This window comes from Paraburkholderia sp. C35, from assembly GCF_003121405.1.
Classification (GTDB): Bacteria; Pseudomonadota; Gammaproteobacteria; order Burkholderiales; family Burkholderiaceae; genus Paraburkholderia.
On sequence record NZ_QBUY01000035.1, the window covers coordinates 1 to 57,671 of the forward strand.

General features: G+C 60.8%; 48 protein-coding genes, 1 tRNA gene and 1 pseudogene (1 of these 50 running past the window's edge). 27 read left to right on the forward strand and 23 right to left on the reverse strand.

Annotated features, from left to right (window positions below; all coding sequences use genetic code 11):
- Window positions 1-72: 72 nt before the first annotated feature.
- The 8 genes from DK391_RS44395 to DK391_RS21150 all read left to right on the forward strand — a co-directional run bounded on the left by DK391_RS44395 (window position 73) and on the right by DK391_RS21150 (window position 7,963).
- On the forward strand, window positions 73-252 hold the full coding sequence (locus DK391_RS44395; protein WP_162600882.1) for a hypothetical protein: 180 nt from the start codon (window positions 73-75) through the stop codon (window positions 250-252).
- A 73-nt stretch (window positions 253-325) separates the two neighbouring features.
- Window positions 326-1,279, forward strand: coding sequence for an alpha/beta hydrolase (locus DK391_RS21120; protein WP_239482900.1), 954 nt, complete (start codon window positions 326-328; stop codon window positions 1,277-1,279).
- 101 nt (window positions 1,280-1,380) lie between these two features.
- Window positions 1,381-2,328, forward strand: coding sequence for an NAD(+) diphosphatase (gene nudC, locus DK391_RS21125; RefSeq protein ID WP_109479934.1), 948 nt, complete (start codon window positions 1,381-1,383; stop codon window positions 2,326-2,328).
- A gap of 162 nt (window positions 2,329-2,490) precedes the next feature.
- Window positions 2,491-4,071: an MFS transporter gene (locus tag DK391_RS21130; protein WP_109479935.1), complete on the forward strand. Its 1,581-nt coding sequence runs from the start codon at window positions 2,491-2,493 to the stop codon at window positions 4,069-4,071.
- 96 nt (window positions 4,072-4,167) lie between these two features.
- Window positions 4,168-5,121, forward strand: coding sequence for a LysR family transcriptional regulator (locus DK391_RS21135; protein WP_204117406.1), 954 nt, complete (start codon window positions 4,168-4,170; stop codon window positions 5,119-5,121).
- Window positions 5,122-5,336: 215 nt separating this feature from the next.
- Complete coding sequence (locus tag DK391_RS21140; protein WP_109479937.1) at window positions 5,337-5,801, forward strand: FecR domain-containing protein; 465 nt, start codon at window positions 5,337-5,339, stop codon at window positions 5,799-5,801.
- A complete protein-coding gene (locus DK391_RS21145; RefSeq protein ID WP_239482901.1) occupies window positions 5,801-6,415 on the forward strand; it encodes an OmpA family protein in 615 nt (204 codons plus the stop codon). Before DK391_RS21140 ends, DK391_RS21145 begins: the two co-directional genes overlap by 1 nt.
- A 54-nt stretch (window positions 6,416-6,469) precedes the next feature.
- On the forward strand, window positions 6,470-7,963 hold the full coding sequence (locus tag DK391_RS21150) for a CHASE2 domain-containing protein (RefSeq protein WP_109479939.1): 1,494 nt from the start codon (window positions 6,470-6,472) through the stop codon (window positions 7,961-7,963).
- 3 nt (window positions 7,964-7,966) lie between these two features.
- Here DK391_RS21150 and DK391_RS21155 read toward each other — a convergent pair whose 3' ends face one another.
- The 4 genes from DK391_RS21155 to DK391_RS21170 all read right to left on the reverse strand — a co-directional run bounded on the left by DK391_RS21155 (window position 7,967) and on the right by DK391_RS21170 (window position 12,632).
- A complete protein-coding gene (locus DK391_RS21155) occupies window positions 7,967-9,133 on the reverse strand; it encodes a hypothetical protein (RefSeq protein ID WP_204117407.1) in 1,167 nt (388 codons plus the stop codon).
- A gap of 96 nt (window positions 9,134-9,229) precedes the next feature.
- On the reverse strand, window positions 9,230-9,664 hold the full coding sequence (locus tag DK391_RS21160; RefSeq protein WP_343225438.1) for a hypothetical protein: 435 nt from the start codon (window positions 9,662-9,664) through the stop codon (window positions 9,230-9,232).
- A gap of 102 nt (window positions 9,665-9,766) precedes the next feature.
- Window positions 9,767-11,143 carry an undecaprenyl-phosphate glucose phosphotransferase gene (locus DK391_RS21165; protein WP_109479940.1) on the reverse strand — a complete coding sequence of 459 codons (1,377 nt, stop codon included), beginning with the start codon at window positions 11,141-11,143 and terminating at the stop codon, window positions 9,767-9,769.
- Window positions 11,144-11,192: 49 nt separating this feature from the next.
- Window positions 11,193-12,632 carry a mannose-1-phosphate guanylyltransferase/mannose-6-phosphate isomerase gene (locus DK391_RS21170; RefSeq protein WP_239482907.1) on the reverse strand — a complete coding sequence of 480 codons (1,440 nt, stop codon included), beginning with the start codon at window positions 12,630-12,632 and terminating at the stop codon, window positions 11,193-11,195.
- A gap of 751 nt (window positions 12,633-13,383) precedes the next feature.
- On the opposite strand from DK391_RS21170, the gene DK391_RS21175 reads away from it, so the two are divergent.
- On the forward strand, window positions 13,384-14,685 hold the full coding sequence (locus DK391_RS21175) for an O-antigen ligase family protein (RefSeq protein WP_109479942.1): 1,302 nt from the start codon (window positions 13,384-13,386) through the stop codon (window positions 14,683-14,685).
- A 17-nt stretch (window positions 14,686-14,702) separates the two neighbouring features.
- A complete protein-coding gene (locus tag DK391_RS21180) occupies window positions 14,703-15,317 on the forward strand; it encodes a phosphatase PAP2 family protein (protein WP_109479943.1) in 615 nt (204 codons plus the stop codon).
- A 17-nt stretch (window positions 15,318-15,334) separates the two neighbouring features.
- Here the strand turns inward: DK391_RS21180 and DK391_RS21185 are convergent, their stop codons facing one another.
- From DK391_RS21185 to DK391_RS21210, 6 genes are all read right to left on the reverse strand, one after another.
- Window positions 15,335-16,528, reverse strand: coding sequence for a glycosyltransferase family 4 protein (locus DK391_RS21185; RefSeq protein WP_109479944.1), 1,194 nt, complete (start codon window positions 16,526-16,528; stop codon window positions 15,335-15,337).
- 88 nt (window positions 16,529-16,616) lie between these two features.
- Entirely contained in the window at window positions 16,617-17,933 is a 1,317-nt protein-coding gene (locus tag DK391_RS21190; protein WP_109479945.1) for an oligosaccharide flippase family protein, read from the reverse strand.
- A 33-nt stretch (window positions 17,934-17,966) separates the two neighbouring features.
- On the reverse strand, window positions 17,967-18,980 hold the full coding sequence (locus DK391_RS21195) for a glycosyltransferase family A protein (RefSeq protein ID WP_109479946.1): 1,014 nt from the start codon (window positions 18,978-18,980) through the stop codon (window positions 17,967-17,969).
- 53 nt (window positions 18,981-19,033) lie between these two features.
- Complete coding sequence (locus DK391_RS21200) at window positions 19,034-20,329, reverse strand: hypothetical protein (protein ID WP_343225439.1); 1,296 nt, start codon at window positions 20,327-20,329, stop codon at window positions 19,034-19,036.
- A gap of 158 nt (window positions 20,330-20,487) precedes the next feature.
- Window positions 20,488-21,603 carry a glycosyltransferase family 1 protein gene (locus DK391_RS21205; protein WP_109479948.1) on the reverse strand — a complete coding sequence of 372 codons (1,116 nt, stop codon included), beginning with the start codon at window positions 21,601-21,603 and terminating at the stop codon, window positions 20,488-20,490.
- Window positions 21,604-21,670: 67 nt separating this feature from the next.
- The gene (locus DK391_RS21210) at window positions 21,671-24,013 is read right to left on the reverse strand and encodes a polysaccharide biosynthesis tyrosine autokinase (RefSeq protein ID WP_239482902.1); all 2,343 of its coding nucleotides are present in this window, start codon (window positions 24,011-24,013) and stop codon (window positions 21,671-21,673) included.
- Window positions 24,014-24,874: 861 nt separating this feature from the next.
- On the opposite strand from DK391_RS21210, the gene DK391_RS21215 reads away from it, so the two are divergent.
- Both DK391_RS21215 and DK391_RS21220 read left to right on the forward strand, forming a co-directional pair.
- On the forward strand, window positions 24,875-25,918 hold the full coding sequence (locus tag DK391_RS21215) for a helix-turn-helix domain-containing protein (protein WP_239482903.1): 1,044 nt from the start codon (window positions 24,875-24,877) through the stop codon (window positions 25,916-25,918).
- Between the two features lie 22 nt (window positions 25,919-25,940).
- Window positions 25,941-26,957: an ATP-grasp fold amidoligase family protein gene (locus DK391_RS21220; protein WP_109479950.1), complete on the forward strand. Its 1,017-nt coding sequence runs from the start codon at window positions 25,941-25,943 to the stop codon at window positions 26,955-26,957.
- Window positions 26,958-27,015: 58 nt separating this feature from the next.
- On the opposite strand, the gene DK391_RS21225 is transcribed toward DK391_RS21220, so the two are convergent.
- From DK391_RS21225 to DK391_RS21245, 5 genes are all read right to left on the reverse strand, one after another.
- Window positions 27,016-28,572 (reverse strand): hypothetical protein, encoded by a 1,557-nt coding sequence (locus tag DK391_RS21225; protein ID WP_109479981.1) that lies wholly within the window; start codon window positions 28,570-28,572, stop codon window positions 27,016-27,018.
- An 838-nt stretch (window positions 28,573-29,410) separates the two neighbouring features.
- Complete coding sequence (locus DK391_RS21230) at window positions 29,411-30,433, reverse strand: helix-turn-helix domain-containing protein (RefSeq protein WP_109479951.1); 1,023 nt, start codon at window positions 30,431-30,433, stop codon at window positions 29,411-29,413.
- 110 nt (window positions 30,434-30,543) lie between these two features.
- Entirely contained in the window at window positions 30,544-30,777 is a 234-nt protein-coding gene (locus tag DK391_RS21235) for a hypothetical protein (protein WP_162600883.1), read from the reverse strand.
- Window positions 30,778-30,806: 29 nt separating this feature from the next.
- Window positions 30,807-31,934, reverse strand: coding sequence for a response regulator receiver protein (locus DK391_RS21240; RefSeq protein WP_109479953.1), 1,128 nt, complete (start codon window positions 31,932-31,934; stop codon window positions 30,807-30,809).
- Between the two features lie 282 nt (window positions 31,935-32,216).
- Window positions 32,217-33,902, reverse strand: coding sequence for a hypothetical protein (locus DK391_RS21245; protein WP_204117409.1), 1,686 nt, complete (start codon window positions 33,900-33,902; stop codon window positions 32,217-32,219).
- Window positions 33,903-34,543: 641 nt separating this feature from the next.
- On the opposite strand from DK391_RS21245, the gene DK391_RS21250 reads away from it, so the two are divergent.
- The 3 genes from DK391_RS21250 (at window position 34,544) to DK391_RS21260 (ending at window position 37,344) form a co-directional block, all read left to right on the forward strand.
- Complete coding sequence (locus DK391_RS21250; RefSeq protein ID WP_109479954.1) at window positions 34,544-35,599, forward strand: NAD(P)/FAD-dependent oxidoreductase; 1,056 nt, start codon at window positions 34,544-34,546, stop codon at window positions 35,597-35,599.
- 57 nt (window positions 35,600-35,656) lie between these two features.
- Complete coding sequence (locus tag DK391_RS21255; protein ID WP_109479955.1) at window positions 35,657-36,922, forward strand: leucine-rich repeat domain-containing protein; 1,266 nt, start codon at window positions 35,657-35,659, stop codon at window positions 36,920-36,922.
- Between the two features lie 215 nt (window positions 36,923-37,137).
- On the forward strand, window positions 37,138-37,344 hold the full coding sequence (locus DK391_RS21260) for a hypothetical protein (protein WP_239482904.1): 207 nt from the start codon (window positions 37,138-37,140) through the stop codon (window positions 37,342-37,344).
- A 26-nt stretch (window positions 37,345-37,370) separates the two neighbouring features.
- On the opposite strand, the gene DK391_RS21265 is transcribed toward DK391_RS21260, so the two are convergent.
- Entirely contained in the window at window positions 37,371-37,823 is a 453-nt protein-coding gene (locus tag DK391_RS21265) for a cupin domain-containing protein (RefSeq protein ID WP_109479957.1), read from the reverse strand.
- A 211-nt stretch (window positions 37,824-38,034) separates the two neighbouring features.
- Here DK391_RS21265 and DK391_RS21270 point away from each other — a divergent pair, with 211 nt between their 5' ends.
- The 8 genes from DK391_RS21270 to bfr all read left to right on the forward strand — a co-directional run bounded on the left by DK391_RS21270 (window position 38,035) and on the right by bfr (window position 46,645).
- Window positions 38,035-39,450 (forward strand): DHA2 family efflux MFS transporter permease subunit, encoded by a 1,416-nt coding sequence (locus DK391_RS21270; RefSeq protein ID WP_109479983.1) that lies wholly within the window; start codon window positions 38,035-38,037, stop codon window positions 39,448-39,450.
- Between the two features lie 84 nt (window positions 39,451-39,534).
- On the forward strand, window positions 39,535-39,783 hold the full coding sequence (locus DK391_RS21275; protein WP_109479984.1) for a hypothetical protein: 249 nt from the start codon (window positions 39,535-39,537) through the stop codon (window positions 39,781-39,783).
- 102 nt (window positions 39,784-39,885) lie between these two features.
- Window positions 39,886-40,053, forward strand: a complete 168-nt coding sequence (locus DK391_RS44400) for a hypothetical protein (protein ID WP_162600884.1) — start codon at window positions 39,886-39,888, stop codon at window positions 40,051-40,053.
- Between the two features lie 229 nt (window positions 40,054-40,282).
- The gene (locus DK391_RS21280) at window positions 40,283-42,169 is read left to right on the forward strand and encodes a feruloyl-CoA synthase (protein WP_109479958.1); all 1,887 of its coding nucleotides are present in this window, start codon (window positions 40,283-40,285) and stop codon (window positions 42,167-42,169) included.
- Between the two features lie 161 nt (window positions 42,170-42,330).
- Window positions 42,331-45,159, forward strand: coding sequence for a LuxR C-terminal-related transcriptional regulator (locus tag DK391_RS21285; protein ID WP_109479959.1), 2,829 nt, complete (start codon window positions 42,331-42,333; stop codon window positions 45,157-45,159).
- A gap of 98 nt (window positions 45,160-45,257) precedes the next feature.
- A complete protein-coding gene (locus DK391_RS21290; protein WP_109479960.1) occupies window positions 45,258-45,569 on the forward strand; it encodes a hypothetical protein in 312 nt (103 codons plus the stop codon).
- Window positions 45,570-45,773: 204 nt separating this feature from the next.
- The gene (locus DK391_RS21295) at window positions 45,774-46,073 is read left to right on the forward strand and encodes a DUF4148 domain-containing protein (protein ID WP_109479961.1); all 300 of its coding nucleotides are present in this window, start codon (window positions 45,774-45,776) and stop codon (window positions 46,071-46,073) included.
- A 92-nt stretch (window positions 46,074-46,165) separates the two neighbouring features.
- The gene (bfr, locus tag DK391_RS21300) at window positions 46,166-46,645 is read left to right on the forward strand and encodes a bacterioferritin (RefSeq protein WP_109479962.1); all 480 of its coding nucleotides are present in this window, start codon (window positions 46,166-46,168) and stop codon (window positions 46,643-46,645) included.
- A 43-nt stretch (window positions 46,646-46,688) separates the two neighbouring features.
- Here the strand turns inward: bfr and DK391_RS21305 are convergent, their stop codons facing one another.
- The 3 genes and pseudogenes from DK391_RS21305 to DK391_RS45335 all read right to left on the reverse strand — a co-directional run bounded on the left by DK391_RS21305 (window position 46,689) and on the right by DK391_RS45335 (window position 49,720).
- Window positions 46,689-48,224: a methyl-accepting chemotaxis protein gene (locus tag DK391_RS21305; protein ID WP_109479963.1), complete on the reverse strand. Its 1,536-nt coding sequence runs from the start codon at window positions 48,222-48,224 to the stop codon at window positions 46,689-46,691.
- A 173-nt stretch (window positions 48,225-48,397) separates the two neighbouring features.
- Window positions 48,398-49,261 (reverse strand): annotated as a pseudogene (locus tag DK391_RS21310) (serine hydrolase); the annotation flags it as partial.
- Window positions 49,262-49,282: 21 nt separating this feature from the next.
- Window positions 49,283-49,720, reverse strand: a complete 438-nt coding sequence (locus DK391_RS45335; RefSeq protein WP_239482906.1) for a hypothetical protein — start codon at window positions 49,718-49,720, stop codon at window positions 49,283-49,285.
- A 118-nt stretch (window positions 49,721-49,838) separates the two neighbouring features.
- Between DK391_RS45335 and DK391_RS21315 the strand changes: the two genes are divergently transcribed.
- Window positions 49,839-50,738: a LysR family transcriptional regulator gene (locus DK391_RS21315; protein WP_109479964.1), complete on the forward strand. Its 900-nt coding sequence runs from the start codon at window positions 49,839-49,841 to the stop codon at window positions 50,736-50,738.
- Between the two features lie 174 nt (window positions 50,739-50,912).
- Entirely contained in the window at window positions 50,913-51,662 is a 750-nt protein-coding gene (locus tag DK391_RS21320; protein WP_162600885.1) for a response regulator transcription factor, read from the forward strand.
- On the opposite strand, the gene DK391_RS21325 is transcribed toward DK391_RS21320, so the two are convergent.
- Window positions 51,604-53,466: a hybrid sensor histidine kinase/response regulator gene (locus DK391_RS21325; protein ID WP_109479966.1), complete on the reverse strand. Its 1,863-nt coding sequence runs from the start codon at window positions 53,464-53,466 to the stop codon at window positions 51,604-51,606. The two genes, DK391_RS21320 and DK391_RS21325, sit on opposite strands and share 59 nt — an antisense overlap.
- A gap of 290 nt (window positions 53,467-53,756) precedes the next feature.
- Between DK391_RS21325 and DK391_RS21330 the strand changes: the two genes are divergently transcribed.
- A complete protein-coding gene (locus DK391_RS21330) occupies window positions 53,757-54,020 on the forward strand; it encodes a hypothetical protein (RefSeq protein ID WP_109479967.1) in 264 nt (87 codons plus the stop codon).
- 103 nt (window positions 54,021-54,123) lie between these two features.
- Here DK391_RS21330 and DK391_RS21335 read toward each other — a convergent pair whose 3' ends face one another.
- Entirely contained in the window at window positions 54,124-55,002 is an 879-nt protein-coding gene (locus DK391_RS21335; protein ID WP_109479968.1) for an NmrA family NAD(P)-binding protein, read from the reverse strand.
- A gap of 124 nt (window positions 55,003-55,126) precedes the next feature.
- Between DK391_RS21335 and DK391_RS21340 the strand changes: the two genes are divergently transcribed.
- Window positions 55,127-55,996 (forward strand): LysR substrate-binding domain-containing protein, encoded by an 870-nt coding sequence (locus DK391_RS21340; protein ID WP_109479969.1) that lies wholly within the window; start codon window positions 55,127-55,129, stop codon window positions 55,994-55,996.
- A 68-nt stretch (window positions 55,997-56,064) separates the two neighbouring features.
- Here the strand turns inward: DK391_RS21340 and DK391_RS21345 are convergent.
- Window positions 56,065-56,157, reverse strand: a tRNA-Sec gene (locus DK391_RS21345).
- A gap of 97 nt (window positions 56,158-56,254) precedes the next feature.
- On the reverse strand, window positions 56,255-57,671 hold the 3' portion of the coding sequence (selB, locus tag DK391_RS21350) for a selenocysteine-specific translation elongation factor (protein WP_109479970.1). It continues 524 nt past the right edge of the window; only the last 1,417 of its 1,941 coding nucleotides appear in the window; its start codon lies beyond the right edge, outside the window — the gene reads right to left on this strand; the stop codon is at window positions 56,255-56,257.

Sequence of the window (57,671 nt, forward strand, 5' to 3'; positions counted from 1 at the left end):
TTTTGTGTATAAGAGACTGGCCCAACCCCACCCGCCGGGCAGGCAAAACCACCCCCAACACCAGGTCCCACCATGAACTTCCACCCGCCCTTCTTTGTCTTCTGCTCACTCGGCCTGAGCGTCATGATCATCTCGGTACTGCTCGCCGTCGCTGCCGAACAGATGGACCACTGGCTCACCCGCAAAACCGCAGTCCTGACCAGCCGTCGCCCGATCGCGCATCGTCACACGGAAACCTCCCATTTCCTGTGAAATCGCAGCGTCAGGCAGACAAGAAAGGATCTCCGTCATGAACCGCCTGTAAGCCTCCATCCCGCTCGCCACCTTGCTGCTGGGCATCGTCGCGAACAGGCCCGTCGAGGCAAAAACGGTCAGCTATCCGCCGGAAACCGCCTGCCAGGTCGCAGCGACCCGCCCAGACCGCATGCCCGCCGCGCGCGAGCAGATCGCGCATCCCTCGCAAGGCGACATCGCGTATTACCGCTTCGGCCACGGCAGCCCCATCGTGCTGCAAACAGGCTTCCGCGCGACCATGTCCGAATGGGACGCCGCCTTTCTCGCCGACCTCGCGAAACATCATGAAGTGATCGTCTTCGACAACCGCGGCGTGGGCCGCTCGCAACCGTCGGCAACGAGCTTCACCGTACAGGACATGGCAAGCGATCTCTCCGCGCTGATCGACACCCTGCATCTGCACGATGTCACCGTGCTCGGCTGGTCGATGGGCGGTGCGGTCACGACGCAACTCGCCATCGATCATCCCGCAAACGTGCAGCGCATCGTGCTGATGAGCGCGCCCGCGCCCGGACGCTTCGGTGTGCCTGTCGCGCCCGCCGTCGAAGCAACGCTGTCCGGCAAGCCCGGCACGACCTTCGACGACGTCATGAAAGTGCTATTCCCGCCCTCGGCGGCCAACGCTGCCGGTGCGTGCTTCCGCAAGAACATGTTCGTGCCCGCCGACTACGCATCCCCGAAAATCTCCGCCACTGTGACGGCAGGCCAGACGGGTTTGCTGCGCGCCTGGGAACAGGACAACGCGGCCGCCGATGCCTTGCACAAGCTCCATATCGATACGCTGATCCTGTCCGGCGACAACGACAGCATCTTGCCGAAGCAGAACGCCGAAGCTCTGGCCCACGCCATGCCCGATGCGCAACTGCTCGTCGTGCGCGCAGCGGGCCACGCGATGATGTATCAATACCCGCACGCGCTAGCGTCCGCGATCAACCGCTTCATTACGCAAACGCCGGCGCATCAGATGGCGAAAGCGGCACCCTGACACACTCGCGCGCGGCCAGCGGCATTCCCGCTACGGTCACGCTGCGCCGCGCGGGACGCCGTGCCATACTTGCGGATCGCCTCAGCCAAGATCCCAACGCAATGATCGTCCCGTCCGCTGCCATCGGCTTCAATCTCAATCCGCTCGACCGTCACTCCGAAAAGCGCGATGACGAAGCGTTCATCGCCCGTCTGCGCAACGATCCTGCCGCGCGTTTTCTGGTGTTCGATGGCGACGTGCCCGTGCTCAAACGCGGTGAACGCCATGACGCGTGGTTCGCGGCAGGAGAGGCAACCGCCTTTGGCCCACCGCTGCAAAACGTCTTTCTCGGCGAAGACAGCACGGGCAGCGGACGTTTCGCGCTCGGCTTCGCGCCCGGCCTGCTGCCCACTGAAGGCAATTCGCAAGACACGCGTTACGACCGCGTCGATCTGCGCTCGATCGCGCTGCAAGGACTCATCGATCAGGATCAGCTCGGCATGCTCGGCGAGGCCAAATCGATGCTCGACTGGCATCGTCGCCATCGCTTCTGCGCGAACTGCGGCGCGCCGACCCGCACGGCGGCAGCCGGCTGGCAACGTGCCTGCGATGCGTGCGGCACGCGCCACTTTCCTCGCGTCGATCCCGTGGTCATCATGCTGACCATCGACGGCGAGCGCTGTCTGCTCGGGCGCCAGCGTCAGTTTGCGCCGGGCATGTACTCGGCTCTTGCAGGCTTTGTCGAACCCGGCGAAACGGTCGAAGACGCCGTGCGCCGCGAAGTGCATGAAGAAGCCCGCGTGAAGTGCGCGGAAGTGGTCTATTTCGCGGCGCAACCGTGGCCGTTCCCGTCGTCGCTGATGATCGGCTGCTTTGCGCGCGCCAGCACCACGGACGTCGTCATCGACATCACCGAACTCGAAGATGCCCGCTGGTTCACGCGCGCCGAAGTGGCCGCGATGCTCGCCGGCACGCACGCGGACAATCTGTCGGCACCGAAGCCGTTCGCCATCGCGCACCATCTGCTGCGCGCGTATGTCGAGCACGGCGAGGCCGTACTGCGCGGCTGAGTCGCCGCTCTCAGTCACCGCTTTCAAACTGCTTCACCCACCGCTTCCACTCATCTGATGCTCGCACCACGGAAAACCGTGGCGCCAGCAAACCTGTACGCGAACGTTCACGTTGACGTATAATGCACTGCATCCTGATCGCATGATCGATGCACGTCCCGCATGTCCACCCAAGAATCTTCCGTCGCTACGATTCGCGCCACCGCACCTGCAACGCTGGTCGCCGGGCGGCTTCGCGACGATCTGTTCCCGTGGGTCATTGCGCTCGCCACCGGCCTCGAGTACTTCGACAACACGATCTTCTCGTTCTTCACCAGCTACATCGCGGGCGGCATCAATGCGTCGACGGATGAGCTCGTGTGGTCGTCGAGTGCCTACGCCGTCGCGTCGGTGCTCGGCATTCTCCGGCAGCAGTCGTGGGTGGAGCGGCTTGGTTACCGGCGTTATATCGGCGGGAGCCTGTTGCTGTTCGCCGTGGCCTCGGCGGCGGCAGCGCTCAGCGAATCGTCGATTCAACTGGCTGTCGCGCGCGGCGCTCAAGGCTATTTCATCGGCCCGATGATGGGCGCGTGCCGCATCCTCATTCAGACCAGTTTTACGCCTCAGCGCCGCGCGCCCGCGGTGCGCGCGTTTCTTTGCATGATCTTGCTGGCGAGCGCGCTGGCGCCGCTCGCGGGCGGCTATCTGCTGGCATCGTTCGACTGGCGCGCGCTGTTCGCCTGCACGATGCTCGCGGGCATCGCTCTCGCACTCGTCGTGCTGTTGGTGGTGCCATCCACAGGTAAAGTGCAGCGCGAATCGAACAGCGATGGGCACTTCTGGCCGTATATCGTGTTCGCGTTCGCACAGGGCGCGTTGCAAATCGCGATGCAGCAGGTCCGCTTCGAACTGTTCGGCAGTTCGCCCCTGCTGATCGGGCTGACGCTGGCAGGCTTGCTGGCGCTCGGCTGGTTCGCGTGGCATCAATGGCATCACCCCAGCCCGCTGGTGCGGCTTCACGCGCTGCGCGAACGCACCTTCCAGACGGGTCTCGCGCTCTACGTGCTGTTCTATTACATCAGCAATGCGATGAGCTATCTGGTCTCGCGTTTTCTCGAAGGCGGCTTGCGCTATCCCGTCGAAAATGCGGGCCGGCTGGTCGGCTTCACGTCGTTCGCGTCGCTTGCTTTCGCGTTGATCTATTTCCGCGTGTCGCCGCGCATCCGGCACAAGCGCTGGCTGATCGTCCCCGGTTTTCTAATCGCTGCGCTGATCGGCGGATGGATGATCAGCATGCCGCCCGACGTCAGCATGCAGTGGCTGCTGCCGCCACTGCTTCTGCGCGGACTGCTGCTCGTGTTCATCGTCCTGCCTGTCGCCAATCTCGCGTTCCGCATCTTCTCTGCCGAAGAGTTCAATCACGGCTATCGCTTCAAGAACATGGTCAAGCAGTTGACCTACTCGTTCTCGACGGCCACCATGATCATGCTCGACCAGCATCGCGAAGCCGTGCACGAAACGCGTCTGACGGAGTTCGTGAATCCGTTCAACCCGATCTTCCAGAACACCTTCGATACGCTGATGCATGGCTTCGAACTTCTGGGCCATCCGGCGAGCGAGGCCAGAGGTCTTGCGCTCGTCGAAATCAGCCGCACCGTGACGCAGCAGGCCAGTTTTCTGAGCGCACTGGACGGTTTCTACTTTCTGATCGGCATTGCAGTATGCGGTGGTCTCTTTGCGCTCTATCAGCGGCAAATCGATTGATCGCGTATTCTGCGAAGCTTCATCAACATCGATTGCCGGTTTGCAGCACGCAAGCTTGAACCAGGTGCGCGGCGCGCACTGCGGAGCGTTTGACCAGTGGATACTCTCAACAACATGCGTATCTTCGCTCGCGTAGCGGAGGAAGGCAGCTTTACGGGCGCGGCGCAACGCATGAACATCACCGTGCCCGCCGTCTCGCGCGCGGTGTCCGCGCTCGAAGCCTATCTGCGCACGCGCCTGTTGAACCGCAGTACGCGTCGGGTGGTTCTGACGGAAGCAGGACATCGCTATCTGCAGCGTTGCGAACAGATCCTCGCATTCGTCGATCAGGCGGAAGCCGAGGCCGCCGATTCCCAGGTCCGTCCCACCGGCCAGTTACGTGTGCATGCAACGTCGACCTTCGGCCAGACGTATGTCACGCCTGCCATCGTGCGCTACCGTCGCCGCTATCCGGATGTCTCGATCGAACTGACACTGTCGCAGCACGTGCCCGATCTGATCGACGAAGGGTACGACGTCAGCGTGCAGTTGAGCGTCGATGAATTGCCCGATTCGAGTCTCGTCGCGCAACAGCTCGGCACCGTGCATAGCGTGCTGTGCGCGGCGCCCTCGTATCTGCGCGAGCACGGCGTGCCGCGCGACGTCGAGGAACTGTCGCGGCATGCGTGCTTCCAGTTCGTATCGTCCGTCTATCCCACCGACCGCTGGCTGCTCGAAGGGCCGGATGGAACGGAGACTGTGCATCTGCACGGCGGCGGGTTCCGCATCAATTCCGCCGATGGCCTTGCTGTGGCGCTCAAGGAAGGCATTGGAATCGGCGCGGTGCCGATGTCGACGGCCGTGCTCGCGCTGCGCGACGGATCGCTGACACGCGTGTTGCCGCAATATCATCTGCAGCCACTCACGGCTTACGCACTCTATACGTCGCGCCGGTATATCGACGCGAAGATCAAGACCTTCATCGAGTTTCTGCGCGAGGATATTCCCCAGATGCTCAGTGCGTCCGTCGCGAGCCTGCGCGATATGAAAAAGACGCACGCCGACGCGTAAGCGCATTGTCGGGCGAGCGTCATGGGTGGTCACGCGAGCGTCACACAACGGTCACGCAAAATACCTCATGCGCGACATGAAATGCGCGGCACCGCACGGAGCCGTCGCGCGTGGCACACTATGCTCTCGCGGTTCACCACGAAAACCGCGCCCGTTTCTGCGGCGTGACGTTTTCTCAGGCATGTGCCTGTCAACCGCCGTCACCATCGCTAACCATGCGCAAGCAAGTCATCATTCATGCACTGATGTTCGCCTGCGGCTGTCCACCTGCCATCGATGCATGCGCAGCGGACGCGATCGGCGTCGTCAAGACGGTCAAAGGGTCCGTGCATATCGAACGCGGCACGCAGAATGTCGACGCCGCCATCGGCAGCGAAGTCTTCAACAGCGACCGCATCGTGACGGGGCCCGCGTCTTCCGTCGGCATTACGTTGCGTGACAATACGCTGCTGTCCGAAGGCTCCAACTCCGTTCTCGAACTCAAACAGTTCGCTTTCAACACCACCACGCACGATGGCTCGCTCGACGCGACGATCCGGCGCGGGTCGCTCGGCGTCGTCGACGGCAAGCTGGCGAAGGCCCATCCCGAAGCCGTGCGTTTCAACACGCCGACCACGACGCTCGGCGTGCGCGGCACCGAATTCATCATCGAGGTCGGCGACGGGGAGAGTGCGCGTTGATGGCCGCGGCACAACGTCGAAGCGTGATCGGGTGCGCGCTCGGTGCGGCGCTCGCGTTCATGGCCGGCTGCAGTTCAACGCCTGACAAGATCACGCTGCTGCCCGATCCGGACGGATCGGTTGGCGCGGTGATCGTGCATAGCGGCGGAAAAACGCAAGTCATCGACAAGGCTTACACCACAGCCGAAGTCGCAAAAAGCGGCACAATCGAACAGACGGCCAGCAATCAGGCCAACGTCGCCACGCGTTACGGCGACGTGCTCGCCGCACAGCCGCCGCGTCCGGCCACCTACACGATCAACTTCGTATTCGACTCGGCGACGGAACTCGCACCGCAATCCAACGCGACTGTCCAGCAACTGAAAGCTGCACTCGCCACGTGGCCCGCGCCGCATCTCACGGTAGTCGGCCATACGGATCTCGCCGGTTCGCAGGAATATGACGACAAGCTGTCGATGCAGCGCGCGCAGACGGTCGCGCGCTTCCTGATCAAGGCGGGCATTCCAGCGAAGGAGATTGAAACGGCAGCGCGCGGCAAGCGCGAACCGCTCGTGCACACCGCGGACGGCGTCCCTAACCAGATGAACCGGCGCGTCGTTATTACAATCCAGTGATCCGGGTGATCCGTCACGGCAACTGTGACGGGGCATCAATCTGCCGCGACCGACATGAAACGCTTGCGCGATGCTTCATGGCTGACGTTCCTCACATGGCTGAGAAAAGCCGGTCAGGGCCGCCCGATTGCGCTCGCCGTGCTGCTCGCGCTCAGCCTGCTGAACCTGTGCAGCGAATGGCCCGGCAACATTCCGCGCCCGCCATTGCTTGACAGACTCGACGATGTGCTGCCGGATTCTTTCGGCACCGCGCGCCAGTTGCTGTTCGATCACTATCAGCGCCGCTTTCCACGCATGCCGGCTTCGCAGCCCGTGACCATCGTCGCCATCGACGACAGGACGCTCGCCGAACTCGGGCAATGGCCATGGCCGCGCAACCGGCTAGCGGGCCTCGTCGATGCAATCGCTGCGCAGAAGCCGCTCGCCATCGGCCTCGACCTCTATATGCCGGAGGCCGACCAGACCTCGCCCGACAAGGTCGCCGACAACCTGCCCGCTTCCGCTGTCACGCTGGCCGCCGGGCTGCGCGCGCTGCCGCGCCACGAGACCATTCTGGCGAATGCATTGCGCGCGTCGCCGTCGATACTCGGCGCCGCCGCCGTCGATCACGTCGCCTACGACACCAGCACCGACATGCGCAGCGCGCCGATTCTCGTGCACGGCGAAGATCCCCTCAACCGCGTGAAGCGCTATAGCTATGTGCTTGCGAGCCTGCCCGAATTGCAGGCGGCGGCACACGGACAGGCGATGCTGAACGTCGCGCTCGAACAGGGCACAGTGCGGCGCATACCGCTGATCCTCGGTCTTGGCGACAAGCTGGTGCCGGGCATGCCGATCGAGATGCTGCGCGTCGTCACCGGGTCGGCGGCTGTCGATGTCTATGCCGATACCTCGGGCGTGCAATCCGTCGGCGTCGCGGACGTGCAGGTGCCCACGCAGCCAGACGGCGACATCTGGCTGCATTTCGCATCGATGCGGGAGACGCAGCATCGATACGTGTCAGCGCGCGACGTGCTGCAAGGCAAGGTCGATCCCGAACGCTTTCATAACAAGCTGGTGCTGCTCGGCCTCACGGCGACGGGACTCACCGACATGCGTACCACCGCGCTAGGCGAACTGGTGCCGGGTATCGAGATTCAGGCGCAGATCATCGAGACGATTTTCGACGGGCACTTCCTGCGCCGGCCCGTGTGGCTCAAATGGGCCGAGACGATCTTCGTGCTCGCGTTCGGTCTGCTGCTCATCTGGTATCTGCCGAATACCGAATCGCGCCTCGCCGCTTTCGTGCGCACAGTGCCAAAAGCATCGGCGGTGCTTGGCATCGTGCTCAATCTGCTGCTGCTCGCAAGCTGTTTGCTGCTGTTCCGCTACAGCGGCCTGCTGGTCGACGCGACGTCGATCTTCATCATTCTGTCTGCCGTGATGGGCTGCTTTTTCTCGTCCGCGCTGCTCGATCCCGGCGTGCGGAAACAGCGTGCGGCGAAGCGCCGGCGAGCCAGCGCCTCGCAATCCGCCGAGCAGATTCCACACTCGGACACGCAACGTTAGGCTTTACTGCGGCTCGTACCACGAGTACGTGGGCAGCGTCGGCATCTGCTTGCCGACCTCCAGCGTGATGTCCCGATGCGAGATCAGCTCGATGCTGCGCAGATCGCCGTCATAACGCCGCACGTCGCCATTGTCGTTGATGTACGCAACCACGTTCCCTTGCACGCCCGCCACGTTGGTGCTCGACAGCGTTTGTCCCCAGATGTCGAAGAACTGGCCAAGCGTGAAGGTCTTCACGTTCGGTGTTTCGATGTGAATGATCCCCGTCGAATCGTGCGTGTGCATCTCGTAGTTGCACTGCGAGAGAATGCCGACGTTGGCCGGTAACGCAAGCCATTGGCCGTCGCTGACAATGGCCAGATGCGCATGCACGTGATACAGCTCGCTCATGCCCGACGCACAGATCAAACCATCCACGTCAGCGCCCGTGCCGCCCGTCGACGTATTGCCGTTCTGCCAGTGCCCGGTGCCGACCGTGCCGCCATAGGCGAGCACGGTCTGGTTCGGGTCGAACGACGGCGGATCAGTCCAGCTGAACGTGGGAATCTGCCCGAGCGGCGTGCCGATCTGGATCGACACTTCGCCATGTGCAGGCAGCACGAGGCTGGCAGGATCGCCCGTGTACTTCGTCAGCTGGCCACCGTTGTTCACGTAGATCGTGATGGGCATGCCCGTCAGTCCCGCGACGTTGGTGGTGCTGAGCGGCTGTCCCCACACCGCGAAAAACTGGCCTAGCGTATAGGACGCGTTCGACGTTGCGTCCATGCGGATCTTGCCCGATTCGTCATCGGTGTGGACGGGGTAGGCGCAGCCCGTTTGCGCGGCCATCGTCGGCGCGACGGTGCCGATGTCGGACGGCAGTGCGAGCGCCCTGCCATTCAGAAAGATCGACAGATGCGAGTACGTGTAGACGTTGCCGCGCGTCGCGCAATTCAGGCCGCTCACTGCCTGACCGGTGCCGCCCGATTGCGTCGAACCAGCGGGCCAGTTATCGTCGCCGACCTTGGCGCCGTCGTTGAGCGCGGTCGCATTGGCGAGCGTCGGCTGGCTTGAATTCGCACTCGCCGAGCCGGGTGACGCGCCCGATCCACCACCGCCTCCGCCACCGCAACTTGCCAGCATGAGAATGGCGCCCACTGAAACTATTCGTGCAACGATGCCATACGACATATCGATCTCCACCTGTGTAATGTGAGTAATGTGCCGTTACGTGGCATCTTTTTGGTTGCAGCTCTTGCTGTGAAGCGATGCGTGTGGATGGGTGTATTAGCGCTTGCTGCGCGAGCGGCTGACGAACGAACTGAGCCGCTGCAATAGACGCGACATCGCGCCGTCGCGCCGGCCCGCGTCCTCAGGCGCCTGACGATGCGGCATGCGCTGCAGATCGTGCCAGTCGGTCTCGAGCGAGCGGGCGTGTCCCGCTGGCGTGAAGGGCCAGACGATGGCCGTTGCGCGCACGATGCCGCCCGGCGCGCCCTGCCTTTCCTTCACACACGCCAGATACGCGTTGATGGCCGAAGCCTCTCGCTCGGCCGCTTCGCGCGACATGGCGGCGACGAAGTCCTCCAGCCCTTCGATATGAACGCACCAGAGCTGCTCGCTCACGATGCGCTCCTGCTGGACCGTGGTCCGATCCTCGTCTTGCGGCCGCGCGACTTGCTCGCGAGCAGAAGACTTTTCGAACGTGATTGCATGAGTCATGTAAAGCACACCTGCCCAGACGACACGCTGAGCTGTTCCTGCTTGCAGGGAATGGAAATACGGAATCTCGACACCACGATGAAGCCACTTGCCCAGCTACGCTCAATACGCGTTCTGATGGGCAATGCCTTTGAAGACGGTCGCGAGAATGATCCGCAGATCCAAAGCGAATGACCAGTTGCGCAGGTAATACAGGTCGTGTTCGACACGGCCTTCCATCTTTTCGATGCGGTCGGTTTCGCCGCGATAACCGTTGATCTGCGCCCAGCCGGTAATGCCCGGCTTGATCCGGTAACGATGGATATAGCCCGACACGACGTGCTGATACTGGTCGTCGTGTTCCAGTGCATGCGGGCGCGGCCCGACTACCGACATATCGCCGCACAGCACGTTGAAAAACTGCGGCAGCTCATCGAGACTCGTGCGCCGCAGAAAGCCGCCGACACGTGTGATACGCGGATCACCACGCTTCGCCTGTTCGAGCACGCCCGCCTTCTGCTGATGCATGCGCATGGTGCGGAACTTGTAGATCGTGAAGACACGACCGTCTGCGCCCTTGCGCTGCTGTTTGAAGAACACCGGTCCGCGCGAACTCAGCTTCACGGCGATCGCGCACGCCAGAAGAATGGGCGAAATGGCGAGCAATGCACACAACGCGAACAGCCGGTCGAACAGATCTTTCTTGACCATTGCATTCGGCGGCAGCGGCGATGCGGCGAGATTGATGGTCGGCTGATCGAGCAGGTTCGTCACGCTGCCTTCGAACAAGGCGAGCGCGCGCACGTCCGGCATAAAGCGAATGTTGATCAGGTCATTGCGAAACTCGTCGACGAGCCTGAGAATCGCGCGCTCTTCCGTCAATGGCAACGCAAGCCAGACTTCGCCGATGTTCTGCTCCCGCACATAGCGCGCGAAAGCCTTCTGCTCATTGAAGGTCGGCACGCGCGTGGCCGCTTTCGCGTCGCGTTGCAGGTTGTAGATTGCCCAGGGCCGAAACCCGGACGCGGGCGCATCGTCCATCTTGTGGATGATGTCGTTGCAGTGGTCTCCACACGCCGCTATCGCGACGGGCTGCAAATCCATTCCGGCATGGCGCGCACTTCCAATCACGCTATGAATCACGAGACGGCTCACGATCAACGCGCTGCCCGAGATCGCCGTCCAGTACACGAACCAGAGACGCGACACGAAATCGATCCGGTGCAGCGAGAACATCAACGCCATTGCGCAGCCCTGCACGATCAGCCAGCCCAGCGCGACCTGGCCGGTCAGCAGTCTTTTCGAACGCCCACGCCACGATGCATAGACACCGAGCGCGGGAAAGATCGCCAGCGAAAAAGCCGCTGCGAACGCGACAAACGCCAGATAGAAGCCGCGCTGCGAAACGTCGTCGAAGCGGATCTGCGACGCCACGAGCGCGCCCGCCACGATCAGGGCGACGTCGAATAGCCGCGCCAGCAGACCTGTCAATGCACGCATCACAACACCCCCTTAACTGCACAATCTATATACGTGTCGCGGCGGACGCTCAATTGCAGCGACCGTACTTGTCATCGAAACGGACGATGTCGTCTTCTCCCAGATACGCACCTGATTGAACCTCGATGATCTGCAGCGGCACATGACCCGGATTCTCGAGACGATGCTGCACGCCGATCGGAATGTAAGTCGACTGGTTCTCAGTGAGCAGGAATTGATCCTCGCCACGCGTGACGAGTGCAGTTCCGCAAACGACGATCCAGTGCTCCGCGCGATGATGATGCATCTGCAACGACAGCCGTCCACCCGGACTCACGACAATGCGCTTCACCTGAAAGCGTTCGCCATGATCGATGGAATCGTAGAAGCCCCAGGGGCGCCGCACCTTGCGATGGTTGTCCGCTTCCGGCGACTTCGTCTCACGGATACGCGACACGAGACCTTTGACGTCCTGCACATGCGAGCGATCGGCGACAAGCACGGCATCGTCTGTTTCGACCACGACGATATCGCTGGTGCCGACACATGCGACCAGCCTGCCGCCCTGCGAGCGCGCATAGGTACTCGTCGCGCCTTCCATCAGCACACGACCGTTCGCCACATTGCCGAACTCGTCTTTCTCCATCGCCTGCCACACGGCGTCCCACGATCCCAGATCGGACCAGCCCGCTTCGAGCGGCACGACCACGCCCGTGAATGGCGAGTCGACCTTGCCGAGTTGCTCCATCACTGCGTAGTCGATCGAATCGGAAGGAGACTGCGCGAATGCCTCGGCGCCCGGTGCGATATGGCCGTCGTCGCGCTTTGCAGTGGTGAAGGCCTGCATGCACGCTGCGTGCATATCCGGCTGGAACACCTTGAGCGCGGCAAGCCACACCGATGAGCGGACCACGAACATGCCGCTATTCCACCAGTAACCACCCGACGCGACATACTGCGCGGCCAGTTCGGCAGCGGGCTTCTCGACGAAGCGATCGATCTGATGCGCGCCATCGGCCAGTTGCGCACCGAGACGGATATAACCGAAGCCGGTATCGGCGTGCGTCGGCGGCACGCCTAGCGTGGCGATTTCGCCAGCCTGTGCATGCACCGCTGCAAGTTCGATCGCCCGATGCAACGCGGGTACATCTGCGATTGCATGATCCGCCGGCATGGCAACCAGAATGGGATCATCGCCATCGACGCGCGCAGCCAGCGCAGCAAGCGTTAAAGCAGGCGCGGTATCGCGCCGTGCGGGTTCGACGACGACACACGGTTTCACACCGCAATCGCGCGCCTGCTCGGAGGTCGCATAGTAATGCTCGGCACCGCACACGATCACCGGCTCAGCCGCGACGTCCCATGTGGTGGTGAAGCCTTCCATGCGCTTCATCGTGGCCTGCAGCAGCGACTGATCGCCGACCACATCGATAAGCTGTTTCGGGTATTGCTCGCGTGACACTGGCCAGAGCCGCGTGCCTGATCCGCCAGCGAGAATGACCTGCACGATCCGCCCACTATCGACTGTCGCATCGGCGACAGCTACGTTTTCTTGCCCGGCAAGAGTGGTTCGCTTGTTCACTTCAATCTCCCTGGTATTGAAGTCGCGTCCTGATCACCTGCGTCTGCCCGTTACTATCTGGGCGACATTCAAGAGTAACCTTCATCGGACATGGCAACCGCCTTGTTTGACTACACACCTTGCGCGCGAATCTTCGGGTAACGACGCGGGATGATGATGGCCGCAGAACGCACCGGCCGCGAATGAAAGACGTTTGATGACGAACGTCCCGATCGCGTCGTGCTCGCGCAACCTTGCAAGATGAAGGAAAGATCGACGTTCCCGTTGTGAGGCATTCAAACAACGAGGACTCGTGTACTCGATTCGATCTGTGATTCGATGATAGACACGTTACGCTGCGCTACAGCATCTCTGGCGCGAACGGTTGATGTTATGGCCTGTCACGCTGAGCCTTTCTCCTGATGATCACCAATTGCAGGATCGAAGTTTTTCAATTTGTTTTGAGCGTGGAAAACAAGGGCTAATCGTGTTAGGTTGCAAATAGCAGTGATTGCTGACTGGTGCTTTTCTTTGCTTCTCCTAAGAAGCTCGACCTGAATAGCACCCGCAGATGTCCGCGTCATCGCCGGGCAGACCGCACCATCCATCGCTAACGTGCAGTGCCGTATCCGCACGTTTTCTGTTCCTGATTTGCGCCCACTCCATCGGCGAATCTCACGCTATTCATTACGAGAGTCCTATGGCTTACATATCGATATTGGCGCTATTCCTGACGGTCACTAACCTGATACCGGTTAGCGCAGTGGGATTTTTGCCGATTATCTTTTGCGCCTGGCGCTTTTTCGGCAGAAGCTACCCGTCATTCATGGTGCCATTGACAGCGCTTACGCTATTCGCGCTGATCTCCACCTTGCTTTACGATCCGCATTCGCTGACGCAATTCGATTTCTATCGTCGCGATGGCAACTTTTTCATTGCCTATGCGCCTGTTTTTGCGGGCTGTCTGTACGCGCATCGCTGGGATATGAACAAGCTCTTGCGCGCATTCTTCGTATTCGCGGTGGTGATCAACATTCCGCCTTATGCGTTGTATCTCGCACAGAACGGTTTGCTCAGCATCTTCAAGCATCCGGACGACACCTTCGGCAGCTTTTTCATTGCACGCAACGCAGCGGGTGGCTTTCTCGCCATGCTGTTCTGCCTTGGCGTAGCGTGTTATCTGCAACAGCGCAGCCGGATCCTGCTCGCGCTCGTCGCGCTCAATTTCCTGATGCTGTTTTCGACGTACAGCCGCGGCTCGCTGCTCGGCGCACTCGCCGTGTTGCCGTATCTGTACTTCGGGCGCAAACGTCTGCTTCTTGCGTCGCTGATTTCGTGCCTGGTGGTCGCATCTCTCGCGATGGCGATGTATCACACGCGCGCGAACGTCGACTATATGGGCTACACCTTCTCTATTCAGAATCAGGATGCCAAGTTGGCCAATCTCGACATCCGCTATGAATGGCTATGGCCAAGAGCACTCGCGTACTTCCGTCAGAGCCCGATTGTCGGCATGGGCTTCGGTTCGTTCGATGACCAGATACGTAGTGTCGTGTCGTATTTCGGCGTACTAGGCGTGCCATCGGACATCATCGTCGAACATAGCGACTCGCATGCACACAACTCCTATCTGAACTTTCTCGCGGAAATGGGCATCGTTGGACTCGGGCTGATGCTGGCTTTCTACTGGAAGCTGGTCAAATGGGCTCAGGACGGTGCGGCGCGCGGTGCACTGATGGAGCACGGCAGGAATTTCGCCGGGTTCCGCTTCGTCGAACTCTCCTCCGTGTGCCTGCTCGTCATGGCGGCGACAGAACATCGGCTTGTTGCACCGTCGAATGTACTGGTCCTTTCTCTGGTGATTTCACTATTGCTCTCGTCGCGACCCGTGCGCGTGGCCCAACCTCAATACAGAGCACGTGTTCCGGAACCGCAACCGCCGTATCGGCGTCGCGAGCCAGCCTTCCCGGCTGCAACCGGGCGCAGCATTCACGGCTCATGAAGCAGGGGTAGCCCGATATGTGGACTGTCCTTTCCAACGTGGGCGATGCCGCCGTTACGCTGCCTGTGGCATTGGTATGTGCGCTGTGGATTGCCAGGACCGATCTACGTCTCGCCGGGCGCTGGGCCGTCACATTGGGATGCGGCATGCTGCCCGTCGGCCTGAGCAAGATCGCTTATTACGCGTGGGGCCTGTCGTTGCCGATTGCGCACTTTCGCGTGATCAGCGGCCACACAATGCTTTCCACCGCCGTATGGGCGGTTGCGCTCAGCCTGCAATTGAAGTGGTGGCGGCTGCCTGCTGTTCCCGGCATTGTTGCCGGGTTGCTGCTGGGCGCGCTAACGGGCGCTTCGCGCGTGCACGGTCATTCGCACTCGCTATCTGAAGTCGTGGTGGGTTGGGTTATCGGTGCGATCGCTGCCGCCGCGTTTCTGCGCGCCGCGCTGCGCGTAGAATTCCGGCCGTTGCAGCCGGTCTGGTCCACGCTCTGCCTGCTGGCCGTTACGACGCTGGCCTATGGTCATACAGCGCCGTTTCAGGATCTCATCAAGGAGAACTCCGCGACGCTGCGGGAGAACACTCCCGCACTCGTTTGCGCGCTGTCACACGCGCGCTCGCGAGAGCATGGATGACAGGCGGCGCAGACAGTTCAGACTACCAGATGATGCTCGCGCTCTTCCTTCGTCACTGACGGCCTGTTTTCCATCACGAACGGCACAGTGGGATCAGTGAAACTGTCCGGCATGCGGTCTTCAACGAACGCCATCAATGCGGCCTTGAAGCGCTCCGAAGAAAACCGTTCCGCGTTCCTGCGGCACTGGCGCGCGTCGAACAGGCCCGCGTATTTCTCGAACCGGTCTACCGCTTCGAGCAGCGACTCCGATGTCTGCTCCTGAAAGAACACACCCGTAGGCCGCTCGCGCGGCAAGCCAAGCACCGACTCCAGCGCACCGCCTCTGCCGAACGCAACCACTGGCGTTCCACAGGCTTGCGCTTCGACCACGGAAATGCCGAAATCTTCTTCTGCTGCAAACACAAAAGCGCGGGCACGCTGCAGATGATCCAGCAGCACGTCGAACGGCTGATGGCCGAGAATCGTCACGTTGTCACCGGCAGCTGCCTTGACCTTTTTCATATCCGGCCCGTCGCCGATCACGACCAGCTTGCGCTCCGGTGTTTCCGAAAACGCCTTGACGATCAGATCGATGCGCTTGTACGGCACCATGCGCGATGCCGTGACATAGAAGTCTTCCTTGCTCTCGCGGATCGGCATATGACTGAGATCGACGGGCGGATAGATCACCGTCGCATCGCGCTGATATGCCTTCCTGATCCGGCGCGCAATGAACTTCGAGTTGGCGAGCAGATGATCGACGCCATTGGCAGAACGCGAATCCCAGCCACGGATATAGTGCAGCAGCACGCGCGCCATCGCCGATTTCACACCCGCCGTCAGATGCGACTCGCGCAGGTACTGATGCTGAAGATCCCACGCATAGCGGATCGGCGAGTGCACATAGCTGATGTGCATCTGGTTCGGTCCCGTCAGCACGCCTTTCGCAACGGCATGAGAACTCGAAATGACGAGATCATATGCGGACAGATCGAGCTGCTCGATGGCAATCGGCATCAAGGGCAAATAGGCCCGATAGCGTTTGCGCGCGAACGGCAAGCGCTGAATGAACGATGTGTGAACCGGCTTGCCCTTGATGCAGGCCCGGTCTTCCATGAAATCGACCAATGAGAACAGGTCCGCATTCGGGAAGCATTCAATGATGTTCTGCAGCACTTTTTCTGCGCCGCCCGATACCACTAACCAGTCGTGAACAATAGCAACTTTCACCGCGAACCTCCGTGTGCTTGTCGTAGCTCTTTTCACCCGACCAAATAATCGAACCGCCCGTGTACTACGTATGACAGCAAGGTATCGTTCAATCGTCCTTGCCTGCACCGGCCTGACTTCTTGCACCCCATGCGACACGCGCCATCGCGATGGCACGTCCCGCGCCCGGCACGAGCGTAATCAGTTCGAGCCGGATCATGATGCTCAGCAACATCAACGACAACGACAACTCGCCGATCACGCGCGCGAACGCCATGCCTTCTGCGCCGTATCGGGGCGCAAGATAAAGCGCTGCGATCAGGTTCGTGATGCCAGACGCCGCACCTGCTATTGCCAGCAGACGGTCTTTCTTGCGCGGCACGAACACATAGAACGCAGCAAATTCGTTGAATGCCGCAAAAGGAAACATCCAGGCAAAGCTCTGCAATACATGTCCGCTTGGCGTGAATGCTTCGCCGAGAATCAGCGGCAGCACAATGGGCGACAACGTCAATGCGCCGCAAAACACCAGCAGGCCATAGCCCAGCATCAGCGTCGCGCCGCGGCGCGTAGTGGCATGCGCGCCCGCCTTGTCGCCTTGTGCGAGCTGGCGCGAGATGGTCGGAATGAAGACTTGCGATGCCGGTCCCATCAGACTCAGGCCGATGGTCGCAAAGCGCTCGGCGGCGCCGAAATAGCCGACTTGCTGGGGCGTCGACAGCAATGTCAGCAGATACGTGGATGAAGCGGTGAGCACGACGGAACCCGACGAATAGCAGAACAGCATCGTCGATCCCTTTACCAGCGACACGATGCCGTCGAACGAAAGACGGGGCCGCCCAAGCTGCCACGTCGCGAGTCCGTACGAGACCGTCAGCGACAGCACGCCGGCCGTCAGCAGACTGGCGACCACCCAGACTGAATCGGCAGGCCCGCGCACGAGGCACAGCACCAGCGCGAGACTCACCGCGAAGCCGAACACCTCGATCATGATGGGTGTGCGGAAGTGATGACGTCCCTGATAGAGCCAACCCAGATTCAGTGCCGCCACGACGCCGAGCGCGGTCGCCAGCAGGCCGATTAAAGGATGCTCCGACAAGGTGGGCGAACAGAAGGTCGCGACTGCCCCGATGCACGCGCCCAGCGCGCACAATGCAAGCCGCGCGCTCACATGCAGCGAGTAGATCGCATTGCACTCTTGATTGCTCTGCGCTTTCGAGATTTCACGCATGCCGACGAACGTGAACCCGTAGCTCGCCAGCATCCAGATCACATTCATGAGCGACATCGCCGCGAGAACCCGCCCGTATTCGGCGACGCCCAGCACGCGTCCATAGAACGGCACGACGATGATGAGGTACACATACCTCATCAGATAGCCGCCGTAGACGAACGCTATGACGTTGGCGCTCTTCTTACCATCCATTCCAGACTCTCCTGTTTCAACGGCGCTGCATGCCTATAGCTCTACCGCACTGCGCCGCGCGAGCGGGTTGGTGATGTAGCGAACCACGAAATCCGAAAGCGGCGAATAAGGCAACAGACAGAGGCTCGACAGAAACAGCGTTCCTACCTTCTTTTTCGGGCCCCAGAAAGGATTGGCCATGATCGCATGCCGGTAAGCGCGAGAGTCGTTCAACATCCAGCGCCAGCGCTCGCCCAGTGGTGCGTGATAGAGACTCGAACCGAAATACGCCTTTTCATGCGCAAAGTCGTAGAACGCAGGCGGCAACTCCAGATTCAGGCGCTTCTTCGCAATGTCGCGCAACGTGACCCAGCGCTCCCTGAAAGCCTTCGGCGCTTTCTTGATCTGCTCGGAATTCGCAAACGACACGCTCGGCGCCGTGGTGTGATGAACGCGATACGCGCCGAGCGAACGCGCTATCGTGGCCACCTCACCCATCAGCGCAGCGCCGTAAATAGCGTAGAAGTCGGCGCCATACCGGTTGATGCCGCCTTCCGGCACGGGGAACACTGCCTTCAGCGCACTCACGCTGTACGCGTTGCCCGACGCAGGCGGCGATGGATAGAGCCAGCCTTCCTTGAGCAGGCGGCCGCAATCGGCAGGTGGTTTGGTGTGCGGCACATACGCGCCCGTCTGCTTGCCGGCTTCGTCGATCACGTCGAGCCGAAACTGCACTTTCGCGAGATTGTTTTCCTGCTCGAACGCATGCATCACTTCCGATACCGCAGTGGGATATAGCACGTCGTCGGAATCGAGAAAGAGTACATAGTCGGTATCGGCTATTTCAACGCCAAGGTTGTAGGCGGACACCTGTCCGCCGTTCTGCTTGAATACCGTGGAAATGCGCGTGCCGTATTGCTCGATCAAAGCCCGCGATCCGTCCGTCGAGCCATCGTCGATCACGATCACGCGTGTTCCCGGATAATCCTGCGCCAAGGCCGAATCGATCGCTTCGGTGATGAAGCGTTCGTAGTTGTAGTTGCAAATGACGATGGCAATCTGTTTCATAGAGCCTCGAAGCAATGAGTGGGATCAGTGCAGCCGACAGGAACGCATGTTTCTCAAGCCGGCTTCTCCCGGTTCGCGCGCACGACGAGATACGCGAGATGTTTCGGCTGCTTCCTGTCTGTGCCGTTGACTTTGTCCGGCACGCGAAACCGTATGGTCGTGACGTCGCCATTCGTACTCGATGCGACGTCCTGTTTCGGTGCAGCAGTGCCTGTCAGTGCGTCGATAAACGACACTTGTGCTCCGCCGGCCGGTGCAGCGATTCCTTCGGCCTCGACCGTGCGCCAACCCGGCGGTGCACTGACCTGAAGCACGATGTCGTTGTCCGACAGCAAACCGGCGCCCGTCACGTCCGGGCCGAAGCGCACCGGTTTCGGCAAGGCGGCAAGCGCGCCCGGAACGGTCTGGTTCAACACGATCAGGCTTTGTCCCGATACGTTGTAAGTGCGTGCAGGTGGGCCGCGATGCGTAAGCCGGAAAGGTTCATAACCGTCCCAGTGATAGACCATCGACACATACTTGTCGGGATCGTCCCAATTGCGATCGAGCGCCCACACAGCGAATTCGAAGAAATAGCGCGGCAGGTAATGCGCATCAAGCATGTAGCGGTCGCCGATCTCCGTTTGCCACACGCCGCGCGCCGGTCCCTGTTTGACGTAGCGCTCATACAGGCCATCGAGATCGGCGACTGGCAGATAATGCGTATCGAGGTAATCGACCCAATCGGCCATCCGTTCGTTCAGACGCGGGCTTCGGTAATCGAGCCACCTGTCGAGCGTGTCGAGTCCGCCCTGATCGGGCCAGCCGCCATAAACGACGTACGCGCCATAGCGTCGCACGATACGTGCCGCAGGAATGTGGATGCGCTCCACGTAGTCCTGCATGGCGCGCTCATAGGGTCCCGACTGATGTTCGTCCTTGCTGAAGTTCGGTCCATGCCAGAACGTGGCTTGCGGCAATCCACCCGAAAGCCGCCCAGCCGCTTCATTCCAGATCTGGAAATGGCGCACGTTATACGGCGGCGCCGAGTACTTTTTAACCACTGCATCCACATACCGTTCCCATGCACTGACATCGGCGGGTGCGGATTTGCTGTCGCCGGCAAGACTCGCGTTCCACTTCGGCGTATAGCCGAGAAACAGCAAGGACCGGATACCGTTCTGGTTGTTGCGCAGGATGATCGAAGGCAGATCGCTGTCGAAAGCGTTGCCGGTCCTGTCGACGCGCATCGGTTGTGTTGGCGCGTCGGGCTGTCCGGGTCCGACTGAACCTCGGCCCCAGCTGATGCCCATCCTGTGCCACATCTCGATGTCGGCTGCCGTGCCTGGCCATCCATTCGTTCCGATCATGTCAATCATCCTGCGGGGCGCGCGTTTGCCAACCGCGTCAGTCGCTGCGTACCCTTGAAATGGACGCAGGCCCGCGCAGGCAAGCGCCGCGAAAGTAGCTAGCACACGTCGTCGAGATGGCCTGTACGTCATTCGATCCATTCGCTATTCGCCCGCTCTCAGCCTGCCGGCACGCGCGCGGCCAGTTCGGAGAGCGGCTCGCCTTCCTTGCCATGCAACACGTCCAGCAATCTCTTTGCCGAGCGATCCCAGCGATATTCACGCGCGTGCGTCATGCCTTTGGTCCTGTACCGTTGGCGCAAGGCGCCGTCACTCATCATCAGCGAGATCTTTTCCGCAATATCTTCGGGTGACGCGGCATCGCAATACATGGCAGCGTCTCCGCATGCTTCGGGAATCGACGTGCGCGACGATGCGATCACCGGACATCCGCAATACATCGCCTCGAGCGGCGGCAATCCGAAGCCTTCATACAGCGACGGAAACACCAGACAGCCCGCATGCTGATAAAGCGCCTTTAACTCGCCGTCCGACACGAAGCCTGCCCATATCACCTGCTTCGAGCGCGACATGGCCTCCATGCCTTCATTCGCGAAGATCCGCGAGTTCTTTCTGCCAACTATCACGAACCTCACATCGCGCATATGCCCTAAGCCCGAAATGGCTTCCATGACGCGCTGCAGGTTCTTGCGCGGATCGAGGCTGCCGACAATCACGCAGTACGTGTCGTCCTGTAACTGCAGGCGTTCGAGCACTCTGGCGTCTGGCACAACCCGGTCGAGATGATCCGCACCGGGCTGGATCACGGCAATGCGCGATTCGTCGATCTTCAGGTGATGGCTGATGCGCCGCTTCGAAAACGCCGCCACCGTCAGCACCAGTGGCTCCATCTTTGGCAGAATCGAAAAGCACAACCGGTACCACAGCAGAAACTTCTTCGAGAAGCCATTCGGCACGTCGTAGACAGCCATGTCGTGCACCATCACGACCTGCCTGCGTTTAAGGATCGGATTGGTGTTGCACAGATTGACGAGCGTGCGCCCTCGCGCCGCTAATGGCAGCGTGATCTGTTCCCACAACGTGCCGCGCAGCCACGGAAAGCGCCGCTGCCGCTTGAGCGATGCGCCGGGTTCGCGCGCATTCTGCGGCACGAAGATCTCCAGTTCATTGCCGGGTTCTTCGCGCATCTGCATGGCTCGCGTGAGTTCATACGCGACCCGTTGAACGCCCGTTATGGGCTGCGAGGTGAACTTGCCGTTGATCGCGAATGCCATGGGTTTCTCCGTGTCACGAAAGGGTGTCGTTTGCGGTGTGTACGTCGAAGTCGAAGACAAGCCGTTATCAGGCAGCTGTCTCGACCTCCCCAAAGTCACTCGCGTAGTTCGTCGCGTAGCCATACGTGCGCGTGCTGCGGCGCAGTGGAATACCGTTGAACACGGCGCCTGCCACGCGGCCTCCGGCACGCTCGATCTTCTTGATCGTGTCGGCAATTTCCTCTTCGGTCTGCATGCCCGAACGCAACACCAGCAGCGATGCACCTGCCTCGTTGGCGATGATCGACGCGTCCGTGACTGCGAGGAACGGTGGTGTATCGACGATCACCAGATCGAAGTGATGGCTCAGGCGTTCGAGTACTTCCTTGAAGCGTGGCCGCGTGAGCAGTGCAGCAGGGTTCTCGGGCCGCGCGCCGCACGACATGAAGGTCACGCCTTCGATGCCCACGTTACGCAACGCGTCGCGCAGCGGCATCCGCTCGGCGAGCACTTCGGAAAGGCCACCGCGATTGCTCTGCGTGAAGAAAGCGGCAAGATGCCCGCGGCGCATGTCGCCGTCGACCAGCGCGACCCGCGCTCCGGCCTCGGCGTGCAACGTCGCGACATTCGCGGCGACGAAGCTCTTGCCCGCCGACGTGGTCGGTCCTGTCACCATCACGATGTTGTTGCGCGTGTGCGCCAGATCGCGTGCCATTGCAGTGCGCACGGCGCGGAGTGCTTCCACCGATGCGTCGTGCGGAAAGCGCTCGGCAAGAATCTTGTTGCCCGAGTAGCCGAATGACGGATCGATCTTCTCACCCGACGTCGCTTCACTCCCTTCCAGACCGCGTGGCGTGGCCATCGCGTTGCGTCCCGCAGCGCCCGGCAAAGGCCTGCGTGCCGCAGCCGGCAAGCCGCGATCGAGCAGCGTCTGCTGGTGACTGAACAGCACCTCGCCGATCACCGGCACACTCAGGCGGCGCTCCACATAACGCGGATCCGTCACGCCGACCAGCACGTGGCGGCGCATGAAGACGAGCACCACGCCTGCCACCAGACCGAGCACGAAGCCTCCCGGCAGCACGATCAGCGGATCAGGCTTGACCGGGCGATGCGGGCGCACCGCTTCATCCAGAATGTGCGCGCCGCCTGTCGTGCTCGCCCGACGCACGGTCAGTTGCTCGGCCTTCTGCACCATGCCCATATATACCGTCTCTGCCACCTTCTGCGCGCGAATCAGATCGACGCTCTCGCGCTCCGACGCAGGCATGTCCTGAAAGCGGCCATTGAACTCCGCCTTCGTCTGCTTCAACTGCGCAAGTTGTGTGTCGATGCTCTGAATCCAGCGGCTGCCCGGCGCGTACTTGTCCAGCAATTGCGTACGCTGCAATTCGAGGCTCGCAATCTGACGATCGAGATCGAGACCGCCTTGCAGATACGATTGCGCCTCGGCGGTCGGCTGCATCGAATTGGATTTGGCGCGGAAGCTCTTCAGCGCTTCTTCCGATTTGCGCAAATCGGCGAGCAGGCGCGGCAACTCGCCCTTGATGAAGTTCAGCGTCTGCGTGTCGTTCAACTGGCGGCCGGCCACGGCAGCAGCGAGATATTGCTGTCCCAGTGCATTCGCGACTTCTGCCGCTTTTGCAGGACTCTTGTCCGCGTACTCGATCTGGATCAGTCCCGAGTCCTTCACCTTGTCAGTGATCTTCACGACATCCGTGAAGCGTTTGGTCGCATCCAGTTCGTTCCAGCGGATCACTTCAAAGCGCGTGTCAGGCCGCGCGGCAAGCTGGTTGATCAGCACCGATATGCCGTTGGCTTCGACAGGTTTGCCGACTGCTCCCTTGATCAGCAATTCGCCCGACGGTCCGAGCAACTCATACGCACCGTCGCCGAGCGCCACGAGACTGAGCTTTTCTTCTTCGAGATTCGCCGGCACGTTCAGATAGCCGAACTTCACGACCTCACCGCCCCACGCAAACGACTTCAAACCGAGCCATGCGCCGTTCGGCTCACCAGGCGTCGCGAACTTGTCTGCAATGTCGCCGAGAACGGGAATGCGGCGCGGCTTCACCGAAATATCGAAGCGGTATCGGTCGATCACAGGATCTAGCACGGCGCGGCTACGCATCACACCCATCTCCGCGCTGGGTGACGGTGCGGGCGGCGGCAATGCTTCCTGAGTCTGCAACGCGAGGCCCAACGCATTAGGTTCGGGTGGATCGACGCGCACGAGCACGTCCGCCGAATAGATCGGCGTCGCGATCAGTTGATAGGCGACGGCGAGCAGAAAGACCACGACCGTGGCCGCCACGATTTCCCAGATGTGGTCCCGCAACAGGTTGAGCATCTCCCGGGCGGTAAGTTGCCCGCGCTCCACCTCAGGGGCGACAGGTAGCGAGTTCGAGGGGTAATAATCCACGGGAATCATCCTTTGATTTGCGGTTGGCCGAGCAGGCGGCGAGGCACGTGAGCACACCACGGCCGGCCGGCGGCACAAGGCCGCTGGGCAGCGCGCGACAAAGCTCGATCAGCCGTGCTCGGGCCGACAATGAGTTGCAGGAACGGCGGGCAATGACAACCGGCGAGGCGTGAGATAGCCGGGCTGCCTGATGCCGTATCAGAACGTCAGGACGAGAAGAGCGAGAAGCTGGCGTGTGTCATTCATGCGAATCCTTTTCCAACGCTGGCGATTGCGAAAAGCTCATGTGCATCGGCGACATGAGCAAATCGTTCGTATTGAAAGCACCTTTAGCGAATTTCGTAAATCGGCTTGTCCACGTGCAATCGCTTTTCCATTGATGTTGCGTCGAAGCATAGACGCGCAGAATTCGAATTAGTACAAACCCGGCTTAAATTCGGGTGCTAATGGCCGATATCGTGGAACACGTTACATGCGTCAGCCAGCAGAGAAAGAGTTGTTGCGATCTGAAATTCGTGTAACAGAGTGATACGCATCGCGCGAAATCACGTAACACAACGGTAGTGACAGTACACGAACACGAATTTTCGTTTACGAACTCCCTACCTTCTCTGCGACCCTTATAGGGTAAGCCTCTCGGGGCATATGTCTCGGCTTTGACTCGACAAAGTCGAACATCTTCTCTCAGAAATTCTTTCCGTGATTAGCGAAAACACCAGGAAGGGAATCAGCGCCTGACAGTAAAACTTTCCCACATCAGAACGAATTCGCCACATCGTTCGCGCCAATCGGACAACGGTCGCATGGCTCTTTTCTCTACTGTATTCTGATTTGCGTCGAATTGTTGCGCATTAATTGGGAGAGCTAACGGTGAATGGGATTTATCAATCGCATCCGTTGCGTGTCGATGAACGGCGCGAAAAGCCGAAATTTGAAAAGCATATTGGGTTGCTCATCGCACCGCATTGCTCGATGGCCGCTGCGGGTGCGATCGGCGACGCCTTCTGCCTCGCCAACAGGCTCGAAGAGGAGGTTGGTGTCGAGGCACCCTATCGGCTCTCGGTGCTGTCGGAGACGGGTGGATTCGTCACGGGCGGCTCGAGCTTTCCGATCTGGACGCAAAAACTCGATCGCTATCAACTCGGCGATTTTCACGCGGTATTCGTCGCCTGTAGCGGCGATCCGATGACGGAGTCGAACGAACAACTCGTTTCGTGGCTTTCGCGTCAGGGGAACGGCGCGCCGTCCGGCCTGCGGCAGAAAACGGATACGTCGGCCACGCCGGCACAATCCGCGGTGCCCGCTGCCGTGCCCGTCTTTGTGCTCGATGATGGGCTTTCGGAGACGCGCCCTGCAGGCGCGTCTCCGACTGAAATGGCCCTCGTGCAGATCGAACGCGATCTCAGTACCGAAGCGGCGCGCCGCATCGCGCATGCCATGCAGCCCCAGGTGCATCAGCGCTTGCGGCCCGACGTGGATGATTCAGGTATCGCGACCACGACTGAAAAAATCCGCGAATCCGCGCGCTGGATCAGAGAGAACTACAGCAATGCCATTTCCGTCAGCCAGGCCGCGGAATCTGCGGCGATGAGCAAACGCAATTATCAGCGCCGCTTCAAGGTCGAGTTTGGCATGACGCCGCTCGAGTACCTGCTTCGCACGCGTTTCGAAGTGGTGTGCTCGATGCTGATGGACACCGAGTTACCTATCGACAAGATCGCAAGGCGTTGCGGCATGGGCGACGGCAACCGGCTAGGGCGAATCTTCAAGGTGCGCTACGGCATGTCGCCCACCAGCTTTCGCGCGCTGCGGCACCTTGGCAACGGCAATCAATCACTCACGCCAACGCCTGCCGCTACCGACGATGCCATGGAACCTGCAGCATCCGCCTTGCTGATGAAACCCGTTTTCTAGCAGGACGCAGGGAGCGTGAACGATGCCAATAACCGACTATGCGCAGGCCAATGAAGCGCTGAATGCGTCTGCCGCAAGGAAGGAGACAGCCGTGCCCGGTAATGCCGACGGCACGCATGACGTGCTGCACGATCATATAGTGGGAGACCCTGTACCGTCGCAGTCCGCGGTCAGAAGAATGAAAGAGAAGGCCAAGCTGATATTGCCCGATACGCTCTTCCTGAGCATCCTGCACAGGAAGTGCATCGGGCGTTATCCGAAGCTCGTGAATCCCGCCACGTTCAACGAGAAGATCCTCCAGCGCAATCTGCGTCCCGATCCGCGCTATGTACGATTGACCGACAAGCTAACGGTTCGCGAATATGTTGCCGAAAAACTCGGAGAAGATCACCTCATTCCGCTGATCGCCGCACCTGATGCGTTCACGCGCGAAGTATTCGACAGCCTGCCCGACGCGTTCGTGATGAAAGCGAATCACGGCAGTACATTTGTCGAGATTGTGCGGAACAAGTCGGAAACGACCTTTGAGAGGCTTTCGCAACTGGCAGAGAAATGGCTGGCCACTTCATTCTATCGGGTGGCTCGCGAGCGTCACTATAGAAGAATCGAACCGCGTATCTTCTTCGAGGCGCTTCTTCTGGACCACAACGGATGCATTCCCGCCGACTTCAAGGTGCACTGCTTCCGTGGTCATGCGGGACGGCCGCTGATGTACGTGCTTCTGATTACGGACCGCTTCGGCAATCACACGCATGGCGACGTGTTCGACGCGCAATGGCGTCATCTCGATGTGATGATCGGCCCCTATACGCGCAGTGCTGTACCGCCGCCGCGCCCCGACAATCTGGAAGCCATTCTGAAGGCGGCGGCAATCATGGCGGAAGATTTCGACTACGTGCGCGTCGACCTCTATGCGCCCGACAACCGCGTGTACTTTGGAGAGTTGACGTTCACGCCGGGCGCTGGGGTGTTGCCTTTCACGCCCGATCACATCGATTACGAGTGGGGAAAACTGCTGGATGTGAGCACGAGCATCTGACTTCGCGTTTCCCTGTTCACGGAAGGAACGGGGAAACGCTTCAGCACTCACACATGAATCAGCTATCGGCATTGCCCGAAACGAAACTCGTGAACGCGCTATACGGCGGATTCAACGCAACGCCGTTGGTCATAATGCCGTACGTGTTGTTGCCGCTATCGAGCACGTAATACATCACCGACTGGATGTTGTGCGTTTTGCGCGCCTGATAGTACTTGCCGAGCGTGGTCGTGATGTAGCTGGCGCGATAGGCCTGCGTCTGCTCCGGCCCTGTGTTCCATTCGGTGATGATGAACGGCACGCCGTAACGGGCCTTGCAGTAGGTCGGCAGATCGAAGCCGGGGCCTGAGCCGTCGATACCGATGTTGAAGATATCGCCGTACACCTCGTAGTTGTGCCACGTCGTGACGTCCCAGCGCACCTTCGGATAGCCACCCGAACCGTCCGGCTGCATGCCGTCCCACAGCGCATCTGCGGCACCAATATCGGCAACGCAAAAGTTGATGCCGCACTTCGCCGACGACTGAACCGACTTCACGCCATCGATCATGCCGCGCATCACGCCACGCATCGCAGGCCAGTTCGTGTTGTTGAAGTCGACGGCCTTGGTGCCCGCGTTGGTGAAGTCGAGGATCGTCGCGTTCTGGCGCGTCAATTCGTTGCCGCACTCGTAGAACGATACGCCGTAGCCCTTGAGCGCATTGGCGATGGCCATTGCAGCCTGCAGGCCGCGATTGTAGGCTGCCGACTCGCTGGTGAAGACATTGCCGTTCGAATCATAGACGCTCTGGTTGATCCGCACGAGCAGCGTGATGCCCGCCGACTGGAACGCCTGCGCGATCTTGACGACGGCTGCAATCTGGTTCGGATCGTCGGTACACCCCACACGGTAGCTCTTGCACCCCATGCCCTGCAGGATCGAAACGAGCTTCGCGGGCGTATAGGTGTAGTCGTAGTGGCCATTGACGCCATAGAACATGCCCGCCGTCGCCGATACGGACGCCGCATTGCGCGGGTCGTTGCAGGGCAGCCAGGCGCCCAGATCGGTGCACACATAGAACTGGCCACCCGTGCCCTTGTGCCAGATCTTTCCGCCGTACCACAGCAGCAGCGACACGTTATACGTGTTGCCGACCGTCTTGCCGTTCTTGTAGATCACACCGCCGACGACGGTCCACATCGCGCCCGTCTTGTCGAGGATGTACGACGCAGAAGGGATCGTCGTGCCGTCGGGGGAAGTACCGCCAAGGCGCGGATCGTTACAGGCAATCCACGTCGAGCCATTCCACGAATAGAACTGGCCGCCCGAACCCTGGTGATAGATCACGCCGCCATAAAACAGCACGAGCGATACGTTGTAGTTGTTGCCCGCTTTCGTGCCGTTGCGATACACGGAGCCGCCCGACAGGGTCCACGTCGCGCCGGAGTTGTCGACGATCGACGTGGCCGACGGAATGGTCGCGCCGCTTGCCGACGCCGCCACGCGCGCGGTGGCCTTCGCCACCGCATCGCCAGCGACGTCGCCGGGACCGCCCGAACCACCGCCGCACGCAGTGAGGATATAACTGCCACCAAGAGCCGTGAGACGGCCTAGAAATTGACGCCGGTTATTCATGGCAAACGCATCCCTGTCGAGAAAGTTCTCGAAAAAAAGTCCAAATAGTTGACTGCCTGATTTCGAACCAGAATGGCGGCGCGAGCGACTCCGCATTACTCAGCAATCCTTACTGGTAATGACGCTGTGTTGCCCGTGTTGTAGACAGGGAAAGCTGTATGAACCGCCCGCGACAACGTGCTTCCTGAGGCGGCGATGCTACGTCAGATGTCCCCTTGGCTGCAGGCGGACCATCTAACCCGGCGATACCTTTGACCAGCGGGTTCCGACGATTCCCCTAGCGTGTTGCCACTACTGCCAACCGTCCTTGTGCATTGCGCAAACGTTTCACTCTTTGCCGGGAGAAAGACGTCCGGCAATTTGTTCGCACATGTCCTTTCGACCGGGGTAAATAATACGCAAGTGAAGCGGCGAATTACACCGGAAATTAACTTCATCGGACAATTAGCAGGATTCTTCCGACCAGAACTTTCTGGAAAGGAAATTCGCCTTTGTGGTTTTCCGCGAGAATTTCTCACGCGCGAATTTCGGTCAATGTGACCCTATGAGGTATTTTTGTGATCCTGATTGTTCTGCGCATTACGGGTATTGCTTGATTGGAAATCCGCGCGCGCGAAGGCGGTGGCGTCGCTTTTACCGAAAGCGTCACAATTACCGAAGGGAAAATGCGTCGTGAATGACGCAAAATTTATCGCCCCGAGAATATTATTTCTGTATCGACCCTGGAAGTGGGCGATGAAATGGGGTTCAACTCGAATCGCGCGTGATTTAGCCTTTCAATTTCACGCGGATAAAAATGCGGCGGCGCGGCACTATTCACCACGCCGCCTATTACGGTTCAATTATCACAGGTAGCGAGCGTGAGTTGATCGGCGGTACATGTGGCGAGTGGATTCAACCCACTGTCATCCATTTCATTCGCATCCGTTTTGCCGCGCATCCATGCGCGGTACTCGGTCGGCGAACGGCCCACGCAGCGGCGGAACAGCTTGCCGAGTCTGTCGCCGTTCGTCAGGCCGACGCGCCGCGCGACCTTGTCCGCAGGCAGCGAAGTTTCTGCGAGCAGTTCACACGCACGTTCGAGCCGCACACGTTGCAGATACTCGGAAGGCGATGCGCCGATGTAGGCCTGAAAGTTTCGAAGCAGCGTGCGCTGGCTCATCGCGCACGCTTCGGCCGCTTCGGCGACGCTGACAGCGCGATGACAGTTCTGCTGAAGCCAGCGCGCCGCTGCACGGATACGGTCGCCCGCGGTATTAAGGACATCGACAGCTGGTGACAGCCATTCGCTTGCATCGACGAAGGCCGTGCGGCGCATCGCTTCGTGCGCAACCGCATCACCGAAATCCGCACGTATGACCTCAAACGCGGCTTTAACGGCATTGCCCAATTGCGCCCTTCTGCGGCGTGCCTGCTCATATCCGCTGACGGCACCGTGAGCTTCTGTCACGTTCGACGTCTCGAAGCCCGTCGCAAGAAACCTGACGGGCGTGCCGTTGGACCGCATCCGTTGCAGCCACGCGCCTAACTCAGGTGCATCGCAAGCCGCTCTGGCATGCTCGCCGCCCGCGACGAAGATCCGCGAAAATCGCGCATCCCCAAGGCGAGGCAAATCATCCGTCGAGACATACATCGAGCGATCGCATTTGATCCGTCCGCCGCCATCCGACAGAAACTGCATCTCGTACTGACGCGCAGATTCATCCTTCGCGAGCGAGCACGCACATTCGAGCGCCTCTGCAATCGCGCCCACGCCGAGCAGATCGCACGAGTCAGTGAGTACGAAGGCGATACGGTGCGTGCCCGACGCTGTACTGCTTTGTCGGTGTGGTATCCATTGCAAGTTATTTTCGACGAACATGGTCTCTCCCGCGTGCTTGGTGTGGCATGCCTGCGCATGCAATGACTACTAAGACGAACGTTTAAGTCGCTCGCTTAAACGCAAAACGAAAAACTCTTCGAACGTGCCCTCTATCTGGGGCCGAGCGCTTGCGTAACGGCTGTCACGACGTCGGATGGATCGGCGGATCGCGGAAACCAGCGGTCCCATCGCGTCCAGTCGAGCCGCGCATCGTCGGTCGAGAACCCGATCATCACGGGACGGAATTCGTCACTCGATGCGCTACCCAACAGTTCTTCTGTATCAGCAGCACCGATTGGACTCGAACTAACAATCACACGCGGATTGAGACGCCTTGCTTCCATGCGAGCGTCTTGCGTCGTGAGCGCGGGCATCACCTGCATGCCCTGTGAAATAAGACCAGTAGCGACAAACGCCTCGCATTCGGATCGAGCACTAGCACGTCGATCCTCGCGGCTGTCGCATTTGCGCGACGCTGCAATCGGGGCCGCACCTGCGAGCGCATCCAGCGTCGGAGCGGCCATACCGTGCGATTGAGTTCGTGTCTGAACACGAGGCTGCGCCAGACGTGCGCCGCGCTGAATGCCGGACGCCGCGCCTGACGTTCGAGCAGGCGCTTGCAGCCGGGCAGATGCAACAGCGAACACCCTTTAAACCAGCGCAGATCGCGATGTGTGTTGCCCGACCAGTGACGTCCAACGACACGATGCGCGCCCAGATCGATGATCGGATGCCCGTCGTCGGCAAGCAGATTGAGCGCGGCAGAAATAAATGCCTCATCGCCGTGGTGATTGAGCTCGTGTATCGCGCGCAGATAGCGCTGAAAGCAATCATGCGCGCGCGGCACCAGTTCTCTGATGAATGCGGCAGACGCGAGTAACACTTCGCCGCCGAACCAGCGTGGATTTTTCAGGCGTGTACCCGCTACGGTTTCGAGGTCGGCGATCACGCGGCCATCGCCATACGCAGAGAACTCCTGATCCGAAATGTCAAATGCGCCCACGCCTATCGTCTGGCAGCGCTGCAGCAGCGCCTCGTTGACTCGCCTGAGCGCGAGCATGTCGGTGTCGAGCACCATCAGCATGACGCCGTCCGGCAACATCGCTCCGAGCTGCTCCATCATGTCGAGCTTGAAATGCGCGCTATAAAAGCGCGTGTGCTTCGGCAAGTCGAGCCGCGATGGCGCAAGTTGCAGTACATGAGGACGCGAGTCGACATCGACCTTGTCGAGATAACGCACGACTTCATCGGCGACATTCGTCGCGACGGTCAGTGTCGGCAGACCGACCGCCCGCATGCTGCGATTCAGCGTAATGGCCTGCTCGAGATAGCAGAACGGATTACCGCTTTCACAGTTCGGACTGCCCGCGCTATCGGTCTCCACATACACGAGCGCGCACGGCACGACGCCGGCGCCGCCTCGTGCGAAGCCGGATGCAGACAGATTCTTCTGTCTGATGGTTGGCGCGAGATCTTTGCGCAGGAGCGCTGCGTCGAGCATCGTCGCCTCCGGGCTGACTGGTGATGAGGCGCGTTGTCCTCAGCCCATCGTTCGAGTTGTACTTGCCAACCGTTCGCAATGGACATTCAATGCATGGCGCATCGAATTAGCAGCATCCATGCCACTCGGATAAGTGGCGTGGCATCGGAGGTTTTGAAAAATGCGTAATCGACGTTTTGAAAAATTGTCGTGTAGCGCGTGCAAATTTCGCGGAACGAAATATGTTAAATCGGCAAATTTTTCGTTCAATGCGAGCGTATTGCAGTCACCAGAAACTCTTGCTCAATTATCCGGATGACTCGCGACGAAACTGACAAACGCGTTATACGGAAGATTTAACGGCACGCCGTCGATCATCACGCCATAGGTTGCATCGCCGCTATCGAGCACGTAGTACATCACCGACTGCACGTTCTTCGTCTTTCTTGCCTGATAGTAGGTTGCATAGCGCGCAGTGATGTAATTCGCGCGATAGGCCTGCGTCTTTTCCGGCCCCGTGTTCCATTCGGTGAGCAGAAACGGCACGCCATAACGGGCCTTGCAGTATGTAGGCAGATCGAAGCCTGGACCTGCGCCGTCGGTGCCGATGTCGAAGATGTCGCCGTAGACCTCATAGTTGTGCCATGTGGTCATGTCCCATCGCACGGTCGGGTAGCCACTCGTGCCATCGGGTTGCTTTCCGTCCCACAACGCGTCGGCAGCGCCGATGTCGGCGACACAGAAGTTGATCCCGCATTTCGCTGCTGGCTGCGCCGACTTCACGCCGTCGATCATGCCGCGCATCACGCCACGCATGATCGGCCAGTTGACGTTGCTGAAGTCGGCTGCCTTGCTCCCGGCGTTGGTCGAATCGAGAATGATCGCGCTGTCGCGTGTCAGTTCGTTACCGCACTCATACATCACGACGCCGTAGGGCGCGAGCGCCGCTGCGACGGTCGCACCACAAGCGCGACCACGGTTGTACGCGATTGTTTCGCTTGCGAACACCACGCCATTCGTATCGCGCACGCCGATGTTGACGAGCACGAACAAGGTCAGACCCGCCGACTGAAACGCCCGCGCGAGCGCAATGACAGCATTGAGTTGCACGGGATCATCGGTGCAGCCGACGCGATACGTCGAACAGCCCATGTTCATCATGATCTGCACGACCTGTGCTGCCGTATAACGGTAATCGTAATGACCGTTGATGCCGTGAAACGAGCCGCGTGTCGCAGCGACGGCGATGCGCGGATCAGTGCACGCGAGCCATAGATCTAGATCCGTGCATACGTAGAACTGACCGCCTGTCGACTGATACCACATCTTCCCGCCGTACCACAGCAATAGCGCAACATTGGACGTCACGCCGACGTACGCGTTATTGCGCAACACTCTGCCGCCGGAAACTGTCCAGAGCGCACCCACCTTGTCGATGAGATAGGACGCCGACGGAATCGTCATGCCGTCGGCGGACGTGCCGCCAAGGCGTGGATCGTTGACGGCGAGCCATGTAGTGCCGTTCCAGCCATAGAACTGCCCGCCCGTGCCCTGGTGATAGACGCCGTTGCCATACCACAGCAGCAGCGTCACGTTATAAGTGTTGCCCGCCATGATGCCGTTGCGATACACCGAGCCGTTGACGAGGGTCCAGAGCGCGCCCTGCGTGTCCGTGATCGACGTGTCAGGAGGAATCGCCGAGCCGTTTGCCGATGCAAGGGAGCCTGTGGTGGGCTTCGATGAGCCTGACGTGGCGCCGTTCGACGTGTTCGTTGTCGTGCCGCTCGCAGCGGTTGCCGAGGTCGTGCCTGACGTGGTGCCTGTCGTAGTAACTGAGGACGTGCCCGATGTCGTGCTGCTGGTCGCTGCGCTCGCGCTGGACGCGCTGCCTTCGCCGCCCGAACCGCCTCCTCCGCCGCCGCATGCAGTCAGCACATAGCTGCCGCCAGCTGCGGTCACCATACCAAGAAATCGACGACGTTTAACCATGACAATTCAATCCACTGCCGGCCGCATGCGGGCAAATGAGTTCGAAGAAACAACGGCTAGCGGATTGTCAAAAGACCACAGGCTGCGCAATTCGATTCGCCATCCTTAGCAAACGCCACTGGACGTCGCGAGATGGTCTATCGATGAGTGCCCCGTTTTGATGATTGATGACGGTAAATATTCCCGCCTTTGATCCGCATCGCGCAGCTAGTGACTGGTTGTCGGCAGCGGAGGATTAACAGCGCAGGTCGCGGCAGAAATAACATCATTCTTTCTGGATTCAACATCGCAGAGAGAGAATCTGCCTTTCCCGTTTAGCGTGCACATCTGCGGGAGCCACATAAAACGTCCCAGGATGACGCTAAAAAATCTCATTCTCACGTGTGAATCCGCGCATTCACCGAAAGAATAAACTCCCTGTTAATTCCCCTTTATTCTTTTAATCGAGAATTATCAGTGCCATATGCAAGAGTGTTAAATCGAATAAAACGGCAATATTTTCCGTCATTGGGACAATGAAAAAAACGGGCAGGCTTGTCCCTGTCCGTCATGGTGGCTTCGTTGCCGCAGCATGCGGGCGTCTGTATCGTGAGACCGTAAATCAACGCTCACGACTTCATCGATACGCGCAAGGACGACTCATGACCACTCCCGCAGATACTTCGCCCGCTTCACCCATCAGCACAGATGTGCTGATCATCGGCGCGGGACCGGTGGGACTCTTCGCCGCATTCGAGGCAGGCGTGATTGGCCTGTCGAGTCATATCGTCGATAACATCGAGCGCGTGGGCGGCCAGTGCATCGAGCTGTATCCCGACAAGCCGATCTACGACATTCCCGCGCTGCCCGTGTGCACCGCGCGCGAACTGGTCGACCGGCTGCTGGAACAGTGCCGCCCTTTCGAACCGCCGATCCATCTCGGACATCGCGTCGAAACAGTCGAGCGGCAGGAAAACGGTCGCTGGCTCGCACGCACGGATAAAGGACTGACCTTCGATGCAGCCGCCATTCTCATCGCAGCAGGCAACGGTTCATTCGTGCCACAGCGTTTGCCGCTCGAAGAAGCCGTGCAACTGGAAGGCCGTCATGTTCACTACAGCGTGCCCAACGTCGACGCTTTCGCCGGCAAGAACGTGATCGTGGCAGGCGGCGGAGACTCCGCGCTCGACTGGGCGTTGGCGCTGCGCACGGTCGCCCGGCACGTCACGCTCGTGCATCGGCGCAACGGCTTTAGCGCAACGGATTCGAGCGTGGCCAGCATGCGCCGCGCGGTCGAAGCAGGCGAAATGGATTTCGTGGTCGGCTCGATCGCGAGCCTGAGTGCACCCAACGGGCAACTCGAATCCGTCGAGATCCGGCACGCCGAAGGTTCCTCGCCACTCGCAGCCGATTATCTGCTGGTGCTGTTCGGCCTCGTAGCCGATCTCGGACCGATCGCGCACTGGGGCTTCGAAGTGCAAGGCGGGCGCATCAAGGTCGACACGTCGAACTACGAAAGCACCTGCCCAGGCATCTTCGCGGCAGGCGATATCGCCGGTTATCCGAACAAGCAGAAGCTGATTCTTTCCGGCTTTCACGAGGCTTCGCTCGCGCTTCGGAAGGCCTATACCTATGCGTTTCCCGAGAAAAAACGCGTGCACGTTCATTCGAGTTACGACGCGAAGCTGGCCGAGCGCGTCGCGGCTTCTCACGCGTAACGGCTGCGCAGCGCGCTTCGTGTATAAAGGAGAAAGCCAGACTCCACGGAGCCGCCTGTGTCCGATACGCCGCCGACAAGCACCCATACCGATAACGAAGACCTGCAAGCATCCACGTGGCGCCGCCTGACGCCGTGGGCCATCGGCGCGGCGATCGTCGTGGTGCTCGTCGTTCTGTTCACCGTGTTCAGCACGGGCCGCAAAAGCCCGGACGAACGCGCGCTTGCCGAACTCGGATTCATCAAGGCCACCTGCAGCGAAAGCGACGGTTCGGCTGCACCCGCCGATACCGCGTGCCTGTCCTTGCGCGCGAAACCCACGCTGTCGGCCTCTGAAGTCGCGGCGGCCATTCCGCATCTGAAAGACTCCGATCGCAAGATCGAACTGAATCTCGCCAACACGCAGATCGACAATCTCGATGCACTGAAAGATCTCGACAGCCTGGATGCACTCGACCTGACAGGCACGCCAGTCTGGAACATCGACGCGCTCAAGGACATGCACTCGCTCAGGCGCCTCGTGCTCCATCGCACGGAAGTCGAAAATATCGACGCGCTGAAGGGATTGACCGGCCTGCAATCGCTGAACCTCTGGGATACGCGTGTTTCCAATCTCGACGTACTAAAAAATCTCACCGATCTCCGGCAACTCGATCTGCGCGACACGCAGGTGCGCGATCTCGATCCGATTGAAGATCTGCCGCATCTCGACACGTTGAAACTCGGCGGCGCGCGCAACGTGCGCAATATCGATGCGCTCAGTCAGCTCACTTCGCTCAAGACGCTCGACCTCAACGAAACGCAGGTCGACAGCATCGGCGCACTGAAAACGCTGCGCGACATGCAGGCGCTGTATCTCGCGAACACGCCGCTGCGCGACATCGATGTGATCAGCAATATGACCGCGCTGAAGACGCTCGTACTCGACGGCTCCAAGGTCGACGATATCGATGCGCTGCGTGGCGCGAGCCAGCTCGACACGCTCGTGCTCGCGCGCACGCAGGTCACGAACATCGATGCACTGAAGAACCTTGCCGCACTGCAACGCCTGAATCTCGCCGACACCCGCGTCGACAACATCGACGCCTTGGGCAATCTGAAGAACCTGCGCATGCTCAACCTTTTCCGCACGAGAGTTCGCAACATCGACGCGCTGAAGGGTTTGACGAATTTACAGGAGTTGTACCTTGCAAACACGCCCGTCGAAGACGTGGACGTGCTGAAGGGATTGACGGGTTTACGCGAGCTCGTGCTGTACGGCACCAAAGCACGCAACGTCGACGATCTCAAGGCTGCGCTGCCAAAAACGCGCGTCGTCTGGTGAGCATTCGACATTTTTGCAACAGGTGCGGAAGGTCACACAGTAGCAGCCTGGTTTTTGTTAGTCTTAATCCGACAGCGCGCGTTTCTATACGGGCGCGCACTGGCAAAGAAATTCGACCAGGTGTCTGAGTACCGGAGGGTACGCACATGCTTAACTGGCTTGCAAATCTCATTTCCCATCACGCCCCGACTCCCGAAAAACAGGCCGAGCGTGCCTTGAGCGAACTTCGAATGGGTCTCTTCCAGGCGGAGCAACGGGTTCTCGATGCACAGTTGCAGGCCGACTATTACCGATCCCGCATCGCGTTCTGCGAACAGGTTGCAAAAACGGGCATCGAGCAGGTATCGGACCGCCGCAAACTCCCGCAAGATCTCAGCCTCGACAACGCACGGCCAAGCCTCAAGCTGACTGCCGCGCAATGAAGCGCGATAGCGTGCAATAAGCCGCCTCAATACGGCGTGCCGTCCTTGTGCAGGAAACGGCCGTCCGTGCTCGGACTCATCATGTCGACGTCGGAGCAGGTGGTGACATCCGTCGGTGAACGCGATCCGGCTTCGAGGTAGACAGCCGTCGCGTTCGAGCGGTTGATCAGGTGATGGCCGTTACCCGAGTTCTTGGGAAACGCCGCGCAGTCGCCTGCGCGCAGCAGGGTTTCGCCACCGTCTTCGATCAGCGTGAGCTCGCCTTCGAGCACGTAGACGAACTCGTCCTCTTCCGAATGCCAATGTCGCTGGCTCGACCAGTTGCCCGGCGGCAGGCGCATCAGATTCACGCCGAAATCGATCAGCCCGCCCGCGTCCCCGAGCCGCTGGCGAATGCGTTCGGCGCTCTTTGCTGCAAAGGGCGGCGGATAACCCGTGCCCTGAAGCTCAGGCACGTCGGCAAGGTCGATTTTTGGCATGCGAAACTCCCGCGCTCGATGAAGACCGCCCATTCAACCACGATCCCGCCCGTGGCGGTCGCATCATTCGATCGAAGCTGACCTGCGTTGCCCGGCTCTTTTGCAGAACGGCCGCAGTCATCGTACGATCGCGTACCGCCGTGCGCGTACTGCCGTCCTGTTTGCGCCGCACCTGTCATGCCGCCTTTGCCATGTACCCGCCATTCCACTCATGAAAGACTCGTCATCACACGCAGGTTCACTCGGGCCGCTGCCTTACGTCGTCGCCGCGACCTTCTTCATGGAGTATCTCGACACCACCATCATCGCGACGGCGCTGCCGCAGATGGCGCACTCGTTCGGCACGAGTCCAAATGCGCTGAGCCTCGGCATGAGCGCCTACATGATCGCGCTGGCCATCTTCATTCCCGCGAGCGGCTGGGTCGCGGACCGCTTCGGCTCGCGCAGCGTGTTCTTCTCGGCCATCGTCACGTTCACGCTCGCGTCGCTGCTATGCGGCATTTCACAGAACACGGTCGAATTTACCGCTGCGCGCGTGCTGCAAGGCATCGGCGGCGCGCTGATGGTGCCGGTGGGACGGCTGACCGTGGTGCGCAGCATCGACCGCAAGCAGCTGATGCAGGCGATTTCGACCATCACATGGCCCGGCATCGTCGCGCCCGTGGTCGGGCCGCCCATCGGCGGCTTTATCACCACGTACGCATCGTGGCGCTGGATCTTCCTGCTCAATCTGCCCGTCTGTCTCGTCGTGCTGGTGGCCGTGCTCAAGTGGGTGCCTAACCTGCGCAGCGACGAACGCCGTCCGTTCGATGCACTCGGCCTCGTGCTGAGCGGCCTGACCTTGACGGCCATCCTGTATGGCGCGGACGTGGCCAGCCAGCCGGACATGAATCCTCTGATCGGGCTTGGCATCATCGCGCTCGGTCTTGCTATCGGTGTGGTCGCGTTCCATCAGGCGCGCCGCCGCCCGCATCCGTTGATCGACGTCACCACGCTGCGCATTCCAACTTTTTCCGTGACCGTCGTCACGGGGACGCTGACGCGCATCGGCATCGGCGCCGTGCCGTATTTATTGCCGCTGTTGTTCCAGATCGGCTTCGGCTTGACGGCGTTTAAATCGGGCTTGCTGCTACTGGTGAGCGCCACCGGCAACCTCGGCATGAAGGCGCTGACCACGCTGATCCTGCAACGGTACGGCTTCCGGCGCGTGGCGATAACGGGCAGCGCGGTGGCGGGTGTGTTCACGATCGTCTGCGGCACGCTGACGCCCACGTCGCCGCTCGCGTGGGTGCTGGTGGTCGTGTTCATCTACGGGCTGGCGCGCTCGCTGCAATTCTCGACGCTGGCGACGCTCGCCTACGCCGATGTCCCCAAGGAACAGACCAGCGCGGCCAACACGCTATGGAACGCGGCAGCGCAGATGAGCATCGGCCTCGGCATCGCGTTCGGCGCCCTGGCTTTGCGCGCGGCGGCGTCGATCAACGGCACGGGACACGCGCAGCCATTCACACTCGATGATTTCCGCTTCGCGTTTTTATGCGCGGGCGCGCTAACTATTGCATCGGTGTATGGCTATGTAAAACTCGCTCACGATGCCGGCAACAGACTGCGTGCAACGTCGCGTTAGAGATATGCTTCAGTTTCATGACACACCGCGCATAAAGCGCGTTTTTATGCTCAAGCTTGAATGGCGAACGCCGATATCCGGTTCATGAAAGCAAATGAACTTGACAGGTTGACACCCGACGATCCCATGTGGCGCGTCGCTCAGGCGGTCGAAGGTAGCGTGCGTGCGATTCGCAAGGCATGCGGGAAACTGAATCCGGAAGATTGCACGCCGGGCACGATGGAATACGAAGTCGTCACGATGGAGTTTCTCGACGACTGTATCCGCTCGCTGGGCGGCGATCCCGATGCGGTCGACGACGAAGACAGCTTCGGTATCGGCGCCACAGGTTGAAAGCATCAGAAAGAATTTCGCCGACGCATTAATAGTGCCAATATATGTCCTTGGGTCGCGCGCACGGCGCGGCGTTGCCGCCTGGCAGACCAAGGAGATGACGTGAAGAAACGCGTGGTTTCGCTGACGGCCGAGATCATCTGGCTCGTGTGTTTTCTCGTGCTGGTCGCGTTCGCGCCGACGTTTTTCGCCAAGGTGCTGTTGCTGGCCATCTGCGCGCTGCTGGTCTGGCTCTATGCACCGTCGGGATCGGATAGCAAGGACGGCTAGTCCTGCGCCGGTGACCCGCTGCCGCCATCACCCGAATGTTTCGGCACGTCAGTATCGGCAGGTGCAGCCGATGTCACATCGAACGCCGCACACCTCGATCCCCCCCGCATCGGGGAGTCGTCATCGCTTATCCCGCAATTACGCTTCAGGCAGTGTGGCGCGCGCGTTCTCTGCACGTCACACATCTACCAATACGCGACTCAGAGCGCGAACCCTGGAGACACTCCTCATGAAAGCGCCCACCATCGACGCGCCCGGTCAGGTCACGACCTACCGTGACACGCGCATCCCCACGTGGATCACCCATACGGAGCGCCGCGCCGACGGCAGCCTGTTGCTGTGGTCCCCGGCGGCGCCTGCCGTCACGCAGAACGGTTTCGTCGATTTCCTGCCGCATTGGGCGCGCCTGCGCGGCGATGCACCTGCGTTCAGCCAACGCCAGCCCTCGGGCGGCTGGCGCACGGTCAGCTGGAACGCGCTGTGGGAAAGCGTCAAGGCCGTCGCGGCAGCACTGCTCGACCTGGACCTGAGTCCCGGCAAGCCAATCATGGTGCTGTCCGGCAATTCCATCGAACAGGCCATCCTGCTGCTCGCCGCCGAATACGTCGGCATTCCGACGGCGCCTGTGTCGCCCGCCTGGTCTACCGTCAGCCAGGATTTTTCCCGCCTGAAAAGCATCGCGGCGCTTCTCGAACCGGCCGCGATCTTCGTGCAGGAGCGGCAACCGTTCGAGCGCGCGCTCGCCGCGCTCTCCACTTCCGACGTGCAGCGGCTGCCCATCCTCGCTGTCTCGGGCGCTTCGGAAGCGCGCTGCGCATGGGACTCGCTCATTAGCGTGGAACTGACGCCGTCCCGCATCGCAGCGCTCGCCTCCGCGCGCGCCGCGATCCAGCCCGCCGATATATTGCGCATCCTGTTCACATCAGGATCGACGGGGACGCCGAAAGGTGTTCCCGCAACCTACGCGATGCTGAAGGCGTCGATGGCCGGTTTCGCGCATGTGTTCGGCGCGCTGGCCGAGCCGCAGCCCGTGTTCCTCGACTGGATGCCCTGGCATCACACGATGGGCGGCATCTTCGCGTTAGGTCGGATGATGGCGACCGGCGCGAGTTTTTACATTGATGACGGCAAGCCGCTGCCGGGCCAGTTCGAACGGACCTTGCGCAACCTGCGCGACATTTCCCCGACCATTTTCAGCAGCGCCCCGTCCGCGCTGACGATGCTCGCCAGCGAGCTCGAACGCGATCCCGAACTCGCCGCCAGACTGTTCGAGCGGCTCGTCAGTTTCGGCTACGGCGGCGCGAGCCTGCCGAAAGACGCATGGGCGCGGATCCAGCGCGTCGCCGAACGGACCATCGGCGAGCGGATCGGCTTCTGTACGTCGCTGGGCGCGACCGAAACGAACGGCACGGGCACCTATTTCGGCTGGCCGTCGGACGATCTGGGTACGATCGGCGTACCCGCGCCCGGCGTGCAGATCAAGCTGCTTCCGCTGGCGGGCGGCGATGACCGCTACGAAATCTGCATGCGAGGCCCGGCCATATTCGGCGGCTACTTCAAGCGGCCCGACCTGACCGCACAAGCTTTCGACGACGAAGGCTATCTGCGTCTGGGCGACGCCGTGCGTCTCGTCGATCCCGCCGATCCCACGCGCGGCCTGCGTTTCGCCGGACGCGTCGTCGAAGATTTCAAGCTCACCAACGGCACGTGGGTGCGCACAGGCGCCGTGCGGCTCGCGCTGATCGCCCAGTGCAGCCCGCTCGTCACGGATGCCGTGATCTGCGGCCACGATCACGACTACGTCGCGGCTCTTGCCTGGCCGAACATCGCGGCCTGCAGGCAACTGTCACCCGAGCTTGTCACGCTCGATGCGGCGGCGCTGGTGCGGCATCCCGTTGTCGTCTCGGCATTGCGCGAACGGCTGCGCGCGCAACCTGCAACCGGCGCCAGCACGACGGTCAAACGCATCATGCTGATGGCCGAGCCGCCCTCCGTCGACGCCAATGAAATCGCCGACAAAGGCTACGTCAATCAGGCTGCCTGCCGTGCGCGCCGCGCTCATCTGATCGACGAACTCTACCGGGCGATCCCGGCAGAACACGTCGGCTGTATGTGAAGCCAGGTCGCAGTCTGCCCGTGTGGTCCACGTCAACGATGTGGTTCACAGATGCACAGTAGACCTGAATGCCGCCGTACAATGTCTGTGCGTCGGCATGACGGCTAGCCTCATACCGACGCACCCCGGCGTCTATCAAGACTTACTCTATTTCGCGCCGTATGGATTCAAGCCAGCCACCCCGAAAACCGCGTGCTGCCGACGCCGATCATCGGCGGCAGCCGCCGCGCCCCGACGCCCGCGCGCTTGCGCGTGAGCGGCTTCTTACGCAACTGACGGACGCCCGCCGTCAGCGCTGCGTGATTCTCGAAGGCCCGGCGGGTAGCGGCAAGACCACGCTGCTGCTGGCGTGGCGTCAACAGTTGCTGCCGTTCGGTTTCGATGTGGCGTGGCTCACGCTCGGCCCCGAAGACAATGATCTCGCGCAATGGCTCGACGATCTGGTCGCGTGCCTTGCGCGCGTCGATCCCGTCCTCGTGCGCGAGGCCGCGCTGCTGGCGGGCCGCGGCACAGATGAAGAAGCCGTGGAACGCACGCTGGTCACGCTCGTCAGCAGCGCTGGCGCCTTTCCGCGCCATCTCGTTCTGGTACTGGACGATATGCACTGCGCGACGAATCCTGCCATCCACGAAACGCTGCAATGGCTGCTCGACTATGCACCCGCCAACCTGCACATCGTGATCGCGTCGCGCGGTGCAGTGCCTGTGTCGCTCGGCCGGCTGAGAGACCAGGGACTCGCGCTCGAACTGAACATGCGCGACCTGCGCTTCACCAGCGCGGAATCCGAAGAATTCGTCACCGCGCAACTCGGCAATGTCGGCGCACAGGCCGCGAAACGGCTGCATGAACTGACGGATGGCTGGGTGGCGGGCCTGCAGTTGCTGACCGCACATCTGAAGCGCGAGAAGCGCAGCCTCACGGGCGGCCCCATGTCCACCGCCCTGAGCCGCAGCCATCTGCTCGACGCGCGCGGCTTCGCCGAATACTTCGAACGTGAAGTGCTGACGCAGTTGACGCATTCCGAAGTCAGTCTGCTGGAACGGCTCGCGACGTGCGCGACCTTCTGCGCATCGCTGTGTGCCGCAGTCGCGGGCGATAGCGAACAACGCAGTGCCATGCTCGCGCTGCTCGACCGGCTGGAGAGCAATAACCAGTTCGTCGAGTCGATCCAGCAGTCGGGCGGCGAGACCTCGTACAGGCTCAATCCACTGTTCCGCGAAACATTGCTGCAGCGCTTTCGCACGGCGAGCGCGGAGCAGCAGCGGGCGGTTCATCTCGCAGTGTGGCAATGGTTTCGCGAGCACGATCAGCCGGACGAGGCAATCCGCCATGCGTTGCTCGCCGGCGAGACGACGGCGGCCGCCGATCTGGTGCTGCAATGCGCACAGCAGATGCGCCTGAAGGGCGATCTGCGCAAGCTGGTTGGCCTGATGCGCCTGCTGCCCGAAGACGAAATCCAGGCGCGCGTCGGTCTGCGCCTGTGGAAGGCGCGCCTGCAGCTGTACGCGCACGAGTACGAAGCATGCGAAGCGAGCATTGCAAGCCTCGGCGCCGATATTGCACCTGGCGATCATCTGCTTCGCTACCGGCTGGCCATCACGCAGGCAATTCTGGCCGTACAGCGTGACGATGTCGAAACCGTCGCGGCCGTGGAATCGCACTTGCTCTGCGCACCCGACGATTGCGAAACCGTGGATGTCGGCGGCGGCAAGAATATTCTCTCGTGGCTTTATATGCACGTCGGCCGTTTCGAGCATGCGCGTGACATTCAGAGCAGAGCCGCCGCGCACGGCGTGGACGGCGTGCCTCTGCTGGGCAGCCCTGCCGGCAGTCTGTACGGCCGCTGCATCATGGGATTGAGCTATTCGCTCGAAGGCAAGTTCGTGCAGGCCGAGCGAATTTGCCGCGACGTCCTGGCGCAGGCCGATCAACGCGGGAACGAGGCCGTCGAGTCGGCGTGTCTCGCCGTCGCACTGCTCGGCGAAGTGCTCTACGAATTCAACGAACTCGCCGCCGCGCGTCAGCTGCTGCAAGAACGCATCGAAGTGCTCGAACGCGTGTCGATCCCCGATTCGGTGTTACGCGTGCTGATGATCCTGTCTGCCGTGCATTGGGAAGCGGGTCATCGGCTCGATGCCTTCGCGTGGCTCGATCGGCTGGAGGAATACGGCAGCAAGTACCGGCTCGACAGATTGATCGCGCACAGTCTGGCGCAGCGTGTGCAACGGCATCTGCAATGCGGGCAGACGGGCGAAGCCAACGTTGCGCTCATGCGGCTCGACGCGTTGGCGAGCGCCGCGTCTTCGCGAACGGATGCGCTGCACGCGCATATCGCCGTGCAAGCCGCGCGGGCGAACATCTTGTGGAATATGGCGCATGAAAACCACGGCGAAGTGTCGTCGCGCATTCATCCTCTGATCGAGGCCTGCGAGGCGCGTGGCTGGCAGCATCTCGTCGCGCATTTTCAGCTATTGGGCGCCATCGCCGATGCGCGCCTCGGACGCGACCAGAGCGCCACGGAAGCAGTCCAGGCCGCGTTGCGGCGCGGGCATCGGCTCGGGCTGATGCGCACGCTGCTGGACGCCGATCCGCAAGCGCTCGAATTCATCGTGCGTGTGTCGCAGGAGGCGCCGGATGATCCGTTGCTGTCGTTCTACGTTGGCCGCCTTCAGGCTGCGCGACTGACGACGTTGTCGGCGCCGGGCGCGCCGGGCACGCCGGGTGTCCGAAGCAGCGCACGGCCAGCCGGCGTGGATGGCGCAGCAGCGTTGAGCGATCGCGAGGCCGAAGTGCTGCAACTGCTCGCGCAAGCGTTGCCGAACAAACGCATTGCCCGCGCGCTGGCGATTTCACCCGAAACGGTCAAGTGGCACTTGAAGAACATCTACGCAAAGCTTCATGTGTCGAGCCGCGATGAAGCCGTGGCCCGCATACGCGATCTGGGTCTGGGCACGAACAGCATCGGTGTTGCATCCAGCGACAACAGCTAGCGTCGTGCTGGACGGGACTTAATGGAATGGGTAGTCTGTGTGTGCAGGATGACGTTTGTTGGCCGCGCTGACCTTGATCTTCGTCCCGGGGAGGACTCATGGAAGTGAGCACCGAAACGCTTGTCGACATGCTCAAAGAAGTTGAAGCAGAAGATCCCATCGATTACGCAGACCTGCCGTTCGGAGAGCAGGAACTCAGGCGTCTTATCATCAGTTCACTCGTCGAACGTCATCAGAAAGTAGAAACGGGAATGTCCGTCTCCGACGTTCACGCGCTGTATCTGCTGAGCACCGCCAAACTGGTCCTTGAAAATACCGTGCTGCATGCGCGGCTGCTGATTCTTCAGGGACATCGGCTCGACATCGACGCGTTACTCGCGCCTTTCACGCTCAAAGGAAAGCGTAGCTGAGCGATCGCATGCAGACGCGCACGGCATTGCCTTCCGTGCGCTCTCGTTCGAAATATTCCGGCAACCGGAATAGACAGGGTTGTAGAACAGTTAATCCATCAAGGCCTGGATCAGCGCCCGCAGTGCTGGCATCTCGCATGCCGGCGCTGCAGACGTCGCATCCATCCCCGGAACTGGCGCGACCCTTTGAACGAGAGACGCAAGATGAAGCACTTCCCGATAGCCTTATTCATCGCATCCACACTGACGCTGGCCGGATGCGCCACAGGCGGCATGCAGGACAACGCAACCCATCTGACAGCAACGCAATGCCGCGACCTCGCTGCGCTCAGAAACAATCAACCGCTCACGCGCCAGCGAAATCTGAGCGAACTGGCCGCCCTGCGGGAAGCCGGCTACGATCCTTCGATCTGGGACGACCCATACTATCCAGACGATCTGCAAACCGCGCAGAGCCGCGTCGACGGCTGGTTCCGGACTGAGTGCACCGCGTCCGTTCAATAAAAGAAATCGTTATCGTTCACAATCCCATTAACGTCGCATCGCGAATCACCGTCTATCCTGTATGTAGTTTTGCGGGACACCGGGAGCGCGACATGCAAGCTGATCCGAAGGTCATCGAATATCTGAATGCCGAATTGAAGTACGAACTGACGGCGATCAACCAGTACTTTTTGCATGCTCGCCTCTACAAGCATTGGGGTCTGGTCGAACTCGGCAAGCATGAATACGACGAGTCGATCGAGGAAATGAAGCATGCCGACAAGCTCATCGAGCGCGTCTTCATGCTGGACGGCTTGCCCAATCTGCAGGACATGCACAAGCTTCTCATCGGAGAAGATACGCTCGAGGTACTGCAATGCGATCTCAAGCTCGAGACGACTGCGCAGGCCCACCTGAAAGAGGCGATCGCGTACTGCGAATCGGTGAAGGATTACGTTTCGCGCGAAATTTTTGTCGAGATCCTCGATGACACAGAGGATCACATCGACTGGCTGGAAATACAGATCGGTCTCGTCGACAAGATCGGCATCCAGAACTACCAGCAATCTTCCATCGGCTCGGTCGATGAATGATTGAATCCCGGTAGTTCTGTTTCTCGCCGTCTCACGTCAAGCGCTACAGACGGAAACGACCGGCAGCCGCCTTCAGCAGATCGGTTTGCTCCTTGAGCGCGGCGGCAGCAGCTGCCGCCTGTTCGACGAGCGCGGCATTCTGCTGCGACATTTCATCCATCTGCGACACGGCGCGATTCACTTCCTCGATACCGTCGCTCTGTTCGGCTGACGCCGTCGCAATCTCGCTCATGATCGACGTGACGCGGCCAACAGAGGCGCGCACTTCTCCGATGGTCGCACCCGCCTGGCCGACCAGTCGCGAGCCATCCTCGACGCGCGCACTCGACGCATCGATTAGCGCCTTGATTTCCTTTGCTGCCGTCGCGGAGCGTTGGGCAAGCGTGCGCACTTCGCCCGCCACCACGGCGAAGCCACGGCCCTCTTCGCCTGCACGCGCCGCTTCCACGGCTGCATTCAGCGCCAGAATATTGGTCTGAAACGCAATCCCTTCGATCACGCCGATGATTTCGCTCATTCTCCTCGCGCCATCATGAATGTCGCTCATCGTCGCAACGACCTGCGCGACGACTTCCGCGCCCGCGCCTGCGGCGACATTCGTGGTCTCGGCGAGTTCGCGTGCTTCGCGCGCGTGTGCTGCGTTCTGCGACACGGCGCTCGTCAGTTGCTCCATGCTCGCCGCTGTTTCCTCGATGGAGGCTGCCTGCGCTTCCGTGCGTGCCGACAAATCCGCGTTGCCGGCGGAAATCTCCCGTGTGGCCGTCGCGCTCGACTCGCTGCCACGCGCGATCTGCTCGATCATGGCGGCGATGCCAGCCTGCATCTGCCCCACGCTCTTCACGAGCCGCCCCATTTCGTCCTGCGTGTCGAAGCGCAACTGTTGCGACATGTCGCCTTGCGCGATTCTTTCGACATGTTGCACCGTCATTTCAATCGGCCGCGCAATCGCGCGCACCAGTGAAAATCCACACGTGACGCACGCCAGCAGCCCGACACCGATTGCGATCAACGTGAAGGTGAACAGCATGTCGTAGCGATCCTGCGCCGCCTGATAGCGTTCGCCGCCTTGCTGGTTGCGGAACTTGTCGAGTGCGCCCGTCTTTTGCGTAAGAGAGGCCGCGAGCGGCGGCATGTCGACCATGGCGATATGGTCGGCGCGCGTGTGGTCGCCATGGCGCATCGCATCCACCATCGGCTCCAGCGCGCCATGCAGCATCGCGCTGCGCGCGTCGGCCACGGCTTGCGACAACGCCGCTTCGGCATCGGAGGCGGGAATCGACCGGTATTCTTTCCACGCCGCATCGGACACGGACAGGTACGTCAGCGCCTTGTCGATCAGCGCACCGGTATCGGGGGCTTCCGGGTGCAGCAGGACACGGTCGAGTGTCGTTCGAACCACGGGCAGATTCAGATTCGACTTGCCGAGCGCGGTCGCCGCCGCTACGTCGCTTTTGTACGCTTGCGCGACGGCGTTGTTCGAGCCGTGCATGCCCGTGATGCCGAGCGCGCCGCTGATCGCCAGCAGCAGCCCGAGTAAGGCCAGCGTGGCGAGAAGACGAGACTTGATGGTGAGTTTCATGCGACTTCAACAGGTTGAGGGCCAACCCGTGTTATCGGCAGAAACCCGTAGAAACTTCACTGCTGTGCGAAGTCGAGCATGCGCGGTGCAACCCGGATGTGACGCTAGTGTGAAACTGACCTCAAGGCGTCTGAAGAAAGCTCATAACAAGCCATCGCGGGATGCCGACACTGTCAGTGAAGCTGCTTCGCGATCGCGCTATAGAACACCGACGCTTCGAGCGGCAGCGAATCGAATGACGGTTCCGCCTGCGCCCACGTCGACCACTGCACGATCACGAGATGCTCCGCGCGGTTGATCATGATGACCTGACCAAAGATGCCCAGCGCCCACAGCGACTGCTGAAGCGAATCTCCAGGTGCGGGATTCACGCCCTGGGCCGTGACCGGCTCCGCATTGTTCCACCACTGATAGCCATAAAGACCTTGCGGATGCGCCGCCGACACCGACCCTTTGGCATGCGTCCAGTTCGAAGCCTCGTCGATCCATCCATCGGGAAGCATCTTCGTACCGCCCGGCAAGCGGCCACCCTCGAGCACGAATTCGCCGAACCGTCCCCAGTCGTCGAGCGTCGCATTGAAGCCGTGTGCGCCCACATCGTGCTGGCCTGGCTCATACGCGTGCCACACGCCGTCGCTTGCCATGCCGTACGGCTTCCAGATGGACTGTTCGAGATAATCCGCGAGCGGCATGCCGGTGGCGCGTTCGAGCACGTCGCCGAGCAGCCACGCGCCGCCCGAACTGTAGGACCACACCGTCCCCGGCGCATGCACGCGTTTCAGGCCAGTCACGAGCTTGCGCACGCAATCGTAGGTGCCTGGCCGCGCTTCGCATTGCGTGAGCTTCGAAAAGTCGGAGCCTGGGTCGGTGTAGTCTTCCGTCCAACCCACGCCCGATGTGTGCGTGATCAACTGCTTCAGTGTCACGTCGGCCCATGCCGTGCCCGCCAGATCCGGCTCGAAATCGGTCACGGGCTGATCGAGCGACCTGATCTTTCCTTCGTGCAACGCGACACCCACCAGGGTCGACACCACGGATTTACCGACCGACCGCGAGGTTCATAGCGTGCTGTCGGTATTGCCGTTGCCGAGATACTTGTAGGCGACTTTGCCGTTCTTGAGCACCAGCAGACCCGCCACGTTCTGATGCTTAAGATAATCGTCGAGCGTGTAGTGCTTGCCGTGCACCTCATAAGAGACGCGCTTCAACTGTTGCGGCGCACGTGCAAGCGGCTTTGCCGCGCCGTGATGGAATACGTCGCCTGCATAGTTGCGGTAGTCGTTGCGAAAGCCAATCACCCGCTCCGACTGGTTCCATGTGAGCATTTTTTCGGGTTCGGGCAACGCGGCATCGAGCGGCTTTGGGCAGGTCGCAAGTTGAATGCCGCCGCAATTCTGTGTTGTGGCCGCATGCGCGGATACCGTCGCGAGAACGCTGCTCACGAGGCATGTGAGCGCAAAAGCGCGTGTCAGCGAATCGTTGAGTTTCATCTTCATCCCTTCTCCAAGGTTGTTATACGGGCTGCAAATGCGGCGAGTATCGAGCGCACGTGGATAGGGGTCAAAGCGAGTTTCGTGGGAAAATCCCCCGCAAGCAAAGCAGCAGGGACATGGCATGAACGCGTTAAGTTATTCGCTCGCGCAGATCGAAGCGTTCGCGAGCGTCGCGGAACAGGGCAGCATCACCAAAGCTGCGCAGCGCCTTGGCAAAGACCGCTCGACCGTCAGCGAATTGCTCGAATTCTTCGAAACCGAGCTGGGCTATGCGCTCTTCACACGCACGGGTCGCTCACTCACCCTGACGCCCGAGGGCAAGCGGTTGCAGCGTCAGGCACGGCTGCTGCTGCGGCAGGCGCAAGCATTCGGGACGGCTGCAAAAACCCTTTCCAGCGCGATCTCGGACGAGATCAGCGTGGTCTACGATCCCTTCGTTCCTCGCGCGTTCGTGCACGCGCTCATCGACGCTCAGGCCGCGCGTGGCGTCCGTTTGAGTGCGTGGTGCGGCTCGCGTGCCGATGCGGAAGCGGCACTCGTGGCAGGCACCGCGCAACTGGCCATCACCCTCGCGAGAAATCAGAGCGTGAACGGCGAACTCGAATGGCGCGCAATGGGTCGCATCGATATGAGCGTGTATGCAAGCGAAACGCTGCTCGGCAATAGCGAATGGAAAGTGACGCTGCGCGAGCTGGCCGCTTTGCCGCAGATCGTCATGCACCGCACGTTAGACGAGCAATTCGCACGGCAGGTGCAGATCTCCGATCACGTCGTCTTCGTGAATGAACTCGACACGCTTGCACATATGCTGCGCAACGCGCAGGGCTGGGGATTTTTACCGACCCACCTGCACGCCGAACGTTGGCCAGGCGTTCAGATCATCGACACGGAAATGGGCAGCGACGGGCTCAGCCACGCGATCGTCGCCGTGTGGAAACCTGGCACGGCGAGTCAGACGGCCATCACGGATACGCTCGAGGTAATCGATACGTTGTGGAAGGAAGTGATGGCGCTTCCATGATGCTGGGTTTCCGCTCGGATATACTCGATTCGTCTGTCGTATGGCTGGACACTGACCAGCCTGCACGGTTAGCCGCATGGATTGCGTTCGAATACGGTTCTTCGCGACCGGTTTCAATCGAACGCCGCGTGCTTCGTCCATTTGTATGTGCGTGTGCAGCCAGGGGACGATGAGATGCGTGTACTGCTCGTCGACGATCACGAGCTCTTCAGGGCAGGCCTTGCACTGCTCATCAAAGAGCTTTTCCCCGATGTCGAACTGCTGCATGCGAATACCTTGTCGCGCGGCGTCGAGCTCGCCATCGCCGAGCACCCGGACATCGTTTTTCTCGATCTCGAACTTCCCGACGGCCACGGCTGCGACGCGCTGATCCAGCTAAAAGACGCACGTCCGTTCGCGCCTGTGGTCGTCGTGTCGGCTGACGAAAGCGTCGAATCCATCGGTCGATGCCTCGAATTGCGTGCGATGGGCTACGTGCCGAAATCGTCTTCGCCTGAGGCATTGCATGCCGCGATCGTTGCCGTCCTCTCAGGCGGCGTGTTCCTGCCTGCGGCCAGCATCATCGGTCTCAAGCGCGCAGCAGGCACCGATGATGTACAGACAAGCCAGCCAGCCATCGCGCAACCGGCCAGCAACGCCGAGCCCTGGAATGCGCCCGGACTGGGACTCACGCCCCGTGAGTTCGAAACGCTCACGTGGCTCGTGCGCGGCCTGCCTTCCAAAGCCATCGCATCGAAGATGGGGCTCGAAGACATCACGGTACGCAAGTACATCAGTCATCTGCTCGCGCATTTCAATTTGCGGCGCCGCACGGAACTCATCGTCATGCTGGCGGAAAAAGGCATTACGCTTGGCACGCCTGCAGTCATGGATCGTTTGCATGATCCAGATTCATCTTCCGATGAACGCTCACGTACCGGCTGATCTCCGTCAGCAGGTCTGCGGGAGCCGACGATTTGCGCAGCAGCACGAATGGCTGAGGGAAGTCGCGCAGCACGTGATCGGACAATAATTCGCCGGTGATGAACGCCACGGGAATAACGCCCGACCACGCGAAGTGACGTCTGAGCCGCTCAGCCACCTGCCGGCCCGTGGCGCCGTCGCGCAGGCGAATATCGGCGACGATGAGATCGGGAATGCGGCTGTCGTCGGCAATCATGGCTTCGAATCCCATCATCGACTCTGCGGCAAGCACCAGCGCGCCAGCACTTGAAAACAGACGCCTCAGCCCTTCGAGAACAACAGGCTCGTCATCGCATAGAAGGATGAACGTGCCTGTGAGATCGGGCGTGTAGCCGTTAGCATCGCGCGCGTGTGCGCCAACGGCAGGCGTTACCGCCGACAACGCCGCATAAAGAGAAAAACGCGATCCGCGCCCTTCTGTGGACGCAAAGCTCATACTGTGTTCCGGCAGGATCTGGATCGCCCGATGCACGATCGACAGGCCCAATCCCAGCCCTTTCGAACGGTCGCGCCCCGGATTGTTGATCTGGTAGTACTCGGAGAAGATTGCGTCGCGATAGGCAGGTGCAATGCCGATGCCCGTATCCCACACGTCGATTCGCAATCGTCCATTCAGGCGCACCCAGCCGAGCACGACACCGCCTGTCGACGTGTTCTTGATCGCATTCGATACGAGATTCGAAATGGACCGCTTGAACAGCGACCGGTCGGTTTCGATGGGCGGCGCAGTGCCGCGGCGTCTGGCGATTCTCAGATCGATGCCGCGCAAGCGGGCCATTTCCCGGTATTGCCCGACGACCTCGGCCAGCAAGCCCTGCGTATCGACGGAAACGACACGCGGCACATAGGAACCCAGTTCGCTGTAGTCCTGAATATCCTTGAACATGTCGAGGATGTCGGACGCAGTCTCCTCGATCACATCGAGATCGCGATCCACGGCTCGTCCGTCCTGGATCTTCGTCCGGGCGCTCCGGATGAAAAGGTTGATAGCGGCAAGCGGCTGCTGGATGTCGTGATACGCCGATGAAAAGAATCGCTCCTTCTCCCTGACGAACTCCTGCATGCGCCTGTTCTGCTCGTTGACCGCGCGCGACGCGGCTTCGACGCGCGCCTTGGCCGCACGCAAGGTGCGCCGGTACATGAATTCGCGCCGCGCGGCGCGTTCGAGCGGAATGCTCAGCAGCACGCCGACAACCGACATCAACGGCAACATCGTGGCATGCGCAGTGACCGACTCGACGCGGAGTTGAACACTGCCGCCAACGGGCTTGAAATACAGCATGACCAGATAACTGACGACGCAAATTCCAATCAGCCAGATGGCCGTGATCACTCGCAGCCGAAGGGCCATGAAGATCAGAAAAAGCGAAAACAGCAGCACGGGGTAGACCTCCCGCCAGCCGATGTCGCCCGGATAGAACTGCAGCATTCGCACGCAGGCGAACCAGCAACTGAGCGTCCAGAGACTGAGCAGGCCAACGGCCCAACGTTCGTCGAGTGCGCGCGGGGTCCAGACCAGCACGGGAATCGCCATTCCGATGGCTGCGCCGACTCTCAGGACGATCAGTTCATTGTGGTGCAAATGAGCGGGATCGATGACGTCGAACCGGCAGAAGTCGCGGAGAGAAAACAGCATCCACAAGCCGGTGAAGATAGCGATGGCGAGCCTGCGCTGTCCGGAGAACCTCCGCGCGTAATCGCTTCGGAACGCGCGCTCCTGAGCCGCCGAACTGAACCTGCGCACGCTGAGGCCTGACGATCTCATGACGACGCTCGATCAGGAAATTCGCTGCCTGGAGAAAATACAGCGGAAAAGGCAGCGGGCAATTCAAACAGAATAGCAGCCCGCTCTGCAAAGTCATACCTACAAATGTAGCGCCCGGAACGCGCTTGCCGGTTTCTGAATGCCTACATCTTTCCGTATCCGGCGCCTGCGCATCGCCTACTTACGTGGGTAGCGACAGCGCCCGGGGCGGCCGAGAATCGTTGTGACAGCATCGGCAAGCAGGCGCCGAGGTGGATGTCACTGCAATTCGCATCGGAAAGGAGGTACTTATGAAAGCAGTCCTGTTCGTAGCGGGTGGACTACTGTGCACATGCGCCTGGTACGCCAATGCGCAGACCATCCAGCCCAATCCGGCGGCAGACGTGCAGACCAGCGCCGACACGTCGGAAGGCCCGGACGCATCGGCGAATTCCATGTCGGGCGCGCCTGCCATGATGCATGGCAAAACCCGCGCAGAGGTCTATCAGGAACTCGTACGCTCGCAAAAGAATGGCGAGGCAGCGTGGATACAGGAGTTCTATAAGGGCAGTTGAGCGAGGGCCGTCCGGCACTGCGTAGTGTCGTCATCGCTGGCGTATTGCACGTTGCAAGCTGTGACCGACACCCGCAGTGTTTTGCTCTAACGCGCTGACGTTGTCATTCTTTCGACCACGTCGCCGCGCAGTGCTTTACAAAGTCGCGATACGACCGCGGCGGCCGGCCAAGCAGCGCACTCAAGCGTTCCACCTGCGCCGCCGTCGCCGCAGCACCATCACGTTGATAGCGCTGCATCATCAGGCGCATGTCGTACGCGAGCCACGCAGGTGCCACGGATTTCAGGCGCGTTTCGAGCGCCGCGAGATCGTCGCCGCCATACGCGATCTGACGTTGCAATGCTTCGCTCCACGTCGCGCTCACCCAATCTGCTGTCACGACATCAGGCCCGACGAGTTCATAGGTGTCGGCCGCTAAGGGCGCGCCCGCACGCTCACGCCGCAACAGTTCGCGTGCGGCCGCATCGCCGATGTCGCGCACATCGACCATCGAAATGCCTTTCGCGCCGATCGGCATGCCGTAGACGCCGTGCTTCAGCAGCGCATCCTTCAACCGGACATCGTTCTGGATGAAGTAAGCCGGGCGCAGAATGGTAACGGGCAAGTCGAACTGGCCGATCATGCGTTCCACCGCAAACTTGCTCGCAAAGTGCGGCACATCCGTGTAGTCCTCGCCTTTGAATACCGACAGATAGACGATCCCCTTCACGCCTGCTTCGCGCGCGACGCTCAGCGCCTGCAGCGCCTGTGTCTGCTCGTCGGCTGCGTTCGGCGCGAGCAGGAATAGCGTGCTGACATCCTGCATCGCCGCGCGCAATCCATCGATGTCGGACAGATCGCCTTTGACGGCGCGCACGTACGGCGGCAGTTGTGCATCGTCGGGTTTGCGCGTCAACGCACGAATGTCTGCGCCGCTGTCCTTGAGATGCGCGAGCACCTGCGTGCCGACGACGCCGGTACTGCCTGTTACGAGAATAGCCATGTTCGATCTCCATAAAAGTGGAAGTTGTCTGGGCAATTGATCGCCCGCACAGTTACGATAGACGTTCCGGTTTTGATCCGAAAGACCGAAACACGAGACGCCTCGTCTCATATATGGAACGATCATGGATCTCACTGCACTTGCCGATTTCAATGCAGTTGCGCAGCACGGTGGCTTCGCCGCTGCGGCCAGAAAGCTCGACCGGCCAAAGGCTACGTTGTCGCGCCGCGTCGCCGAACTGGAGCAGAGTCTTGGGGTGCGGCTCATCGATCGGGGCGTCCGAACGCTGCGCCTGACCGACGAGGGCCGCATGTTGAGCGAGCAAACGCGTGGCCTGCTTGCGGAGATCGTCGAAGCGGGTGACGCGGTCGCATCGCGCGCGTCGGCGCCACGCGGCCGTCTGCGGGTGAGCGCGCCCGTCGTGTATGCACACGTGGCGCTATCGCGGGTCGCCGCGCGCTTTGCTCGTGCGTATCCGCAGGTGGAGTTGGAGATCGTCGCGGAAGATCGCGTGACGGATCCTGTCGACGATGGCTACGACCTCGTCATTCGCGTGAATCCGCGGCCGGACGAATTGCTGGTGGGGCGGCGTATTGCTGTCGATCGACGGGTGCTCTGTGCGGCACCCGATTCCACTGTCGTGCGCGAGAGCAACATGGATATGCGTGGCGCGCTGGCGTCGGGATTGCCCGCGATCGTCATGGCAACGGCGAACGATCAGACGTGGAGGATTCAGATTATGGACGGCACTGTGCATGAGGTGACGCCAGTACCTATATTGAGGCTTTCTTCACTGCTGATGGTGCGCGAGGCTACGCTGGAAGGTACAGGCGCCGCGCTGTTGCCGGGACTGCTCGCGCAGGCGGATATTGAAAGTGGGAAGCTGGTGCCGCTTGGACTCGATGCTGGCCCAGCCGTTGAAATCTGGGCGCTCTATAGTTCGAGGCGTTTTTTGAATGCGAAGGTTCGGGCGTTTCTCGACATGCTGGTGTAGCGTGATGTTGTGGTGACGAACGTCGCTGGCAGGCGCACATCATGTGCCCAACCCACCAAACCAAGGGGCGGAAGGCAGCCGGAGTCGAACCGACCAGAGAGTGTCTGACACCCTCTACAGGGTTTGAAGCCCTGCCGCACCACCAGATACGAATGCCTTCCGTTGATGATTCCCACCACCGCCAAACAAGTCGCAAGCGATTATAGCCATCACTAAAAACCCCGCGCGTGCATTGCACGCGTAACCAACACTTCGATCTCACGCGCCCGGTCCATTCGCCACCGCTTCACGCAGATGCGAGTCCGGCCTGAGCCAGTGAACATCGCGCTGAAAACGCGTGTAGCCGATACGATCGAAGAACTCCAGGATCTGGATTGCGCGCTTGCGTCCGAGGCCCGTCGCATCACGAAACGCGGACGCACCCAACGCACCGCCGTGGCCGCCCGCAATCCCGGCAATCAGCCGTGCAAGCTCATCGACCACATCGCGGTGATAGAACAGATCGCGCACGATCTGATGCACGTCGCCTTGTCGCGCGAGCTTGCGCAACACCTGGCGCACGGTCTCTTCATGCTGCCCCGTCGTCTGCGCGAGATCGCGCACCCACGGCGGATCAAAACGGCCTTCACTCAGCAGCGGCAGCAGCCTGTCCGCCAGCGCCTGCTCGCTCGCATCGAGTTCGACCGAATGCGCCGGCAAATGCAGCCAGGGGCCACTTCTCGCGACAGCACCTTCAGCCACGAGTGATTCGACCAGCGCGCGCCACATTGCATCCGGCACCAGCGGCGCCGCGATACGTCTCAAGCGCGCTGTATCCGGTCCCACTTCATCGGGTGAGCGCGAGTGATACTGCGCGAGCGCCGCCATCACATTCGAGCGCAGCGTTGTCCAATGCCTGCGCAACACAACGACAGCATCGCCCGCATCCTTGCCGTGCAACGCGATCGTCTCTGCATCGGAAGGCAGCGGCAATGCGTCGGCCGGCAATCCCGTCAGTTGCATCAGCATCGAACGCGCGACACCGCGCGGCGCTTCTTCGAGCAACGCGCCGAGGCTTCCTTGGTCGAGCCACGTCTGCAATGCATCGAGCCATGCACGCCGCTCCGCCGACCGCCGCTTGCGCGGCGGCCCGAATGGATCGAGCACGCAGCCACCGCCTACAGTGCGCGTCGCCTGCGCATTGCGCACGATAAAGCGGTCGCCCGGCAACGCGCAAACGGGCATGTCGAACACGAGTTGCACACGCGCATTCGAACCTGCAGCCAGCGTATCGCCGTCGAGCAGCGCCACATGCGCCACGCGATGCAGCGTGCCGATATGCACATGCAGCGGCGCCCAATGCTGCAGCGTGATATCGGCATCTGCGAGCAAGCGCAGGCTGACGTCGAGCCGTTCGCCCGGCATCGCGAGCCGCGGATCGACGATCCAGTCGCCGCGTGCAATCGCCTCTTTATCGATGCCGGCAAGGTTGAGCGCGCAACGTTGACCGGCGCGCCCCACGTCGGCGGCACGGTTTTGCGCGTGGATGCTGCGCACGCGGACCGGCTGATGCGACGGTTCCAGCATCAGCGTATCGCCCGTCGCAACGCGTCCGGCGAACACCGTCCCCGTCACGATCGTGCCCTGTCCTGCTAACGTGAACACGCGATCGACGGCCAGCCGGAACAGGCCGTCA

Bases quoted from the DNA above. Each gene is read 5' to 3' on its own strand.
- DK391_RS21140 (WP_109479937.1), top strand. From the start codon at position 5,337: ATGCGCAAGCAAGTCATCATTCATGCACTGATGTTCGCCTGCGGCTGT.
- DK391_RS21305 (WP_109479963.1), bottom strand. From the start codon at position 48,224: ATGAAACTCACCATCAAGTCTCGTCTTCTCGCCACGCTGGCCTTACTC.
- DK391_RS21195 (WP_109479946.1), bottom strand. From the start codon at position 18,980: ATGAAACAGATTGCCATCGTCATTTGCAACTACAACTACGAACGCTTC.
- DK391_RS44395 (WP_162600882.1), top strand. From the start codon at position 73: ATGAACTTCCACCCGCCCTTCTTTGTCTTCTGCTCACTCGGCCTGAGC.
- DK391_RS21275 (WP_109479984.1), top strand. From the start codon at position 39,535: ATGAAAGCAAATGAACTTGACAGGTTGACACCCGACGATCCCATGTGG.
- DK391_RS21240 (WP_109479953.1), bottom strand. From the start codon at position 31,934: ATGCTCGACGCAGCGCTCCTGCGCAAAGATCTCGCGCCAACCATCAGA.
- DK391_RS21145 (WP_239482901.1), top strand. From the start codon at position 5,801: ATGGCCGCGGCACAACGTCGAAGCGTGATCGGGTGCGCGCTCGGTGCG.
- DK391_RS21175 (WP_109479942.1), top strand. From the start codon at position 13,384: ATGGCTTACATATCGATATTGGCGCTATTCCTGACGGTCACTAACCTG.
- DK391_RS21325 (WP_109479966.1), bottom strand. From the start codon at position 53,466: ATGAGATCGTCAGGCCTCAGCGTGCGCAGGTTCAGTTCGGCGGCTCAG.
- DK391_RS21295 (WP_109479961.1), top strand. From the start codon at position 45,774: ATGAAGCACTTCCCGATAGCCTTATTCATCGCATCCACACTGACGCTG.
- DK391_RS21165 (WP_109479940.1), bottom strand. From the start codon at position 11,143: ATGCGTGCATTGACAGGTCTGCTGGCGCGGCTATTCGACGTCGCCCTG.
- DK391_RS21220 (WP_109479950.1), top strand. From the start codon at position 25,941: ATGCCAATAACCGACTATGCGCAGGCCAATGAAGCGCTGAATGCGTCT.
- DK391_RS21235 (WP_162600883.1), bottom strand. From the start codon at position 30,777: ATGGAAGCAAGGCGTCTCAATCCGCGTGTGATTGTTAGTTCGAGTCCA.
- DK391_RS21290 (WP_109479960.1), top strand. From the start codon at position 45,258: ATGGAAGTGAGCACCGAAACGCTTGTCGACATGCTCAAAGAAGTTGAA.
- DK391_RS21270 (WP_109479983.1), top strand. From the start codon at position 38,035: ATGAAAGACTCGTCATCACACGCAGGTTCACTCGGGCCGCTGCCTTAC.
- DK391_RS21160 (WP_343225438.1), bottom strand. From the start codon at position 9,664: ATGACTCATGCAATCACGTTCGAAAAGTCTTCTGCTCGCGAGCAAGTC.
- DK391_RS21225 (WP_109479981.1), bottom strand. From the start codon at position 28,572: ATGAATAACCGGCGTCAATTTCTAGGCCGTCTCACGGCTCTTGGTGGC.
- DK391_RS21315 (WP_109479964.1), top strand. From the start codon at position 49,839: ATGAACGCGTTAAGTTATTCGCTCGCGCAGATCGAAGCGTTCGCGAGC.
- DK391_RS21245 (WP_204117409.1), bottom strand. From the start codon at position 33,902: ATGGTTAAACGTCGTCGATTTCTTGGTATGGTGACCGCAGCTGGCGGC.
- DK391_RS21230 (WP_109479951.1), bottom strand. From the start codon at position 30,433: ATGTTCGTCGAAAATAACTTGCAATGGATACCACACCGACAAAGCAGT.
- DK391_RS21340 (WP_109479969.1), top strand. From the start codon at position 55,127: ATGGATCTCACTGCACTTGCCGATTTCAATGCAGTTGCGCAGCACGGT.
- DK391_RS21190 (WP_109479945.1), bottom strand. From the start codon at position 17,933: ATGGATGGTAAGAAGAGCGCCAACGTCATAGCGTTCGTCTACGGCGGC.
- bfr (WP_109479962.1), top strand. From the start codon at position 46,166: ATGCAAGCTGATCCGAAGGTCATCGAATATCTGAATGCCGAATTGAAG.
- DK391_RS45335 (WP_239482906.1), bottom strand. From the start codon at position 49,720: ATGAAGATGAAACTCAACGATTCGCTGACACGCGCTTTTGCGCTCACA.
- DK391_RS21150 (WP_109479939.1), top strand. From the start codon at position 6,470: ATGAAACGCTTGCGCGATGCTTCATGGCTGACGTTCCTCACATGGCTG.
- DK391_RS21180 (WP_109479943.1), top strand. From the start codon at position 14,703: ATGTGGACTGTCCTTTCCAACGTGGGCGATGCCGCCGTTACGCTGCCT.
- DK391_RS21210 (WP_239482902.1), bottom strand. From the start codon at position 24,013: ATGATTCCCGTGGATTATTACCCCTCGAACTCGCTACCTGTCGCCCCT.
- DK391_RS21320 (WP_162600885.1), top strand. From the start codon at position 50,913: ATGCGTGTACTGCTCGTCGACGATCACGAGCTCTTCAGGGCAGGCCTT.
- DK391_RS21250 (WP_109479954.1), top strand. From the start codon at position 34,544: ATGACCACTCCCGCAGATACTTCGCCCGCTTCACCCATCAGCACAGAT.
- nudC (WP_109479934.1), top strand. From the start codon at position 1,381: ATGATCGTCCCGTCCGCTGCCATCGGCTTCAATCTCAATCCGCTCGAC.
- DK391_RS21130 (WP_109479935.1), top strand. From the start codon at position 2,491: ATGTCCACCCAAGAATCTTCCGTCGCTACGATTCGCGCCACCGCACCT.
- DK391_RS21280 (WP_109479958.1), top strand. From the start codon at position 40,283: ATGAAAGCGCCCACCATCGACGCGCCCGGTCAGGTCACGACCTACCGT.
- DK391_RS21265 (WP_109479957.1), bottom strand. From the start codon at position 37,823: ATGCCAAAAATCGACCTTGCCGACGTGCCTGAGCTTCAGGGCACGGGT.
- DK391_RS21335 (WP_109479968.1), bottom strand. From the start codon at position 55,002: ATGGCTATTCTCGTAACAGGCAGTACCGGCGTCGTCGGCACGCAGGTG.
- DK391_RS21285 (WP_109479959.1), top strand. From the start codon at position 42,331: ATGGATTCAAGCCAGCCACCCCGAAAACCGCGTGCTGCCGACGCCGAT.
- DK391_RS21155 (WP_204117407.1), bottom strand. From the start codon at position 9,133: ATGTCGTATGGCATCGTTGCACGAATAGTTTCAGTGGGCGCCATTCTC.
- DK391_RS21205 (WP_109479948.1), bottom strand. From the start codon at position 21,603: ATGGCATTCGCGATCAACGGCAAGTTCACCTCGCAGCCCATAACGGGC.
- DK391_RS21200 (WP_343225439.1), bottom strand. From the start codon at position 20,329: ATGATCGGAACGAATGGATGGCCAGGCACGGCAGCCGACATCGAGATG.
- DK391_RS21330 (WP_109479967.1), top strand. From the start codon at position 53,757: ATGAAAGCAGTCCTGTTCGTAGCGGGTGGACTACTGTGCACATGCGCC.